This is a genomic window from Salinicola sp. MIT1003 (genome assembly GCF_001858555.1).
Classification (GTDB): domain Bacteria; phylum Pseudomonadota; class Gammaproteobacteria; order Pseudomonadales; family Halomonadaceae; genus Salinicola; species Salinicola salarius.
In genome coordinates this window covers 285540-342076 of record NZ_MCAP01000011.1, presented here as the reverse complement: position 1 = coordinate 342076, position 56537 = coordinate 285540, and the positions used below count along the sequence as shown (strand labels likewise).

Below are 56537 nucleotides of genomic sequence, written 5' to 3'. Positions count from 1 at the left end.
CAGCAGCCCCACCGGGCCGGCACCGAAGATCGCCACGCTCGAGCCGGGCGTGATGCCGGCGTTCAGCACCGCCTGATAGGCGGTCGGCAGGATATCGGACAGGAACAGCACCTGTTCGTCGTCGAGCCCGTCGGCGATGCGGAACGGGCCGGTATTGGCCTGGGGAACGCGCACGTATTCGGCCTGCCCGCCGGGGATGCCGCCGAACATGTGGGAGAACCCGAACAGCGCAGCCGGCGCGGGGATCGACTTCTTGTCGAGTGCGCCGCCCTCGTCGGGATTGGTGGTTTCGCACGCCGCGTAGAGCGCGTGCTGGCAGAAGAAGCAGCTGCCGCAGGCGATGACGAAGGGCACCACGACGCGATCGCCTTTCTTGACGCTGGTGACCGCCGGGCCGGCTTCCTCGACGATGCCCATGAACTCGTGGCCGAAGATGTCGCCTGGTTCGGTGGCTGGCATCGACCCCCGGTAGAGGTGGAGATCGGAACCGCAGATGGCGGTGGCGGTAACCCGCAAGACGATATCGTCGTCCTGCTCGATTGTCGGTTCGGGAACGTTTTCGACGCGCACGTCGTGGCTACCCTGATAGACCAGTGCTTTCATGCAGGTGGCTCCTTGCAATGATTTTGGCTTCCGTGATGACACAACGGTCGCTTGCGTCCCCTGAAGTTAGAAAGCCTGTCGGCTCTCTTCCAGCGCATCTCGGGTGGAATGGCTGCGATAGTGCCGATAAATGCGGTTAACGGCTTTCAAGTTGATCTGGATTAAACATGAAGCCGCAATTCGAACGGCGATAGCAGGCGTGCCGACGTCGTTAGCGCCGCAAGGCCGTCGGATTTACCGCCAAGGGCAGACGACCCCCGGGGGCGGCGGTGTATACTGAGAAGCCATTTCCGAACCGGTGCGGCAGCGTTTCGACGCCCGTGCCTCGAAGAACGCTCTCGGCGCCATTGGGGCGTCCTCGAGCGATGACATGAGAGCCCCATGCCCGACAAGATGGCCGACAAGGACGTTTCACAGGGCGTCGACGTCTCCCAGGACGCTGACGTTGCCAAGGATTTTGCCGCGACGCTGGACCAGCTCGAGACATTGGTTGCCCAGCTCGAATCCGGCGAACTGACACTGGAAGCATCGTTGACCGCTTTCGAGCGCGGTATCCGTTTGACGCGGGATGCCCAGCATCGCCTCGACAGCGCCGAACTCAAGGTGCAGGCGCTGCTCGAGCAGAACGACGGCTCGCTACAGGCGGTTCCGTTCGATGACCAGGAGCCGTTCGATCAGGAGCAGAACCATGAACGTTGAGACGCCTGACGCCGCGGGGCTGATCGACACCGCGCGGTCGCGCAGCGAGCATGTGCTGGCGGCATGGCTCAATCGTGCGGATGGCGCCAGCGCTTCGCTCGACGATGCCATGCGTTACAGCGTGCTGGGGACCGGCAAGCGGCTGCGACCGGTGCTGGTCTACCTGGCCGGGCGCGCGCTGGGCGCCGATGACGAGGCGCTGGATGCGCCGGCGGCGGCGATCGAGATGATCCACGCCTATTCGCTGGTGCATGACGATCTGCCGGCCATGGACGACGATGACCTGCGCCGTGGCCGGCCGACGGTTCATCGCGCCTTCGACGAGCCGCTGGCGATCCTGGCCGGCGATGCGCTGCAGACGCTCGCCTTCGAGGTGCTGGCATCCCGGCCGCACCCGCGTCTGGGCGCCTTGATCACGACGCTGGCGCAGGCGGCGGGCCGTGACGGCATGGCTGCGGGGCAGGCGATCGATCTGGGCGCCGTCGGGGCGCCGATGGATCTCGCGGCGCTGCAGGCGATGCATCAGCACAAGACCGGCGCGCTGATTCGGGCCGCGGTCCGCCTGGGCGCGCTGGTGGCGGTCGACGAGGCCGATTCACGAGTCGCGGCGCTGGGTCGCTACGCCGCCGCGATGGGACTGGCGTTCCAGATTCACGACGATGTTCTCGACGTCACTGGCGACACCCAGACGCTGGGCAAGACCTCCGGCGCCGACGCGCGCCGCGACAAACCCACCTATCCCGCCCTGCTTGGCGTTGCGCAGGCGCAGCGCCGCGCCCGCGATCTGCTCGACGAGGCGCTCGCCGCTCTCGAGCCGCTGGGCGAGGCCGGCCAGCCGCTGGCGGCGCTGGCTCGTTTCATGATCGATCGCGATCACTGACCGGTAACGACATGTCTATGAAGCTGTTCGACGAGATTCCTACTCAGCGCCCCCTGACGCCGCTGCTCGATACCCTCGAGTCGCCGGCGGGGTTGCGCCACATGTCACTGTCCCAGCAGCGGCAGGTCGCGGATGAGCTGCGCGCCTACCTGCTCTATAGTGTGGGCTGCAGCGGCGGTCATTTCGGTGCCGGGCTCGGCGTGGTCGAGTTGACCGTGGCGCTCCACCGCGCCCTGGATACCCCCTACGACCGCCTGCTGTGGGACGTCGGCCACCAGGCCTATCCGCACAAGATTCTCACCGGCCGGCGCGAAGCGCTGTCGAGCATCCGGCAGTACGGCGGTCTTGCCGCGTTCCCGCGGCGCGAGGAGTCGCCTTACGACACCTTCGGCGTCGGCCATTCGAGCACCTCGATCTCGGCGGCGCTGGGCATGGCGCTGAGCGCCCGGACCAAGGGCGAGCAGCGCCGTGTCTGCGCGGTGATCGGCGATGGCGCGCTGACTGCCGGCATGGCTTTCGAAGCACTGGCCCATGCCGGGCACGTCAATGCCAACCTGCTGGTCGTGCTCAACGACAACGAGATGTCGATCTCGGAAAACGTCGGCGGCATGGCGAGTTACCTGACGCGGATTCTCACCAGCAAGCCGTATGCCGCCATGCGCGAGAACGGCAAGCGTGTGCTGTCGCATCTGCCGGGCGCGCTGGAGTTCGCGCGGCGCACCGAAGAGCACGTCAAGGGCATGATCAGCCCGGCGACGCTGTTCGAGGAGATGGGCTTCAATTATCTCGGGCCGATCGACGGTCACGATCTGGCCGCGCTGAATCAGGCGCTGGAGGCCGTGCGCGATCTCGACGGGCCGCAGTTTCTCCATGTCCGCACCCGCAAGGGCCGTGGCTTTCGGCCGGCGGAAGCCGACCCGATCGGCTTCCACGCCATCACCAAGCTGGAAAAGACGCCGCCGGCACCGCCCGAAATGGACGCGACCACGCCGCCGGCGAGTGGACTATCGACTTCATCCGAAACCCGCTCCAGGCCCGCCAGACCCAAGCCGCGCAAGTATTGCAACGTCTTTGGTGACTGGCTGTGCGACATGGCCGCAGCGGATTCGCGACTGATCGGCATCACCCCGGCGATGCGCGAGGGCTCCGATCTGATCCGATTCTCGCAGGACTATCCCGAGCGCTACTACGATGTGGCGATCGCCGAGCAGCATGCGGTGACGCTGGCGGCGGGAATGGCCTGCGAGGCGATGAAGCCGGTGGTGGCGATCTACTCGACGTTCCTGCAGCGCGGCTACGACCAGTTGATCCACGACGTCGCCGTGCAGCATCTCGATGTCACCTTCGCCATCGATCGCGCCGGCCTCGTCGGCGAGGATGGCCCGACGCACCACGGCGCGATGGATCTTTCCTACCTGCGCTGCGTGCCGGGTATGATCATTCTGGCCCCGGCGGACGAGGCGGAATGCCGGGCGATGCTCTCCACCGCCTATCATCACGACGGCCCGGCGGCGGTGCGTTACCCGCGTGGCACCGGCCCGGGCAGCGAGATCCCGGCGGACCTCGAGGCGCGAGTGCCGATCGGCAAGGCCGAACTGCGTCGTGAAGCGGCGGCGGAACAGGGCAAGGCGCGTATTGCGCTGCTGGCATTCGGCAGCCTCAACACGCCAGCGGCCGAGGTCGCCGAGCGGCTCGACGCGACGCACCTCAACATGCGTTCGGTGAAGCCGCTGGATCGCGAGGCGATTCTGGCGGCAGCCAGGGACCACGATCTGTTGGTCACGCTCGAGGAGAATGTCGTGGCCGGCGGTGCCGGCAGCGGCGTCATCGAACTGCTGGCGGCCGAGGGCGTCCAGGTGCCAGTGCTCAATCTGGGCATTCCCGATGCCTTCGTCGAACACGGCAAACCGGCCGAACTACTGCGCGATTGCGGGCTGGATGCCGATGGCATCGAAGCGGCCATCCGTCACCGCCTGAACATCAACAACGACTGATAGGATCTTCATGTCAATTGCCATTCTGATCGGCGCCGTCATCGGCTATCTCTTCGGCAAGTTGCCGGGCCTTCTGATCGGCGCCGCCATCGGCTGGTGGATCAGCCGCAAGCTGCGCAGCACGCTGGTAGGGCGCGTGGTCAATATCCAGCATCAGTTCCTGGAGTCGACCTTCGCGGTGATGGGCTGCGTGTGCAAGGTCGACGGCCACATCACCCAGGACGAGATCCGCACGGCAGAGATGCTGTTCGACCGCCTCCATCTGAGTGGCGAGATGCGCGAGCGCGCCAAGGCCGCATTCAATCGCGGCAAGTCGCCGGAGTTCGATCTCGACGCCGAGGTCGAGACGATCCGCCGCGTCACCGGCGGCCAGCGTGCGCTGCTGCAGGTATTTCTGCAGGTGCAGCTGGCAGCGATCGCCGCCGACGGCCAGATGCATCCCGCCGAGCACGACATGCTGCTGCGCGTGGCGCGCGGCCTGGGCTTCTCCGAAGCCGAGATCCAGCAGATCGAAGCGATGCTGCGCGGCGGTGCCCATCAGGGGGCGGGTGGTGCGAGCAGCGGCCAGTCGCTGGAGGATGCCTATCGTGTGCTCGGCGTGTCCGAGGATGTCTCCGATGCCGAGCTCAAGCGCGCCTATCGCAAGCTGATGAGCGAAAACCACCCCGACAAGCTGGCTGGCAAGGGGTTGCCGGAGAGCATGCGCGAGATGGCCAAGGAGCGTACCAGCGAGATCAGCAACGCCTACGATCTGATCAAGAAAACGCGGGAGCAGCGTGGGGGCTGAAGCCGTCTCGCGAAAGCATCATCCGCTATTGTCTCCTGTCGGCGAACACGCTTAGATAGAGATTCGACCTCGAGACAGCCGCAACAAGGATGTGATTGCATGCCAGCGAAGGCCGATCTCTACCGTACTGCCGCCCGGATGCTGGGCACGATCGACAAGCGTGGTTGGGTGCTGCGCTATCGCTACGGCGACCGGCGTCTGCTCGAGGACGTCGTGCTGCCCGAGCTGAACCGCGACCCTGGCGTCGAGACCCTGCTGCTGGTCGGCTGCGCCTGGTATACCCGGCACTATCCCCAGCTGCTGCCGCGCAAACGCGTCATGACCATGGAGATCGACCCGGCCAAGGCAGCCTTCGGCGGCGATTCGCATATCGTGGCCAATATGGCCGATATCACCGAACACCTGCCTTCAGAGAGCCTGGATGCCGTGATCTGCAACGGCGTGCTGGGCTGGGGGCTGGACGAGCCCGACACGGTGGAAGCGGCGTTTGCCGGCGCGGCGACCTGCCTCAAGCCCGGCGGCCTGTTCCTGTTGGGATGGAATGACATACCGCCGCGTAACGGCTGTCCGCCCGACACCATCGCCGCACTGGATGGATTGGAGATCTCCGATATTCCCGGCCTCGACACCCACTCGTTGATCGCCCTCGAGCGCAACCAGCACTGCTATCAGGCTTATCGCAAGCCCGACAAAGGCTGATCAGCCTGCCTTCACGCCCGCCCAGAACACCGACCAGACGCCTTCGAACCGGCGTTCGAGCTCGCGCTTTTCATACATGAAAGTCTCCGACAGCAGTCCATCGACGACGCAGTAGAACGCTGCGACGAAGTGGTCGTCGGTCAATGTCGCCCGCAAGGCGCCGATTCGGCGTCCCTCCTGCACGAAGGCCACGAGACGTCGATCGATCCGTGATTCGCCCTGCTCGGTGATGGCCTCGGCTTCGGTGACCAGATCCTGCGGAGGAAACAGCAGAAAGCGCTTGTAGAACACGCCCTGATGTTCGCGGTAGGCAAACGTGGCGCACTGTTGCAGCAGGTGGCGCAGTCGGTGTTCGAACGGGGCGGCTGCCATGTCGGCCAGGCTGGCATCGATCAGCGCGATCAGGTCGTCGTCGGCGTCGCGGGACAGTTCCAGAAACAGTGCCGCCTTGCTGTCGAAATGGTTGTAGATCGAAGGCTTCTTGATGCCGGCAGCCGTGGCGATCTGCGCCAGCGTCGTGCCTTCGTAGCCATGGCGCGCGAACAGCGAAAGGCCGATCTGCTTGAGTCGATCTCGGGTGTTCAAGGGAATCTTCCGGTGTGATTGAAGGCGTAGCTTGCCAAGAGTCATGGGTCGAAATAAACTAACGACCGTTAGTTAGTCATTTTTTGTCGAATGGATCAAGCAATGATGCGACCGCAATGGGGAATCCTGCCGTTGGCTGGCCTGGCCGAAGTCGGCTGGGCTGCCGGGTTGAAGCATGCCGAGACGCTCACCGACTGGTTGCTGACGGTGGTGCTGGCGATCACCAGCTTGTGGCTCGCCTCGCGCGCGGTACGGTACATGCCGACGAGCACCGTCTACACAGTCTTCGTCGGCCTGGGCGCCGCGGGCACCGCGATTGCCGACTGGCTCCTCTTCGGCGTGCCGTTTCACTGGCCGGTGCTGGCATTCATCGTGCTGTTGCTGGTGGGCGTGATTGGACTTCAACAGGTGAACGACTGATGGAACCGACGACTCTCCACTGGATCGCGCTATTGGCCTCGGGCTGCTTCGAGATCGTCGGCGTCGCCGGCTTCGATCGGCTCAATCGCGGGCAGCGTCTGCACGGCCTGCTGCTGCTCGTGATCGGGTTCGGCAGCTCGCTCGGCCTGTTGTCGATCGCCATGCGCTCGATCGACATGGGCGTAGCCTACGCCATCTTCACCGGCATCGGCACGCTCGGCAGCACACTGATGGGCATGCTGCTTTGGGGCGAATCGCGGCGTCCGCTGCGACTCGCCTTCGTCGGCATGATCGTCGCGGCGGTAGCGGGGTTGAAGCTGGCGAGCTGACGCAATCATGACGACCGGGATGGCGATGTTACTCGGAGACTACCCCGGCCGATGGCGATGATCTTAGGGATGCCGGCGGTCGTCGTCGGCATAGATAGCAGTGTGCAAGGTGCCTTTCTCGTCGCGCCAGGCGCGATACATGCCCGGGGTATTGAAGATCAGGCAAGTATCGCCATTAGGCGCGATGGCGATGACGCCGCCATCACCACCAATCTCCTTGAGTTCACCATGCACCACGGCATTGCAGGCCGTTGTCAGATCTACACCGCCATACTGCATGCGAGCGGCGATATCATGGGCGACGGCCGTACGAATGAAATACTCGCCGTGCCCGGTGGCGGAGATCGCCGCGGAACGGTCGTCCGCCCACGTCCCTGCGCCGATCAGTGGTGTATCACCGATTCGTCCGTAACGCTTATTGGTGATCCCTCCGGTAGACGTGGCTGCGGCTACGTGACCATGGATATCCAGGGCCACGGCGCCGACCGTACCGAACTTGTGACCTTCTGCATGGGTCGGTTCCAGCGCCATGGCGCCATTCGAATGACGATGCTCCTCCCACTGCTGTCGGCGTAGCGGCGTGTCGAAGAAATCATTATCGACCGGTTGCAACCCGCGTGAAGCCAGAAAGGCATCGACGCCACTGCCGCCGAGCATCACATGATCGCTATATTCCATCACCTGGCGTGCAGCGTGGATCGGTTGGCGGGCATGTCGGGCGCCGGCGATTGCCCCAGCGTTGCGGTCGCGACCGCGCATGATTGCTGCATCCAGTTCGTGGGTACCGTCCTGTGTGAAGACCGCGCCGTAACCGGCGTTGAACCAGGGACACTCTTCGAGTTGGATGACACAGGCTTCCACCGCATCGAGGCTATCGCCGTCAGCCTCGAGAATGCGATGTCCGGCAGAGATGGCGCGGTGCAGCCAGGCATGAATATCGTTTTCATCCTCTTCGCTGAGGCGGCCGGGCTTCAGGACGCCGGCGCCGCCATGAATGGCCAGAGCGATGGGTGAACTCATGTGGGAACTCCGTGATCGATGATTTGGTCGAGAAAGCGCCGCGTTCGCGGCGATTCGGGAGAGTGAAAGAATCGAGCTGGAGGTGCCTGTTCAATGATTTCACCGTCGTCCATGAACACGACACGGTCGGCGACCTTCTTGGCGAAGCCCATCTCGTGCGTCACGCAAAGCATGGTCATGCCCTCCTGAGCAAGCTGAACCATGACCTCCAGCACCTCGGCAATCATTTCCGGGTCGAGCGCCGACGTCGGCTCGTCGAACAGCATGACTTTCGGACGCATGCAAAGCGCACGAGCGATGGCGATACGCTGCTGCTGACCACCCGATAGCTGCCCCGGATACTTGTTGGCGTGCTCACGCATCTGAACCTTGTCGAGCAGCGCCAGCGATTTTGCGATGGCTTCTTTCTGCGGGACACGGAGATTGGCCGTCTGCGGCAGGGTGCAGTTCTCGAGGACAGTGAGGTGGGGAAAGAGATTGAAATGCTGGAAACACATGCCGACGCTGCGACGAATACGCTCGAGTCGCTTGACGTTATCGTCGAGTGTTTCGCCGAGTACCTCGATCGTGCCCCGCTGATGTTTCTCGAGTTGGTTGATACAGCGGATCAACGTCGATTTGCCGGAACCGGATGGGCCGCAGATCACGATCTTCTCGCCGGCGGAAACCGTTAGCGATATGTCCTTCAAAGCGTGATAGTCGCCATACCATTTGTTCAGGCTATTGATGTGGATGACGGCGGCGTCGGCCGCTGCTGGCGGGTTAGCGCTCATCGGCGACTCTTCTCCATTTGACGTTCGAGATAGCGCGCATAGCGCGAGAGAGCGAAACAGATCACGAAAAAGAACAAGGCCAGGAACAGATAAACTTCGTTTTCCAGGCCGATCCATTCGGGCGCCGAGGTCGTGCTCATGGCGATGCCCACGACATCGAGAACGCCCACGACCATGACCAGCGTGGTCTCCTTGAACAACCCGACGAACTGCGTCAGCAGGGGCGGGATGGTATTGCGCAACACCTGGGGAAGAATGATCAGTCCCATCGTCTTCCAGTAGGAGAATCCGAGGGCGGCGGCGGCTTCATATTGACCTTTGGACATACCCTGCAGGCCGCCGCGTACCGTCTCCGCCATATAGGCGGCAGTGAACAGGATAAGCACCGCGAGCACGCGCAGGAGGATGTCGATGTTCATGCCCGGTGGCAGAAATAGCTGAATCATCAGTGATGCCATGAATAGCAGCGTGATGACCGGTACCGACCGTATCAGTTCGATGTAAAGAATACTCAGTATCCGGATGACCGGCTTCTTCGAGCGCCGTCCAAGCGCCAGGAGAATGCCGATCGGCAGCGCAAAGACCATCCCGACCACGCCCAGGAACACGGTCACCAGTATCCCGGCGAATTTCGTCGAGGAGACCGACGGCAAGCCCATGCCACCCTTGAGTAGCCACCACATCGCGAATGGCAGCAGCGCGAGGTAGACCAATGTCCAGCGGCGGTCGATACGCTTGATGTAGAGCAATGGGAAGATGCCGACGGCAAGGGCGAAAGCCATGTCGACGCGCCACGCCTGGGTCTCCGGGTAGAAACCGTAGACGAACAGGTCGATGCGCTGCGTGATCGGCAGCCAGCAGGCCCCACCGCCGGTGCAGTCCGCTTGGCTATCGCCGACGAACGTTGCTGAGAACACCAGCCAGTCCAGGGCCACGAAGAAAAACCAGACCACCAGCGCCAGCGTGATGAGGGAAAGAAGGGCATGAAAGGGTGTCGGGAACAGATGACGCCGTGCCCATCGCCAGGCCGGCGCGAGACCATGATGATCGGACGGCGACGTGGCGGGGGAGGAAGTCGGTATCGTCATGTCTGGCACCTCAGTGAGTCCGCAGTCCGATCCGGTGGTTATAGAAGTTCATCAGGGCGGATGTCACCAGGCTGAAAACGCAATAGGTCGCCATCACCAGCGCGATACATTCGATCGCCTGGCCCGTCTGATTGAGCGTGGTGCCACCGGTCGAGGAGACCAGCTCCATGAAGCCCACCACGACACCGAGCGACGAGTTCTTGATGATGTTGAGATAGGTGCTGGTGAACTGTGGAATCATCGGATAGATCGCCTGCGGGATGATGAGCTTCGCCATCGCCTTGCGCTCGCGGAATCCCAGGGCGTCTGCGGCTTCGTATTGACCGCGCGATACCGACTGAATGGCGCCGCGGACGATTTCGGCGATGTAGCTGGCGCTGTAGATCGACAGCGCCAGCCACAACGCGAGCAGTTCGGGGGTCAGTGCTACGCCACCACGGAAGCTGAATCCGTGGGAGACGGGTAGATCCCATTGCCACTGGGCGCTGCTGACCAGATAGCATGCCACCGGAATAAGCACGGCCCCGATGACGATGGCCGGCCAGCGGGCTGGCCCCAACCCTTTCCAGGGCTGGCGTGCGAGATACCTACCCATGACGAGATATCCCAGCAGACCGCCAAGGCACACGCACAGAAGCCCCCAGCCGATCAATGAGCCGTCGCTGGACCACGGCAACATCAGTCCTCGATTGCTGAGAAAGGCGACATCGAAAATCGGGATCGCTTGACGCACGCCGGGCAGCGCCAGCGTCAGGCTGTACCACCAGATCAGGTGGACGACGAGCGGGACATTGCGCAGAAACTCGACCAGTAGATAGCTCAATCGACTGACCAGCCAGTTGGGAGATACTCGGCAGACTCCGAGCAGGACACCCAGTACGGTAGCCAGGGCGATACTCATCAACGAAACCAGCAGAGTGTTGAGCAAGCCGACCAGATAGGCGCGAAAATAGGTGTCGTCAGGGGAGTAGTCGATCAGGTGAAACGTGATGTCGTAGCCAGCGCGATCCTTCAGGAAGCCGAAACCGGAGGCGATACCCTTGGCATCAAGATTGGTGCTGGCCTCGGAGATCAGCCAGTAAAGGCCCACTGCGACCAAGAGCAGTACAGCGCCTTGTTGCAAGGCGCTGAGCACGCGGGCGTTATGCAGACGTGGAGTCAGGAACATGAGGAATTCCAGGCCGCCCGTTGATGGGCGGCACGATGTGATTAGCGAATCGGTGCTGGATAGATTAGCCCGCCGTCAGTCCACAAGCGGTTCAAGCCACGATCGAACTTGAGCGGTGTTTCGGGGCCGACATTGTTGGTGAAGATCTCTCCGTAGTTGCCGACCTGCTTGATGGCTTGGTAAGCCCAGTCATTGCTGAGACCGAAGCGTTCGCCAATATGCCCGTCGGTGCCCAGCAGTCGAGCAACCTTGGGGTTGTCGGCAACCGGGGCGTCACGCATCTCGTCGACATTGTCGGAAGTAACGCCAAGCTCCTCGGCATTCATTAGAGCGAAAGCGGTCCAGGTCACGATGTCACGCCATTGCGCGTCGCCCTGGGAAACATAGGCACCCAGCGGCTCCTTGGAAATGATGGTAGATAGAATCGTATAGTCGTCCGGATTGGCGAACAGCGTACGCCGCGCCGCCAGGCCAGTCATGTCGTTGGTGATGGCGTCACAGCGGCCTTTCTGGAAAGCACTGTAGAGCTCGCTGCTCTTTTCGATCACCACCGACTTGTAGCTCAACCCCTTGCGACCGAAGTAATCGGCCAGGTTCTGTTCGGAGGTCGTGCCTGGCGAGAGGCAGAACGTAGCGCCATCGAGATCCTCAATCTTGCTGATGCCGAATTCCGCGTGGGTCATGAAACCTTGGCCGTCATAGAACCACGGCGTGGTGAAATCGGCGCCAAGATTGGCATCCCGTGAGGCCGTCCAAGTCGTGGAACGTGACAGGATGTCGATTTCACCGGATGAGATGGCGGTAAAGCGATTCTTCGATGAGGTAGAAACGTACTCTACCTTGTCGGCATCTCCCAGCGTCGCTGCCGCAACGGCGCGACAAAGATCGACATCCATACCTTTCCAGTGGCCATCGTCGGTGAGGTATGAGAACCCCGCCTTGTCGCTACTCACTCCACAGCGTACGGCATCGTGCTGTTGAACGTCCTGTAATGTGCCGGCCTGAGCCTGCCCCAGCCAGACCGAACCGAACAGTGCGCAGCCAAGAGAGAGGTATCGGGTCAACCCTTTGTTATTCTGCATGATCGAACCTTTCGATTGTTGTGTGTTCTGGACGCGCCGACTCTACGAGAACGATGCAGAGATGGCACTGCCGCTAGTAGCCAAATTACGTACAATCGAAAACCGAGAACAGCAGCGATTGATCCGGTTAGCTGCACCCATCATCGAATATTTGAATGATCTAATATGGAAGTCGCCTGGTACGAAGATTTTCTGGCGCTCGCCGATACGGGAAAATTCACCGCCGCCGCGAAGCTCAGAAACAGCTCGCAATCCGCGCTGAGTCGGCGGATTCGCCTGCTTGAGAAACAGTTGGGTGCGGCGCTCGTCGATCGCCAGGCGACGCCGGTCCGATTGACTGCCGCCGGCGATGCACTGCTGCCCACCGCCATGGAACTGGTGCGCTTGGCTCAGGAATGCGAGCAGAGCGTCAAGGTGATCGATCGTCCATTGACCTTTGCTTCGCTGCACACCTTGGCGTGCAACTTCTTTCCGCAGTGGATTTCACGCTATACCTGCATTCATGGCCCTCTCTACACCCGGATCGACACCGGCCATAAGACGACGGAAAACTATTACATGGCGCTCATGTCCGGGCGCTGTGACTTCATTCTTTTCTATCGTGACGAGGAGTCAGAGCGCTACTTCCAGCGCGAGGACTTCGAAGCCATTTCCCTGGGTCACGACGAACTGTACTGGGTCGGTACGCCGCAACTAGCGTCGGATTGTCTGCGAAGCGATCTGCCGATTCCCTGGCTGACCTATTCGCGCAGTGCCCAACTGCACGCGCTCGCGCGCGACCAGGTCAGCCGTCACCCACAGCCGCATCGCTTGAAGCGGGTATTCGAGGCCACCGTATCCGAGGCGCTCAAACCGATGGTCGCCATGGGGCATGGCATCGCCTGCATGCCGCACAGCATGGTGGAACCGCTGATCGACGACGGCAGCCTAGTGCGGCTCTACCCGGACATGCCGTCCGAGCATCTCGAGATCATCCTGGTGCGCTGGCTGGGTAATCGAAACCGGCCTGCAGATGCGTTTTGGCAGTCTCTGGACGCTGCCAGCGAATCGGCCGGCATCGCGAATTAACGGCTCCCCATCATCGCGTGGAGAGGGCAAGGCTACGCGGCTGGCCGCATCGCGCCACGGCACCTACGCTGACAGCTCCTCTATCACAGCTTGATCAGGAGTCTATCCATGCATCCGATCGTCCATACGATCGTCGTCGGGATCATCAGCTATCTGGTCCTGATCGCCATCATCCGGCTCTCCGGCAAGCGCACGCTGTCGAAGTGGAACGCCTTCGACTTCGTGGTCACCATCGCGCTGGGGTCGACGCTGTCGACGGCGCTGGTCTCGACCCAGGTTTCGCTGGCGCAGAGCATCACGGCGTTTGCGGTCATCGTCGCGCTGCAGTTCGTGATCACGTTTTCCTCGGTGCGCTCTCGTGCCGTCAAGAATCTGATCAAGTCGCAGCCGACGCTCCTGCTGTTCCAGGGTCAGTTCCGTCAGGAGGCGATGGCGCAGGAGCGGGTGGTCGAGGCCGAGGTGCGTGCGGCGATTCGCGAGAACGGTATCGCCGACGTCGAGCGTGTACATGCGGTGGTGCTGGAGACCGACGGCACCTTCAGCGTCATTCCCGACCCCGGCGGCAGCAATTCGGCGCTGCAGGGTGTGGCGGGGCTGTCGTCACATCGGGCGTGACGACACCCCGCGCGCCTGTCAGCGCGTCTCGTCCGCCATGGGCTGGGCGGGTTCCGCTTCCAGAAAGCCGCCCGACTGGCGTCGCCACAGCCGGGCATAGAGGCCGTTCTTGCGAATCAGCTCGTTATGGCTGCCTTGTTCGACAATCCGGCCCTGCTCCATGACGACGAGCCGATCCATGGCCGCGATGGTGGAGAGGCGATGGGCGATGGCGATCACCGTCTTGCCCTGCATCAGCTGGTCGAGATTTTCCTGGATCGCGGCCTCGACATCGGAGTCCAGCGCCGAGGTGGCTTCGTCGAGGATCAGGATCGGCGCATCCTTGAGCATGACGCGGGCGATGGCCAGGCGCTGGCGCTGGCCGCCGGAGAGCTTGACGCCGCGCTCGCCGACATGGGCGTCGAAGCCCTGCCGGCCGTGAATGTCGCGCAGCGACTCGATGAACTCCGAGACGTGGGCCTGTTTCGCCGCCTGCCACGCCATCTCGTCGGTGGCGTCGGGCCGGCCATACAGCAGGTTGTCGCGCACCGAGCGATGCAGCAGCGAGGTGTCCTGCGTCACCATGCCGATTTTCGCGCGCAGGCTTTCCTGCGTCACGTCGGCAATGTCCTGCCCGTCGATGCGGATTGCGCCGCCTTCCAGCTCGAAAAAGCGCAGCAGCAGGTTGACCAGGGTCGACTTGCCGGCGCCGGAAGGGCCGATCAGCCCGATCTTCTCGCCGGGGCGAATGTGGAGCGAAAGATCGTCGATGACGCCGCTGCCCTTGCCGTAGTGAAAGCGGATATGGTCGAACACGATCTCGCCGCGATCGATGGCGAGCGGCTTCGCCTCGGGCTCGTCCTCGATCTGGCGGGGCAGGGAGAGCGTCGCCATGCCGTCCTGCACCGTGCCGATGTTCTCGAACAGCGCGGAGACTTCCCACATGATCCACTGCGACATGCCCCATAGCCGCATGACCAGGCCGAGCGCCACGGCGACCGCCCCTACGCTGACGGCTTCGGTCAGCCACAGATGGATCGATAGCCAGCCGATGCTGAACAGCAGCAGCGCGTTGAGCAGGTAGAGCAGCCCGTAGAGGCCGGTGACCAGCCGCATCTGGCGATGCACGGTGACCAGGAAGCCATCCATGCTCTCCTTGGCGAAAGTCGCTTCGCGGCTGGCATGGGAGAACAGCTTGACCGTCTGGATGTTGCTGTAGCTGTCGACGATACGGCCCGTCATGCGCGAGCGCGCGTCGGCCTGGGATTTGGACACGCGACCCATGAGCGGCACGAATACCCGCAGCAGCACGAGATAGCCGGCCAGCCACGCCACCAGGGGAAGCGCCAGACGCCAGTCGGCGTTGCCCACCAGCAGCAGCGTGCCGAGGAAATAGACGCTGACGTAGTTGAGCACGTCGAACAGCTTGATCACGCACTCGCGTACGGCCAGCGCCGTCTGCATCACCTTGGTGGCGATGCGTCCGGCGAATTCGTCCTGATAGAAGCCCATCGATTGCCGCAGCAGATAGCGGTGCGCCAGCCAGCGGATGCGCATGGGGAAGTTGCCCATCAGCGTCTGCTGCTGGAACAGCGAATGCAGCCACACCATGCCGGGCAGCAGGAGCAGCACGACGAACGCCATGCCGGCCAGTTTCCAGCCCTGGTCGGCGAGAAACGTCTCGCGATCCTGGCCGGCCAGCCAGTCGACGATGTTGCCGAGAAACCCGAACATCCACACTTCGATGCCGGCGATCAGCGCCATCAGCAGTGTTGCCGCCAGCAGATAGGGCCAGGCGCCTTTGGTGTAATGCAGGCAGAAGGCGACCAGCGTGTCCGGTGGACGTTGCGGTTCCTGCGGCGGAAAGGGGTCGAGACGGTTTTCGAACCAGCGAAACATGGCAATCCTTGAAGGTAAGCACGGCGGACTGGCGGGCTTCCATTGCGGGGCACTGCCAGCCGCTACCGATCATAGCCGCCTCGGGCGCTTTGGCAATCCGCGTTTTGACATCAGCCGTCGCGGGTAGGCGTCAGGCCTGAAAGGGCAGCACGGCGGTGTAGACCGCGAAGAAGTGGCAGACGCTGCCGCCGATCACGAACAGATGCCAGATGGCGTGATGAAAGGGGATCGCGCGTACGGCGTAGAAGATCACACCCACGGTGTAGGCGATGCCGCCGGCGACCAGCAGCGCAATGCCGGTGTCGGGCAGATGGTCCGCCATATCGCCGGAGGCGATCAGGATCAGCCAGCCCATGATCAGATAGATGAAGACCCGCAGCACGCTGAACCGATGCGGCCAGATCAGGCGCAGGGCGATGCCGCCGAGGGCGAGACTCCAGACGACGGCGAACAGCGCCCAGCCCATCGGGCCGCGCAGGTTGACCAGCAGAAAGGGCGTATAGGTGCCGGCGATCAGCAGGTAGATGGCGCAGTGGTCGAAAGCCTGGAACACGCGCTTCAGACGCTGGCGGCGGAAACCGTGATAGAGCGTCGAGGCGGTGTAGAGCAGCAGCAGGCAACTGCCGTAGAGCGAAACGCTGACGATCTTCCACGGATCGACATGGGCTGCGATGCTGGCCAGCACGATGAGGACGATCATGCCGGCGAGGCTCAAGGCGGCGCCGATACCGTGGCTGATGCTGTGCAGCCACTCCTCGAGTCTCGAGAACTCTGCACCGGATTCATCGGCGCTGGGCCGGCTGCCCGAGGGAGCCGATCGTTGGGTCGGGTAATCCGGTTGAACGTCTGACATGATATTCGAACCCCCTCGACGATCAGGGCGCGCAGGATGCAAAGCGGTGTCCGATTGGACAGGCTGTTGCGGCCCGGGTTCAGTCTATGGGCTCATCATGACGCTGAGTTGACGCCGGTAAAAGCCCGCGAACGCAGGGTGCGAGAAGATTCAGGCGTCGCGCTCGATGTCCACGTCGCTGGCCGGGGTGAAATCGTCCAGATCCATCATGTGATTGAGCTTGCCGACCTTGGTGGTCAGGTAGTGCTCGTTGAACGGATTGCGACCGGTGGTGATCGGCAGGCGCTCGTGAATGGTCACGCCATCCTGGCTCAGGGCCTCGACCTTGCGCGGGTTGTTGGTCATCAACCGCAGCGACTGGATGCCGAGATGCTCGAGCATGGGCACGCAGATATCGTAGCGGCGCTGGTCGGCGCCGAACCCGAGCCGTTCGTTGGCCTCGACGGTATCGGCGCCGTCATCCTGAAGCGCGTAGGCGCGGATCTTGTTGAGCAGGCCGATCCCCCGGCCTTCCTGGCGCAGATAGAGCAGTGCGCCGCGCCCTTCGTCGGCGATCCGCTTGAGGGCTTCCTGCAACTGGTAGCCGCAGTCGCAGCGCATCGAGAACAGGGCATCGCCGGTCAGGCACTCCGAGTGCACCCGAGCGAGAACCGGCTCAGGCGTGGTGATGTCGCCGAGCGTCAGCACGACGTGCTCCTTGCCGGTGGACTCTTCCTGGAAGCCGTGCAGCATGAACGTCGCCCAGGGAGTCGGCAGTTGCGATGCGGCGATGAAGCGGATCGTCACGATGACCTCGCGATGTGGAAAGGCGCTCGAATACGGTTGCCGAAGCGCCGGATGATGAATAATCAAGGGGCGGCATTATAACAGGCTTGCCGGCCGATCCGTTACAAGGCTGCAAATCGCGCCGATAGCGGACATCAATTTTGACACCCGGAGGTTTTACTGCATGTTCGGGCGATCCGTTACAATGCGGAGGCTCTTGATTAAATTCTCTCGACTATGAAGGCTGCCATGACACTATCCCAGGATCTCCAGCCGCGGGCGCTGCACAACGATCGCCTGCTGCGGGCGCTGGCTCGCCAACCGGTTGACCGCACACCGGTCTGGATGATGCGCCAGGCGGGCCGCTACCTGCCCGAGTATCGTCAGACCCGGGCCCAGGCCGGCAGTTTCATGGATCTGTGCCGCAACGCCGATCTGGCCTGCGAGGTGACGCTGCAGCCGCTCGAGCGCTATCCGCTGGATGCGGCGATCCTGTTCTCTGACATCCTGACCATTCCGGATGCCATGGGGCTGGGGCTCTATTTCGAGACCGGCGAAGGTCCCAAGTTCCGCAAGACGGTGCGTTCCGCCGCTGACGTCGCGGCGCTGACCGCGCCGAATGCAGAGCGGGATCTCGACTATGTCATGAACGCCGTCAGCACGATTCGCCGCGAGCTCAATGGCCGCGTGCCGTTGATCGGCTTCTCCGGCAGCCCGTGGACGCTGGCGACCTACATGGTTGAAGGCGGCTCGAGCAAGGATTTCCGCCATCTCAAGGCGATGCTCTACGGCGATCCGCAAACCCTGCACGCGCTGCTGGGTATTCTCGCAACCGCCGTCACCGACTACCTCAATGCGCAGATTCGCGCTGGCGCTCAGGTCGTGCAGATTTTCGATACCTGGGGCGGGGCGCTATCGACGCCGGCCTATCGCGAGTTCTCCCTGGCCTACATGCAGCGCATCGTGGATGGTCTGATTCGCGAACACGACGGCCGTCGCGTGCCGGTGATCCTGTTCACCAAGAACGGCGGGCAGTGGCTCGAGTCGATCGCCGACAGCGGCTGCGACGCGGTCGGTCTGGACTGGACCACGGAGCTGAGCGATGCCCGGCGCCGTGTCGGCGAGCGGGTTGCGCTGCAGGGCAACCTCGACCCCAACGTGCTGTTCGCGCCGCCGCAGCGGATTCGCGAAGAGGTGGCGCGCATTCTCGAGAGCTTCGGGCCGGGCGAGGGCCATGTCTTCAACCTGGGGCACGGCATCAGCCAGTTCACCGACGCGGGCCACGTCACCGCCTTCATGGACGCCTTGCATGAACTCAGTCCCGCCTACCACCGGTGAGCCTGTCAGCAGCGAGCCTGTCGCTAAAGAACCCGGCGACGGCCTGCTGCTGTTCGATGCCGACTGCCCGTTCTGCCGGCGTTCGGTGCGCTGGCTGCTGGCGCACGAGCGCCCCGAGAGCCGGCTGCGCATCGCCGGGCTGAAAAGCCCGGTATCCCGCCGACTGGGCGAACACTTCCAGATCGACTTCTCGGGTACCGACAGCATCTGGTACATCGCCGACGGCGAGCTCAGCTGCAATAGCGATGCCGCCTGGCGCCTCGCGACCCGGTTGCGGGGAGAATGGCAGCGTATCAGTGCGCTGCGCCGGGTGCCGCGAGCGTTGCGTGAACGCACCTATCGATTCATCGGTGATCATCGCCACCGCTTGGCCTTCCTCGGCGCCGACCGTCTCGAGAGCCATGAACGCTGGCTGACATCGCTGACGCCGGCACTCTGCCAACGCTGCGGCTTGCCGCCCGATCTCGCCGATGAAGGGTGAGCCTGGGCCCCGATGCAGTGAATGTCCCGGCAGACGAGACAGTGAACCAGGAGAGATGCCGATGCCCATGAGCGTCTGGCAAAAAGGGTGCGCGCTGGCCACGTTGATCTGGGCGGCGGGGATCGCCTGGGGCAGCTTGAGCCCGGCTACCGACCTGCCGCAGCACCTGCCGTGGGACAAGTTCAATCACTTCATTGCCTACGCTGGCCTGGCAACAGGTCTGCGTCTTACGGGTTGCCGGTGGCCGGTTGCGTGGGGCGCGGCAGTCGTCTTCAGTATCGGCATCGAATATCTGCAGGTCTGGGTGCCAGGGCGTCATGGTGGAGACTGGGGCGATATTCTTGCGAATGCACTAGGCGCTGGCGCGGGCCTGCTATTGCTGGCTCTGGCTCGACGCGGGAAATCGAAGCGACGCCGTCGTCTGTCTGGACGATAGCCGGTCTGGCCGGTCTGGAAAAAAGTCGGAAAGATCGATACGCCATCTCCAATGTATGCCACGTTGACTCGCGCTTCGACTCAGGCACCTTTTTGGTGCGTCTGTGTTTTTTAAGCACTGTTTTGAAACAATTTATTGCCGCCAAGATGTCGATGCCGGGCGTCATGACGGGTCATCCGCCTCGAAAAGCCATTCAAAATAGACTTTTAAGCACAATAAGACAGATGTGGAATGGACTTTGCTACTGTCGTACGAGCATGCTCGGCATGCACTTATACGATAACGCTAGGGAGTTGATTCACTATGCGCCACAAGAACAAAAGCTTGGCCCTGCTCTCCATCGCTGCCCTGGGAGCGCTGGCCGCGACGCAAGCTCAGGCCGCCACGCTGGATGACGTCAAGAGCAACGGTACTCTCCGTTGCGGCGTCAACGCAGGCCTGACCGGGTTTTCTGCACCGGATCAGGACGGGCACTGGACCGGCATCGATGCCGATTTCTGCCGGGCGATGGCCGCTGCCACACTGGGTAAATCCGAGTCGGTCGCGTTTACCCCGCTGACGGCCAAAGAGCGTTTCACGGCGCTGCAGTCCGGTGAGGTGGACGTACTATCACGCAACACCACCTGGACCGCCATGCGGGACAACGCCCTGGGGCTGAACTTCACCGGCGTGACGTTCTACGACGGCCAGGCCTTCATGGTCTCGAAGGATCTCGGGGTGAATAGCCTCAAGGACCTCAATGGTGCAACGATCTGCATCCAGTCGGGCACGACCCACGAACTCAACATTGCTGACTACTTCCCGGCCAACAATCTCGACTATCAACTGGTGACGTTCGACACGCCCGACCAGACCGCCCAAGGCTTCGATAGCGGCCGCTGCGACGTGCTGACTTCCGACTCATCGCAACTGGCGGCGCTGCGCCTGCAGCTCAAGGATCCGGACAGCGTCACCATTCTGCCCGAGCGTATTTCCAAGGAGCCGCTGGGCCCGGTCGTGCGCCAGGGTGACGATCAGTGGTTCGACATCGCCAAGTGGACGCTGTTCGCCATGCTCAACGCCGAAGAACTGGGCGTGACCAGCGACAACGTCGATGAGATGCGCGACAACCCGCCGAATCCCGGCGTGGCACGTCTGCTGGGCAAGGACGGCACGTACGGCGAGCAACTGGGGCTGGACAATGCCTGGGCCTACAACATCGTCAAGCAGGTCGGCAACTACGGCGAGATCTACGCACGCAACGTCGGCGCTGACTCTCCGCTGAAGATCGATCGCGGCATCAACGCGCTGTGGAACGATGGCGGCATTCAGTACGCTCCGCCGGTTCGCTAAGCGTCAAATCGTCCTCTCGACACCGCGCCCTTTCGGTCTGAGCGCCGGGGCGCGGTGCCTCTCAACGCTCGAGTAGAGACAGCTCATGCTGCGTCCATCCACTGCCCTTCCGCGACGGGGTCGGGGCCCTTTGTGGCGAAATCCCGCCGTTCGTGCCTTGATCATCCAGGCCGTGCTGTTTCTGGCCCTGGCGATTTTTATCGGTTATCTGGTTCACAATACGCTGCTCAACCTCGAAGCCCGCGGTATCCACACCGGCTTCGGATTTCTGGACGGGCGCGCCGGCTTCTCGATCCCGCAGACGCTGATCGATTACACCAGCGATAGCACCTACGGCAGAACGTTCGTTATCGGGCTGCTCAATACGCTGCTGGTATCCGCGCTGGGGATCGTGGCGGCGACGATCATCGGCTTTCTGGTCGGTATCGCGCGGCTGTCACCCAACTGGCTGCTGGCGCGCCTGGCGACGATCTACGTCGAGGCTTTCCGCAACATCCCGCTGCTGGTCCAGATCCTGTTCTGGTACTACGCCGTGCTGCGGGCACTGCCATCGCCGCGACAGAGCCTGTCGCTGTTCGATGCCTTCTTCTTCAACGTGCGTGGCATGGTGATGCCCGACCCTCAGCCGCTGGACGGATTTGCTGCCACGCCGTGGGCGTTGCTGGTCGCCATCGTCGTCGCGATCGTGTTCGGGCTGTTCGCCAAGCGGCGTCAGGCGCGCACTGGGCAAGCGTTGCCCGTCTACTGGATCGGTGCGGCCATCATCATCGGCTTGCCGCTGATCGTATTCCTGGCCACCGGATCGCCGCTCAAGTGGATGCTGCCGGAAATGGCCGGCTTCAACTTCCGCGGTGGCATCAATATTCTGCCGGAGCTGCTGGCGCTGTGGCTGGCACTGTCGATCTACACGGCTGCCTTCATCGCCGAGATCGTGCGCTCGGGCATTCTGTCGGTTTCCCACGGCCAGACCGAAGCGGCACGCTCGCTGAGCCTGCCGGAGGCCATCACCCTGCGCAAGATCGTCATTCCGCAGGCGATGCGTGTCATCGTCCCGCAGATGACCAGCCAGTATCTCAACCTGATCAAGAACTCGTCGCTGGCCACGGCTATCGGCTATCCGGATCTGGTAGCCGTCTTCGCCGGCACCACGCTCAACCAGACCGGTCAGGCGATCGAGATCATCGCCATGACCATGGCTGTCTATCTGGTCATCAGTCTGACGGTGTCATTCTTGATGAACCTCTACAATGCGCGCACGCTGCTGAAGGAGCGTTGAGATGGCTGACTCTACCTTCCGCACCGAAATGATCGAGGCGCGCGACGCGCCGGACCAGAGCCGGGGCGTGATCGGCTGGTTTCGGGCCAATCTGTTCAACGGCCCGATCAACAGTATCATCTCGGTGGTGGTGATCGTGCTGTTGGCGCGACTGGCCTGGCCGTTCCTCGAATGGGCAGTGATCGACGCCGACTGGGTCGGTACCACGCGTGATGCCTGTACCGGCGAAGGCGCCTGCTGGGTCTTCATCTCGGCGCGCTTCGAATCCATCATCTATGGCTTCTATCCAGAAGCGGCGCGCTGGCGGGTCGATATCGTCTTTGCGCTGCTGGCGATCCTGGTCGCCTGGCTGGCGATCCCGAAAATGCCACGCAAGAAGTGGGTCGCGTTGTTCACGTTGATCGGCTTTCCCATCATTGCCTTCGTCCTGCTGGTAGGCGGCATGTTCGGCCTTGAGCACGTGCCGACCCGCGCCTGGGGCGGGCTGATGCTGACGCTGACGATCGCGGTCGTAGGCATAGTGGGGTCATTACCGCTGGGTATCATCCTGGCGCTGGGACGACGCTCGAAGATGCCTTTCGTCAAGGGCGTCTGCGTGATCTTCATCGAGTTCTGGCGTGGCGTGCCGTTGATCACGGTGCTGTTCATGGCTTCGGTGATGCTGCCGCTGTTCGTGCCGGGTAACATCGATTTCGACAAGCTGGTGCGAGCCTTGATCGGCATCATGTTCTTCTGGAGCGCCTATATGGCCGAGGTCATCCGCAGTGGCCTGCAGGCGATCGGCAAAGGGCAGAACGAGGCCGGGCAGGCGCTGGGGCTGAGCTATTGGCATCGGATGGGGCTGATCATTCTGCCGCAGGCGCTCAAGCTGGTCATTCCGGGCATCGTCAATACTTTCATTGCGCTGTTCAAGGATACCTCGCTGGTGCTGATCATCGGCCTGTTCGATCTGCTGGCGATCATCCGCGCGGGTCTGACCGATTCGAACTGGCTCGGCTTTTCCACCGAGGGCTACGTGTTCGCGGCGGCGGTCTACTGGGTCTTCTGTTTCAGCATGTCCCGTTACAGCCAGTACATCGAGCGTCGTCTGAATACCGGACATAAACGATGAGAGCGATGAACGTCTCCGAATTCATGCCCTCACACAACAAGATCGTGATCAGGAAATCATTGCCATGAGCGAAGTGACAGCGTCTCCGACAACCGCGCCCGGCAGCGACCGACCGATGATCGAGATCGATCATCTCAACAAGTGGTATGGCAACTTTCATGTGCTGCGCGATATCAACCTGACCGTGACCAAAGGCGAGCGTATCGTCATTTGCGGACCTTCGGGTTCCGGCAAGTCGACGATGATTCGCTGCATCAACCATCTGGAAGAGCATCAGCAGGGCTCGATCGTGGTCAACGGCGTGCCGATGACCCATGACGTCAAGCGGATCGAGCAGATTCGTCGCAATGTCGGCATGGTCTTCCAGCACTTCAATCTGTTCCCGCACCTGACCGTGCTGGAAAACTGCTGTCTGTCCCAGATATGGGTGCAGAAGAAGCCGCGCGCCGAGGCGGAGAAGACCGCCATGGAGTATCTGGAGCGCGTGCAGATCGCCGATCAGGCGCTGAAGTATCCCGGCCAGCTGTCCGGTGGCCAGCAGCAGCGTGTGGCGATCGCCCGGGCGCTGTGCATGCGTCCCGAGGTGATGCTGTTCGACGAGCCGACATCCGCCCTCGACCCGGAGATGATCAAGGAAGTGCTCGATGTCATGATCGAATTGGCCCATGAAGGCATGACCATGCTTTGCGTGACCCACGAGATGGGCTTCGCCAAGACCGTGGCCGACCGAGTGATCTTCATGGACCAGGGCCAGATCATCGAGGAAGCGCCGCCCACCGAGTTCTTCAACAACCCGCGCTCGGAGCGCACACAGCTGTTTCTCAGCCAGATCCTGGGTCATTGATGAACCCTGGAGCCTAGCTGCCTGTTGGCGTCGAAGAAGGTCTCATCCTGCGCCCTGCCGAACGGCAGGGCGTATTCGTTCAACCTCTAGTTGAGCGCGGCGCGATTCTCTACCACGCTAGAGGAACGATCCACGGAACAGGAGAATCGATCATGGACAAGACTTATGTAGTGGCTGCCGACGCGTCACGCGCCCGTATCTTCGCCCGCGAAGCGAGGGTGTTGCGCGAAGTGCATACGCTGACGCATCCCGAGGGGCGTTTGCATGCCGGCGATCTTCGAACCGGTGGTCAAGGCGAGGCGTTCTCCGGCCCTGGCGCCAGCCAGCGTCATACCGGCAATGACCAGGCGACTTCGGAGAAGGAAGCCGAGTTTTTCGCCAAGGAAGTTGCCACCTATCTGCGTGACGCCCGGACCCAGGGCAAGGCGGACGAAATCGTACTGATCGCCGAGCCCAGGTTTCTCGGCCATCTGCGCGATAAGCTCGACAAGACGACGATGAAATGCGTGACTCAGACGATCGATAAGGATCTCTCGAAAGCCAGCGAAGAGGAGATTGCCCAGAAACTGGGCTGGTGAAGCGTATATTCGTGATGCCGTCGATTTCTCAGGGAATCGACGGTAGATCGATCTGATCGCTGCGCTGAATGCCGGCGGTCATCTCCCGACACAGCCGCAGAAATTCCCGCATGCCGGTCGTCAGGTACTTCTGACGGTGCCAGATGAACGCGAACCGACGCGTCAGGTCCAGCTCGGGCGTCGCGATCGGCACTAGGCTACCTCGGCGAAAGGCGTCCCTGAGCGCCAAGCGCGATACGCAGCCGATCCCCAGACCCGATTCCACGGCGCGTTTTATCCCTTCGGTATGTTCCAGTTCCAGCAGAATATTGAAGCGGCCCCGGCGGTGGCGCATGGCGTGCTCCAGCGTCCGGCGCGTGCCGGAGCCGACCTCGCGCATGATCCAGGCTTCACGCAGCAGCCTCTCGACATCGGCGGTGCCTTCGCTGGCCAGCGGATGGCGGGGCGAGCAGAACACGGTCAGGTCATCCTCGATCCACGGCTGGATGACGATATCGTCATGCTGGCAGTCGCCCTCGATAAGACCCAGGTCCAGCTCATGTAAGGCGATGCGCTCGACGATGGAGGCGGTATTGCGAACCTGCAGCCTGACCCGGCTTTCCGGGTAGCGCTGCATGAAGTCGCTGATCAGCAGCGTCGCCAGATAGTTGCCGATCGTCAGCGTGGCGCCTACCTCCAGCGAGCCGATGCCGCTCTGACCCTGCAGCAGTTCTTCGATCTCCTCCCCTCGATCCAGCAAGGCGACCGCCTTGGGCAATAGCTGAAACCCGAGCGCGTTCAGCTTGAGGCGCTTGCCGAGGCGATCCAGCAACTGGCAGTCGAACTGACGCTCCAGCTCAGCCAGTGCCGTGCTCGTTGCCGATTGCGACATCGACAACACCCGGGCGGCCCGAGAAACGCTCTGATGCTGGGCAATCGCCACGAAAACCTCGAGTTGACGCAGGGTATAGCGCATGAAGAGCGTCCGTTATCGATTTTATGGATATAGGTTATCCAAATAACCCGCTTAACAGAATACCCATCTTTTCTTATAGTTAACCTATCTATATTGGATTTGATTTATTCTCTTTAGTTATTAGCGTTCGTATTAGAGATAAGGAGCGGGTCATGAGCAAATTTGCCTTGGAAGAGGTACTGAGCGTCCACCACTGGAACGATACGCTGTTCAGCTTCCGGACGACGCGCGAGCGGAGCCTGCGGTTCAAGAATGGCCAGTTCGTCATGATCGGTCTGGAAGTCGACAGCAAGCCGCTGGTGCGTGCCTACTCCGTAGCCAGCCCCAATTACGAAGACCACCTCGAGTTCTTCAGCATCAAGGTACAGGACGGCCCTCTGACATCGCGCCTGCAGCATCTCAAGGTCGGTGATCAGATCATGGTCAGCCGCAAGCCGACCGGCACGCTGGTGTGTGACGATCTGCTGCCGGGGCGCAATCTCTACATGCTCTCCACCGGCACCGGCCTTGCCCCTTTCATGAGCCTGATCCAGGACCCCGAAGTCTACGAGCGCTTCGAGAAAGTCGTGTTGATCCACGGCGTGCGGACCGTCAGCGAGCTGGCCTATGCCGACTTCATCTCCAAGGAGCTGCCGGCGCACGAATACCTGGGTGACGAGATCCGCGAAAAACTGGTCTACTACCCGACAGTGACGCGCGAAGAGTTCCACACCATGGGGCGCCTGACCGACCATATCCGCAGCGGCAAGCTGGTCGCGGATACCGGGTTGCCGCCGCTGGATCCGAAGCAGGACCGGGCCATGATCTGCGGCAGCCCGGCGATGCTCGAGGAAACCAGCGGGCTGCTGGACGAACTCGGTTTCGCCATCTCGCCGCGCATGGGCGAGCCGGGCGACTACGTCATCGAGCGGGCGTTCGTCGAGAAATGATCCGGCTTCGCTGGAAGCTGCACCTGGTTTCGCCAGAGCTGTAAGCCGTAAGCTATAAGAAAAACCCCATCCGGCGAACGCCAGATGGGGTTTTTCTTTCCTCAATCTTCTTTCTTCCAGCCGCGAAGCGGCGATCTTCCAGCTTATCTCTGTGGTTAAACCGCGTCCTTGCCGGTCTCGCCGGTACGAATCCGGATGACCTGCTCCAGCGGCGAGACGAAGATCTTGCCGTCGCCGATCTTGCCGGTGTTGGCCACTTTGGTGATGGCGTCGATCACCTGATCGCTCATGCTGTCGTCGACGGCGACTTCGAGCTTGATCTTGGGGAGAAAATCGACCACGTACTCCGCGCCACGATAGAGTTCGGTATGACCTTTCTGACGCCCGAAACCCTTGACCTCGGTCACGGTAACGCCCTGTACGCCGATCTCGGATAGAGACTCACGCACGTCGTCCAGCTTGAACGGCTTGATGATGGCGGTAACCAGTTTCATGGAAGTTCTCCTCGCATGCGATAGACGAATGATGTGCGCTCAAGTCTGTAAGTAACCATTGTAAATGGCCCGGCAACTATTAGTTTAAGCATACACCGCTGATCGCGGGAATTAAAAAAGGCCCCCCGAGGGGGGCCAGGGGAGCACGCCAGCTCACTCGGTGTATCGGCTCACTTCTTGCCGACGTTGAATTCAGGATAGGCTTCCATACCGCATTCCGCGATGTCGACGCCTTCGTATTCTTCTTCTTCGGAGACGCGGATACCCATGACGGCCTTGATGATGCCCCAGACGATCAGACTGGCGATGAAGGTCCAGGCGAAGATGGTCACGATACCCAGCAGCTGGGCGCCGAAGGTGGCATCACCGTTGGAGAAAGGCACGGCGATCAGGCCCCAGATGCCAACCACACCGTGGACGGAGATCGCACCGACCGGGTCATCGATCTTGACTTTGTCGAGGGCCACGATGGCAATGACCACGAGCAGGCCACCCACTGCACCGATCAGGGTCGCGCCAAGAGCGGTCGGAGCCAGCGGCTCGGCGGTAATGGCGACCAGGCCAGCAAGGGCGCCGTTCAATGCCATGGTCAGGTCCGCCTTGCGGAACCACAGCTTGGCCAGAATGATCGCGGCGATGACACCGCCGGCTGCGGCTGCGTTGGTATTGACGAAGACCTGAGCGACGGCGTTGGCCTCATCGATATTGGAAACCATCAGCTCGGAGCCACCGTTGAAGCCGAACCAGCCCAGCCAGAGAATGAAGGTGCCCAGCGTGGCCAGCGGCAGGTTGGAGCCCGGGATGGCGTAGATCGCGCCGTTCTTGCCGTACTTGCCTTTGCGTGCGCCCAGCAGCAGAACCCCGGCCAGAGCGGCAGTCGCGCCACACAGGTGAACGACGCCGGAACCGGCAAAATCCTGGAAGCCGGCTGCATCGAGGAAACCGCCGCCCCATTTCCAGTAGCCCTGGATCGGGTAGATGAAGCCGGTCATGACGACGGCAAAGAGCATGAACGCCCACAGCTTCATGCGCTCGGCAACGGCACCGGAGACGATCGACATGGCCGTCGCGACGAAGACGACCTGGAAGAAGAAGTCGGAACGCGCGGAGTAGTAGACATCACCGCCGCTGGACATCACGTCGTCGACGCTGTTTTCCGCACCGATCAGGAAGCCGAGGCTCGGGAAGAAGCCGCCGCTCTCGCTGGAATACATGATGTGGTAGCCGACCAGCAGATACATGGTGCAGGCAATGGCGTAGAGGACAACGTTCTTGGTCAGGATTTCGGTGGTGTTCTTGGCGCGTACCAGACCCGCCTCGAGCATGGCGAAACCGGCCGCCATCCACATCACCAGAGCACCCGTCACCAGAAAGTAGAAGGTGTCGAGCGCATAGGAAAGTTGAACAACTTGATCATTCATTCTTTTGTCTCCTCGTTCCGCGCCGTCAAACGGCGTCGGCCCCGCGTTCCCCGGTGCGTATCCGGATCACATCTTCGAGTGGCGTGACGAACAACTTGCCGTCGCCGATCTTGCCGCTGTTGGCGGCATTGCGGATCGAATCCAGCACACCATCGACCCGATCGTCCTCGACAGCGACTTCGACCTTCACCTTCGGCAGGAAATCGACGACATACTCCGCGCCGCGGTACAGCTCGGTATGGCCTTTCTGACGACCAAACCCTTTCACTTCTGTGACGGTGATGCCCTGCACGCCGTTGTCGGCCAGTGCTTCACGCACATCGTCGAGCTTGAAGGGTTTAATGATGGCGGTGATGAGTTTCATCCCTTGTCTCTCCCGTAGTCGGCTTGCGCCTTCAGGTTACAGGCAGGACACATGCCACTCGTGGCCTATTGCTTTAAAATCAATGGCTTGTTTCGGTTTTTGAGCGGCTCGGCATGGCGACTCGTTACTGCGAACCGGGCAGATGCACCAAAGCAATGCATCCGGGTTTTTCTGCTGCACCTTTTGTGCGCAGGCGAGATGGCTCGTGTGCAGGCGAGATGGCGCGACTTTGCGTATGCTGAATGGTCAGCCATCGAGGCACTATCATCAGGCCCGGGTTATCAACGCATCAGGTAGCAAGGAGAGAACGTCATGTCGGCACAGGACCGATTCGAACGCTTGACCAGACAACTGGGTGACAGGTTGCATGGCGCGTCTCAGGCGCCGGGGGATATCCAGCGTAACGTGCAGGGCGTGTTGCGCGGGGCGCTCGAGCGCATGGAAATCGTCTCCCGGGAAGATTTCGACATCATGATGGAAGTCCTGCAACGCACACGAGAGCGCGTCGAGGCGCTGGAGGAGCAGGTCGCAGCACTGGAAAACACGCTCCAGAGCGAGCAGGCATCCCAGCCCAGGGTCGAGCCCCACGCGCCGCCCGCCGTTAACGAGGATGGCAGCGCGGATGGCACGAAGCCCTGAGCGAAACGAGCCTTTATCGAGGCCTGTCTTCCGGGTGGTTGGCGCCCACCGAAACTCGTATCGTGGCATATCCGCTTCCTGTCGTTACCAACCGGTTGCGATAATGCGTAACAGAATGTAGTTGTATAGGCTGAAGGGCATGCCGCTTCGGCATGCTTTTGGCCTGCGGCGACAGCCCAGGTGACGACCTGGGAGACGCTATGACCCTTGCCATCGTGCGCGCTCGCGCCAGCCTCGGACTCGAGGCGCCGGAAGTCCTGATCGAAGTGCATCTCAGTAACGGTCTACCGGGGCTGACGCTGGTCGGGCTGCCGGAGGCGGCGGTCAAGGAGAGTCGCGAGCGGGTTCGCAGTGCGCTCATCAATGCCGGGTTCGAATTTCCCTCTCGCCGCATCACGCTCAATCTGGCGCCTGCCGACTTGCCCAAGGACGGCGGGCGTTTCGATCTGCCCATTGCGCTCGGCATCCTGATGGCATCGGGCCAGATCCCTGTCGAGGCGGCCGAGAAACTCGAAGTCGTCGGCGAGCTGGCGCTGGATGGGGCGCTACGTCCCGTCACCGGCGTTCTGCCCACGGCGCTGGCGGCGCGCCGGGCGGGCCGCGGCCTTGTCGTTCCGCTCGCCAATGCCGACGAAGCCGCGCTGGCCGATGGCGTCGAAGTCTTCGCGGCAGGGCATATTCTCGAGGTAGTGGGTCATCTGCTGGGTCGGGAGAAACTCGCGCCGCACCAATTTGGCGCGCCAATTCGCGCTCGCGTGGCGCAGCCCGACATGGCGGACGTCAAAGGCCAGCATCAGGCGCGCCGAGCGCTGGAAGTCGCGGCGGCGGGTGGGCACAACCTGCTGCTGGCGGGGCCGCCCGGTACCGGCAAGACCATGCTGGCGAGCCGTCTGGCCGGAATCCTGCCGCCACTGACCCAGGACGAGTCGCTCGAGGTCGCGGCCGTGCGCTCGGTCTGCGGTCTGCCGATCATGGAGCGTTGGGGGCAGCGGCCGTTTCGCAATCCGCATCATACGTCGAGCAGTGTCGCGCTGGTGGGCGGGGGCTCGCGGCCGCGGCCCGGCGAAATATCGCTGGCGCACCAGGGCGTACTGTTCCTGGACGAGCTGCCGGAGTTCGACCGTCATGTGCTGGAGGTCCTTCGGGAACCGATGGAATCCGCCCAGATCTTGATCTCGCGGGCCAATCATCAGCGCCGCTTCCCGGCCCGCTTCCAGCTCGTTGCCGCGATGAACCCTTGCCCTTGCGGCCATCTCGGCGATCCGCGCCAGCGCTGCCACTGTAGCCCCACGCAGATCCAGCGCTATCAGTCGCGGCTATCCGGGCCGTTGCTGGATCGGATCGATCTTCAGGTCGAAGTGCCGGCGCTACCCGCGACGCAGCTCACCGACCAGACGCCTGGCGAGTCTTCCGCCAGCGTGATGGAGCGGGTGCTTGCCGCTCGCGAGCGCCAGCAGGCGAGGGGATCGCTCAATGCCCATCTGCCGGGCCCCGAGCTGGAAGCGGCGTGCGCCTTGTCGGCGGATGAACGCCAGTGGTTCGCCACCGTGCTGGACCGACTCAACCTTTCGGCGCGGGCCTACCATCGTGTGCTGCGCGTGGCGCTGACGCTGGCGGATCTGGCCGAAGAGTCCCGGGTCGGCAAGGCGCAACTGATGGAAGCGATTGGTTACCGTCAACTGGATCGAATGCTGGGCGGCGACAGGCCTTGAGCCGACCCGAAATGCGGGGCAGCGAGCATCGATGAACAACGCAGGGGATATCAAATGAAGCGCCAGATCCTCGACACGCTGGGAGAACTCAGCTTCGTCAGCCGTGGTCGGCTGCAGGAAATGGCTCGCCGGGAGGGGATGACGCTGCAGCCGTTTCAGCAACGCGTGCTGTCGTTCGTAGGGCGCTTTCCCGATCAGAAGCAGCAGCAGTTGATGCAGCAGTTCGGGCGCGACAAGGGGCAGGTGGCCCGTGCCTTCAAGGCGTTGGAACAGCAGGGACTCATTCGACGCTGTGGCCGCTCGACGCCCAAACGCATCGTCCAGGCGGAAATGACGCCGGAAGGGGAAGCTTACTTTCAGCGGCTCGAGCAGGTGCGTTTGACGCTGGCCGAGGCGGCGCTGGAAGGGTTCAGCGAGCAGGAGGCCCATCAGCTCGAAGCCTTCCTGAGGCGAATCATCCATAACGTCGGCCGGACCGAAGAAACGCCATCTGGCCAAGAACCCCGCGAATAGCGCGCCGCACCTCGGGCGTCACCGAGATCCAGGCGTTGATACCACGGCGTAAAGTTGACAAGATCAACTTCACGCCGTAGGTTTCCCACCTTCCAAGGCCCGAGCCGCGCTGCATGCTCTCGAAGGTCTGATCACCAATATCTACGCGGTCAGAGAGTTTTATGTCCCTGCGATTGATCCTAGGCCTGGTGGGCATGCTGCTGGCCTGCATTGGCGCGGATATCAACCAGGAGGCGACATCGCTCGCCCTTGCGGACATCCGCGGTGCGCTCGGTTTCAGTGTCGATCAGGGCAGCTGGTTCACGACGCTCTATGCGACCGGCGCCGCCATGGGCATGCTCGTGGCGCCATGGCTGGCGATCACCTACTCGATGCGCCGGTTCGCGACGGCAGCAGTGCTTGCGCTGGCATTCCTCGGACTGGCCTGTACGTTGACCGAATCACGCGCGCTGCTGCTCGGCCTGCGTTGGCTCCAGGGACTGACCAATGGCTTTCTGATTCCGCTGCTGATGGCTGTGGCCCTTCGCTTCCTGACCGCGCCGATCAAACTGTTCGGTCTTGCGGCTTACGGGCTGACGGCGACCTTCGCGCCGAATATCGCCACGCCGGTGGTGGTCTGGGCCAACCATGGCCTCGGTATCACGTTCGTGTTCTGGGCAGTGATACCGGTTTGCGCGGTTGCCGTCGCCCTGATTCTCTATGGTCTTCCCCAGGATCCGGTTCGCCAGGAGCGATGGCGGCATTTCGACTGGCTGGGCTGGCTACTGGGATGGGGGCTATGCGCTTCCGTTGTCATCCTGTTCACTCAGGGAGAGCGGCTTGACTGGTTCAACTCATCCCTGATCCGCGCTCTGGGGTTGGCGTGTCTTCTATTGCTGCCCCTGTTTCTGGTGCGCTGCAGCTTCGGCGCGAATCCGCTGATTCGGCCGCAGCTGGTACTACGCATCAACTTCGGCTTCGGCGTCTTCATGCTGATGGGCGTGATCGCCCTCGGCGCCTCCAGCGCATCGCTGCCCGTGGAGTTTCTGACCGACGTGCAGGGTTATCGTCCGCTTCAGAGCCTGCCGGTGACGCTTGCGCTCGCCTTGCCTTCGCTGCTGATGCTGCCGCTGACCGCCTATGTGCTGAACTTCGAACGCGTCGATGGTCGCTGGATCATGGCGCTGGGGCTCGTGCTGATGGCCGCGGCGAGCTGGTCGAACAGTTACGTCACCACCGACTGGATACGCGATCAGTTCTATCTCTCCCAGGTGATGGCGGCAGTGGGGCAATCGATGGTCGTGGTCGGCCTGCTGATGACCGCGACTGCCGTCGTCGATCCGATGGAAGGGCCGTTCGCCTCGGCCACGATCAACACCTCACGAGCGCTGGCGGGACCCATGGCCAGTGGCCTCATCGGCCACTACCTGGCGCTGGCGATCGATCGCCACGTGCATGGCCTCATGGAGCGCATCGGCGCCATGCGGTTCGCTCTGGCGAACTCGGCATCATTGACCGGGCATAGCCGCGAAGCCTTGAGCTGGTCTGGTGCCACGCCATCCAGTGATGCCCTGCTGCAACTCTATGAGCAGGTCGAAACCAAGGCGGCGGCGCTCGCCTACGCCGACACCTGGCGTCTGCTGGCGCTGATAGCGCTACTGCTGTTGCCGTTCTGCCTGCTGCCCAAGCGCACCTTTGCGCCGCGATTCAACCGACCCAAGCCGATATGACCGCCATGAACCCCAATCCCGATGAAGTTCAACCCCGCTCCCGTAAACCGAAGGTCGTTGCCGGCGTTCTGCTGTCATGCGCCGTGCTGGCGGTAGCGTATCTGGCGTGGATCAGCTGGGGTGACGATGCCGTGGCGTGGACCAACGACGCCAAGCTGGATGCCGACTACACGGTGATCGCGCCGCGTGTCTCCGGGAATCTGGTTGCCGTGCATGTCGAAGATCATGACTACGTTCAGCGCGGCGACACACTGGTCGATGTCGATCCGCGCGACTATCAGGCGGCCGTCGATGCAGCCGAGGCGCAGGTGGCATCCGCCCAGGCGTCGCTGGCGGAGATCGAGGCCGAGATCGCCAGGCAGCCGGCGCTGGTGCGCAATGCTCAGGCCGTGGTTGCCGGTGACGTCGCCAACGCCAACTATGCCCGGCTCGATGCCGAGCGCTACCGGCAGCTGCGTCGCAACGGCAACGGTTCCGAGCAGAGCGCGCAACAGGCGGCCTCGAAAGCGGAGGCGCTGAACGCTCAGCGTGACGCGGATCAGGCCAATCTCGATAGCGTGCGACAGCAAACAGAGGTGCTGAAGGCGCAAAGAGAGAGCATCGAAGCACAGCTTGCGCAGGCCAAGGCGCAACGGGAGCAAGCTCGATTGGCGCTCTCTCCTACGCTCAGTTGAAGGCACCGGTCGATGGCGTGGTAGCCGAGCAGTCGGCGCGTGTCGGCGCCTGGGTGGATGCCGGCACCGCGCTGATGGCGATCGTGCCGGTGCAGGCGATCTACGTCACGGCCTATTACCGGGAAGTCGACATCACCCAGGTGCGCGTCGGCCAGCCGGTGACCGTCTCGGTCGATGCCTATCCCGAACTGACGCTGAAGGGGCATGTCAGGAGCCTGTCGCCGGCTACCGGTATGACTTTCTCGCCGGTGTCGAGCAACGACGCCGCCGGTAATTTCACCAAGATCGTTCAGCGCCTGCCGATCAAGATCGCGCTCGACCCCGGTCAGCCCGGACTCGACCGCCTCAAGGTCGGGCTCTCGGTGGAAACCGAAATCCACACCGCGGCCGACTGAGCTCGCGGACTGTCGAAGTCTGGCACCATCGCCGCCAGCCGTCTCAACGCCCCAGCGCCGCGGCGAGCGCATCCAGCCGTCCCGACACCAGCGCGTCGTCGAGCGCGCTGATACGCAGCACGTGGCCCAGCGCCGGGTGTGCCGGCCGATGAATCAGCGTGCCCTCCGCCAGCAACCGCTGGTGGACCGCCTGGGCCTGTTCGGCGTCGTGCAATCGCAGCGCGACGAAATTGGTCGTGCTGGGCAGCGCCTCGGCGCCGCGCTCGCGCAGCCACTGGCTTAGCGCCTCGCGCCGGTTCACCACCGCCGCCACGTGTTCGCGAGTTTCGTCAGGATGCAGCAGCACGATTTCCGCGGCCGCCAGCGCCAGCGAGGATACGGCGTAGTGAATCCTCACCTTCGACAGCATGGCGTGGGTTTCCGGCGTGGCGATGGCATAACCCACGCGCAGACCGGCGAGCCCGTGAGCCTTGGAAAAGGTACGGAGCCGGATCACGCCGGGCCATACCGCGTTGGCGGCCGGCGACCATGCATCGTCGCGGAAGTCATGGTAGGCCTCGTCCAGCACCAGCGTGCAGTCGTCGGGAAGGCTCTCGCGCAGCGTCATCACGTCGGCGTCGCTGTGGAGGTGGCCGCTCGGGTTGTCCGGGTTGGCGAGATAGATGACACGGGCGTTCTCGCGATCGGCCGCGGCTGCCAGGGCGCCGAGATCCGGCGCCAGATACCCCGGGCCGGTCGCGTACTCGATTTCCACCTGACGACAGCCCTGCCCGCGCACGAAGTAGCTCCAGGTAGGGTAGGTGCCCGCGCTGGTGATGACCGTGTCGCCCGGTTCGCACAGGGCGCGCAGCGTCAGCGCCATCAGGCTGTCCGCGCCCGCATCCACCAGCAGAGCGTCTTCCGGCAGCGCCAGGCTTTCGGCCAGCAGCCGGCGAACCTGCCACGCTTCGGCGTCGCCGTAGGTGCGGGCGAGATCGGCGAACTCGCTGCCGAATCGCGCCGTCAGTGCGCGGTGGGGCATATCGAGCCCCTCGTTGGAGCCGATGCGGTGGGGGAGGGAATGACCCAGGCGGCGTTCCAGCGCCTGCAGCCCGGGGAACGGGTTGTGGGGACCGTCCTGGTCGACGAGGTGACGAGCAAAGCGTGACATGGGCATCTCGGTCATGAACGTTGGCGATGTGAAGGGTGGTCGTGGTCGAGCGTAACAGTTGGCGATGGCGGACAAGGATAGCGGGTGATTGCCGACGAGGCTCACGGCGCCGGCGTGGATTCGGTCGCCGGCAGCGCATCGAGATCCACCGCACCGCTGGCTTGCCACTGCCAGTGGGAGCGCTCTTTCCCCGGCCGGGAGAGGTCGAACCGCAGCCGATAGGGCTGCAGGACGCGATCGCTCAAGCGCAGTGGCGGCGCCTCGGCGCTCAGGCGAGCCTGCAGCAGCCACTGTTCGCTGCTGCTCCGCGACATCGAGGCGGGCATCCAGTCCAGGACATGGGGGGAATTTTCCTGGCTCAGCAGCCCGCGTGCCAACGCTTCGTTGAGCGCATCGGGCGTGATCGGCAAGGTGGCGTCGACCTCCGCCGGCTGCAGCAGAATGGTGACGGCAGCAGGGTCGGCGGGCGCCCAGGGCGGGTCTTCGAGCAGCCCGTGCGCCGCGTTGTCCGCCAGCCCCCGCAGCGCTTCGCGAGCGTCCGGCGGGCCCGGGGCCAGCCCCGCGCAGCCGCCGAGCATGACCAGCAGCGCACCGAGCAGGATCGTGTCGAACAGCGACTTCATGGCACCGACTTGGTCAGGGGAGCGGGCGGGTGCGTCGCGGCGAAGCGCATCAGGAAATCGTCGAGCGCCGCGAACAGGACGTGGCGAATCGGCTCCGCCTCGTTGACCAGGTGGTGTCGTGCCTCGGGGTGGCGCACCACCTGGGCCTGCGGAAACTTCCTGCGCAGTGCCTTCAGGTTCCAGCTCCAGTCGACGGTCAGATCCTGCTCCCCCTGCAGAATCAGCACGGGCAGCTCGCTGGGCGGGCGCTTGAGCAGTGTCGGCATCCAGCGGCGCATCGCGGTGACCCAGGTCAAGGCCAGGTGATCGTCCTGCAGCGGGTCGTGAAGGCGCAGGAAATCGGCGAAATCGAGGTTGGTGGTATTGGCGCGATACTTGCGGGGGATGGTATCCACGAAGGGGCTGGCGATACGGTGGAGCCAGCGCGACTGGTTCCAGCCCCAGGGGCGGACCAGCGGCGCCAGCAGTACCAGGCCTTGCCAGGGCGCCTGTTCACCGCGAGCCAGCGCATCGGTGGCCACGATCGAGGCGCCGGTACTCTGGCCGATCGCCAGCCACGGCCCTGGGGCGAGAGAGAGATCCGCTATCTGCCGTTCGATATGGTTGAAGCACTTCACGTAATCGGTAAAGTCATCGATGGTCGCGCGGGCGCCGCTGGAGAGCCCGTGTCCGGGCAGATCCCACATCACGACCTGCCAGTCCTGTGCCAGCAGGCGCTCGAGCAGATGGCCATAAAGGCCGAGATGATCGAAGTAACCGTGAACCACGAAGATCGTTCCGCGAGGCGCGGGCGGGGCCCATACCTGAGTCCACAGTTCGAAGGTTCTGCCTCCCTCTCCCTCGGCCTGCAGAAAGCCGGCATGAAGCCGGATGTCTTCGTTGGCCTGCAGTAACGCTGCCAGCTGGTAGTGATCGAGATAGCTCGCCAGCGGCGAATCGGTGGGCGCTTCGATATGGCGGACGGTGCCAACGGTCTTCAGTGGCGAAAAGTCGAGCATGCGTGTGTCTCCTGGTCCGCCTATGCTACTCGCCGTGCGCTGTCGAGGCCATGATGCAGGCCTGAACGGATAGTGGTAACGAAGGTCGAAGGAGACAACGCCCGCCGGGCTGATTATGATGTCGAACGGTTATGGAAATATTTTCCACAAACGGTCTTTCGGGCTCGATGGCGTCGCGGAGCGACGGCCATGGCTCGGGCGACTGCCGATCTGGAGGCTGACATGACATCCGATACGACAAAACGTACCACTCATCACCGGCTACAGGTAGCCGCCGAGCTCGAGCGCTTCATCATCGACGAAGTGCTGCCGGGCACCGGTGTCGAGGCCGAGTCGTTCTGGGCCGGCTTCGATGCGCTGGTTCACGATCTGGCTCCCCGCAATCGGGAACTGCTGGCCGAGCGGGATCGTCTTCAGACCAGGCTCGATGAATGGCACCGGGCCAACCCGGGCGAGATCAAGGACATGTCGGCCTACCGCGCCTTTTTGAAGGAGATCGGTTATCTGGTCGAGGCGCCGGCCAACGTGCAGGCCACCACGACCAACGTCGACGCCGAGATCGCGCGTCAGGCCGGACCACAGCTGGTGGTTCCGGTCAACAACGCGCGTTATGCACTCAACGCGGCCAATGCGCGTTGGGGCAGCCTCTACGATGCGCTCTACGGCACCGACGCGATCGACGAGGCCGATGGCGCCGAGAAGGGGAGCGGCTACAACCCCAAGCGGGGCGCCAAGGTGATCGACTATGCGCGCAACGTGCTCGATATGGCGGCACCGCTGGCCACCGGGTCGCATCGGGAAGCGGTTCGCTATGCCGTTCGCGACAACCGGCTGTCGGTCACGCTCGAAGGCGGGCGCGACACCGGCTTGAAGAATCCCGGCCAGTTCGTCGGCTTCCGTGGCGACGCGGCATCGCCCGAGGCGATCCTGCTCTCCAACCATGGCCTGCATCTCGAGATCCAGATCGATGCCGAGCATTCGATCGGCAAGACGGATCCGGCGCACGTCAAGGATCTGCTGGTCGAAGCGGCAGTCACCACGATCATGGATTGCGAGGACTCCGTCGCCGCCGTCGATGCCGAAGACAAGACGCTGGTCTATCGCAACTGGCTCGGCCTGATGAAGGGCGATCTCGAGGAGCGCTTCGAGAAGGGCGGCAAGACCGTCACCCGGCGCCTCAATCCGGATCGCGACTACACTCTGCCGGACGGTGGCTCGCTGACGTTGCCGGGCCGCTCGCTGATGTTCGTGCGCAACGTCGGCCACCTGATGACCACGCCGGCCATTCTCGACGGCGAGGGCAACGAGATTCCCGAGGGCATTCTGGATGCGGTGATGACCTCGCTGATCGGCCTGCATGATCTGAAGCAGGAGCGCGGCAACTCGCGTGCCGGATCGCTCTATATCGTCAAGCCCAAGATGCACGGCCCCAAGGAAGTCGCCTTTGCCGACGAGCTGTTCGGGCGTGTCGAGCAACTGCTCGGGCTGCCTGCGGACACGTTGAAGATGGGTATCATGGACGAGGAGCGCCGCACCTCGGTCAACCTCAAGGCCTGCATCGACGCGGCCTCCTCGCGGGTCGCCTTCATCAATACTGGCTTCCTCGATCGCACCGGCGACGAGATGCATACCGCCATGAACGCGGGACCGATGCTGCGCAAGGGCGACATGAAAGGCAGCAAGTGGATCGCCGCCTACGAGCGCAGCAATGTGCAGATCGGGCTGGCCTGCGGCCTGCGCGGAAGGGCGCAGATCGGCAAGGGCATGTGGGCAATGCCGGATCTGATGGCGGCGATGCTCGAGCAGAAAGTGGGGCACCCCAAGGCCGGCGCCAATACCGCCTGGGTGCCGTCACCGACGGCGGCGGTACTGCACGCGCTGCACTATCACCAGATCGATGTGGGGGCGATTCAGCGCGACCTGGAGGAACAGGGTGAAGTCGACCTGCTCGATGACCTGCTGACCGTGCCGGTCGATCCCAAGGCCGCCTGGAGCGCCGACGAGACCCAGCAGGAGCTCGACAACAACTGCCAGGGCATTCTCGGCTACGTGGTGCGCTGGGTCGAACATGGCGTCGGCTGTTCCAAGGTGCCGGATATCCACGACGTCGGACTGATGGAAGACCGCGCCACGCTGCGTATCTCCAGCCAGCACATCGCCAACTGGCTGCACCACGGCATCGTCGATGAAGCGCAGGTGCGCGAGACGCTGGAGCGCATGGCCAAGGTGGTGGACGAACAGAACGCCGGCGACCCGGGCTACACGCCGATGACTTCGCATCTGGCCGACTCCACCGCCTTCCAGGCCGCCTCGGACCTGATCTTCAAGGGACGCGAGCAGCCCTCCGGCTACACCGAGCCGTTGCTGCACCACTGGCGCGCCGTGGATAAGGCGAAGGGCTGAGCACTGAGCACTGAGCACTGAGCTACGAGCTACGAGCTACGAGCTCCGGGTTACGACTGCGCCGGCTTCGGGGCGTTAAACAGCAACTGGGCCAGCGACTGATGTCGCTGGTCCTTTCCTTCGCTACAAGCACATGCTGACTTTCGCGGCTCGCGGCTCGCGGCTCGCGGCTCGTGGCTTCCGTCTTCCCTCTGTGACTCGCTGGTGGCTTGCGCTATCTTGACGGCAGCGCTGTTTCCCCGTCGAATCCTGTGCCGCCTGTCGCGCCGCCGTCCAGGGAGAGTCCGATGACCGTAATGACCGCCGCCGAAATCGAGGATTTCCTCGATGACGTCTTTCCCCAGCGTCAGGGCACTATCGAGGCCGTGGATCACATGCGGGCGACCATGAGCCTGGCGATCGAGGACGAGCATCTGCGCCCCGGCGCCTGTGTTTCCGGTCCGTCGATGGTCAATCTGGCCGATGTCTGTCTCTATGTGGCGATTCTGGCCCAGATCGGGCCGGAGGCGATGGCGGTGACCAGCAATCTCAACTGCCATTTTCTGCGGCGTGCGCGCAGCGACCGGGATCTGATCGCCAACGCACGCATTCTCAAGCTCGGCCAGCGCCTCGCGGTAGGCGAGGTCCAGCTCTTTTCCACCGGCGACGACGAGCCCGTGGCGCTGGTCACCGCGACCTACGTGCTGCCGGATCGGGATGATTGAAGCGCTGGCCCGATGGAAGACGCCTCCATCTACGCCGTAGCCGGCCGCTGACGCGAGGCGCTCCACGCCAGCACCAGCCAGCCCGCCATCAACAGCAAACCGCCGAAGGGCGTGATGATTCCCAGCGGTTTCGTGCCGCTAAGCACGAGCGCATAGAGCGAGCCGCTGAACAGCACCATTCCCGCGAACCAGAGCCCGACGGCCAGCATCTGCCCTCGCAGGGCGCGTTGCCCCTGCCAGGCGAGAACGGCCATGACGGCCAGCGTGTGCCAAGCCTGGTAGCGTACGGCGGTATGGAAGACTTCGAGATTGCGCGGAGAGAGCGTACTGCTCAGCGCATGTGCGCCAAAGGCGCCAGCGGCGACGACGATGAAGCCGCTCAAGGCAGCGAAACTCCATGCCCACTTTTGATGCATGTTGCGACTCCTTGGTGGCGACTATGCTTTAGGGATGTTGGCGTCCGGCGCGGCCGTGCGTGAAGCGTCAGCCATCCCTAGGGGCCTCAGCCGCAGAATTGACGCCCGCAAGTCTAGCGCGTAAAAAGCCGCCTCGGCAGCCGCCCTGCAGCGCTTGCGACATCATCGTTATCCATAAGGATCTCCGAAATGGAATTCATCAACACGCTTCACGACGCGGTCTACGCGATCATGACTCCGATCAGCGAATTCGTCTGGACCTATATTCTGCTTTATCTGCTGCTGGGTGCCGGGCTTCTGTTCACCGTGCTCACGCGCTTCATGCAGTTCCGGCTGTTCGGTCACATGGCTCGCGTCACCTTCAACAGCCGCGGTTCCGGCAGTGGCGTCAGCGGCTTCCAGGCCTTCGCGACCTCGCTGGCGGCCCGGGTCGGCACCGGTAATCTGGCAGGCGTGGCGATCGCACTGTGGGTTGGCGGTCCCGGGGCGATCTTCTGGATGTGGATGACGGCACTGGTCGGCTTCGCGACCTCGTTCATCGAGTCGACGCTGGCCCAGACCTACAAGAAGCGCAACGAGGACGGCGTCTTCCGCGGCGGCCCCGCTTACTACATCGAACGGGCGCTGGGGCAGCGCTGGATGAGCGTGCTGTTCGCGATCTTCCTGCTGATCGCCTATGGCCTGGCCTTCAACGGCGCGCAGTCCAACACCATCGCGCAGGGCCTGTCCCAGGCATTCTCGATCCCCAACTGGGTGACCGGCGTCGCGCTGGTGATCATCACTGCGCTGGTGATCTACGGCGGGCTCAAGTCCGTGGCGCGCACCGCCGAGAAGATCGTGCCGATCATGGCCATCGGGTACTTCCTGGTGGCGCTGTACGTGCTGGTGGTGAACATCGGCGAAGTGCCCGCCATGCTGGAACTGATCGTCAAGAGCGCCTTCGGCTATGGCCCGGCAGTGGGCGGCGCTGTCGGCTACACCATCAAGATCGCGATGGAAAACGGCATCAAGCGTGGCCTGTTCTCCAACGAGGCGGGCATGGGCTCGGCGCCCAACGCCGCCGCCCAGGCCGACGTCAAGCATCCGGCGGCGCAGGGGCTGGTGCAGTCCTTCGGCGTATTCATCGATACCCTGGTGATCTGCAGCTGCACGGCGGTGGTGATTCTGCTCTCCGGCGTCTACGAGCGCCTGATGAGCACCTCGCCGGGCCAGGACATCGTCGGCATCCAGTTGACCCAGGACGCGATGGTCGATCACCTTGGCAGCTTCGGCGAGATCTTCATCGCGATCGCCATCTTCCTGTTCGCGTTCACCTCGATCATCGCCAACTTTTCCTACTCGCAGATCAATATCGAATATCTGTTCCGGGGCCGTGCCAAGGCCGCCGTCTCGGTCCTGCGAATTGCGGTGCTGGCGATGGTGATGATCGGTTCCGTGGCGCAGCTGCAGTTCGTGTGGGATTTCGCCGATCTCGCCATGGGGCTGATGGCCACGACCAACCTCATCGCGATTCTGCTGCTGTGCCCGATCGCGCTGCGCGTGCTCAAGGATTACGAGCGTCAGCGCAAGGCGGGCGTGCATGAGCCGACGTTCGATCCCAAGCAGGTGCTGAAGCGCCCCGAACAGGTCGACGCCGACGTCTGGCCTGCACGCGAAAGCACCGACCGAGTCGCGCGCGACGCCTGACCGGGATGCCTGCTTCTCCTCGAGGCGCTACAATGCGCCTCCTCGAGATCTGCTTCAGGGAGGCCGCCATGCAGATTCAGCTCAACGGTGAACCCCGCCAGCTCGATGGCGAGCAGACGCTGGCCCAGCTGGTCGATACGCTCGGCCTGACGGGGCGGCGCATCGCCATCGAAGTCAACGAAGAGATCGTGCCACGCAGCCTGCACGCGCAGACACGCCTGAACGACGGCGACAGCGTGGAGATCGTGCATGCCATCGGCGGGGGTTGATCCCTGCCAGATCCATGACCAGGAGTCATTCATGTCTCAGCTGATCCAGGACACCCCGCTGATCGTGGCCGGACGCCGCTTTGCGTCTCGATTGCTGGTCGGTACCGGTAAATACCGCGACTTCGACGAAACCGCTGCGGCCATCGAGGCCAGCGCTGCCGATGTGGTGACGTTCGCGGTCCGCCGGACCAACCTGGGCCAGAACCCGGACGAGCCCAACCTGCTCGATGCGATATCGCCTTCGCGCTACACGCTGCTGCCCAACACCGCCGGCTGCTACACCGCCAAGGATGCCGTGCGGACCTGCAAGCTCGCGCGCGAACTGCTCGATGGTCACAATCTGGTCAAGCTCGAAGTGCTGGGCGACGAGAAGACGCTCTATCCCAATGTGGTCGAGACGCTGGCCGCCGCCGAGACCTTGGTCAACGACGGCTTCGACGTGATGGTCTACACCAGCGACGATCCGATCGTGGCCAAGGAGCTGGAGAAGCGCGGCTGCTGCGCGGTGATGCCGCTGGGCTCACTGATCGGCTCCGGCAACGGCCTGCTCAATCCGGCGACGCTGGCGCTCATCATCGAGCACGCCGAGGTGCCGGTGCTGGTCGATGCCGGCATCGGCACGGCTTCCGATGCGGCGCTGGCGATGGAGATGGGCTGCGATGGCGTGCTGATGAACTCCGCCATCGCTCACGCCAGGCATCCGGTGATGATGGCTCACGCCATGCGCAAGGCGATCGAAGCCGGGCGCGAAGCGTTTCTCGCCGAACGCATGCCGCGCCGCCAGGGCGCCAGCCCTTCTTCGCCGTTCGCCGGGCGGATCAACGCCTGAGCCTTCCGGTCGACTCCCTTAGGGCCGCAGCCAGCCAGCGGCCATTCCCTTTACTTGCCCTGTTGACTCCTCCGCATGACTGACAAGATGACGCCCGATACCCAATCCCCCGCCGAAGAGGCGCCCGTGCGCCGTGGCATCAAGAGTTACGTGCTGCGCGCCGGACGCATGACGGCAGCGCAGGAGCGTGGCCTGAAGGAGGTCTGGCCCAGGTGGGGGCTGACGCTGGCCGACGGCCGCCAGGATCTCGAGCAGCTGTTCGGCCGCAAGGCGCCCTGCGTGGTGGAGATCGGCTTCGGCATGGGCAAGTCGCTGGTCGAGCAGGCCGAGACGCATCCCGAGACGGACTTCATCGGCATCGAGGTCCACGCGCCCGGCGTGGGCAAGCTGCTCGACGAGGCCGACAAGCGCGGGCTCACCAACCTTCGTGTCTATCGCGAGGACGCGCTCGCCGTGCTGGCGGACTGCCTGCCGGAAGCGAGCATCGACACGCTGCAGCTCTTCTTCCCCGACCCGTGGCCCAAGAAGAAACATCACAAGCGGCGTATCGTGCAGTTGCCGTTCGTCGAGCTGGTGCGTTCCCGCCTCGAGCCGGGCGGCAAGCTGCACATGGCGACCGACTGGCAGGCCTACGCCGAGTTCATGGCGGAGGTGATGGCCGAGGCGCCGGGATTCGTCAACACCGCGCCGGCCGAGACGGCGCCGTTCGTCGAACGCCCCGATTTCCGCCCGCTGACCAAGTTCGAACAGCGCGGCGAGCGCCTGGGTCACGGTGTCTGGGATCTCATCTACCGGCGCGTTTGAGAGGCGGCAGTTGCTCGCGAACGGACTCCGTTTCGGTCATGTCGATGCAACGTTTCTTCATACCGAGGCGTCAAGGCTTGATACCGAGGCGTCAAGGCTTGCCTGCGTGCGGACCTGATCGAGTTGACACCCCTGCGTTTCGGCAAGGGTGTTGAGTGCTTCGAGATCGAGAATATGTATCTCGCGGCCCTGGATCGCCATCAGTTGCTGCTGCTGGAAGCGACCCAGGATGCGGCTGACGGTTTCCACGGCAAGACCGAGGTAGTTGCCGATATCGGTACGCGTCATCGGCAGGCGGAAGCTGTACGGTGAATAGCCGCAGCGTTGAAAGCGCATGGCGAGATTGATGAAGAAGCTTGCCAGGCGTTCATCGGCGATTTTGCGCGATAAAAGACGCATCATGCGGCGATCATCGCTCATCTCCTTGCTCATGCTGCGTAACAGCTGCAGGCGAAGCTGCGGGGTGTGTTCGGCAAGGCTATCGAGATGATCGAAGGGGATCTCGCACACCGATGTTCTCTCGAGCGCGATAACATAGCCCGGATGCCGCTGTTCATTGATGCTGTCGAGGCCGACCAACTCACTGGGCAGGTAGAAATGGGTGACCTGCTCTTCGCCATTCTGATCGAGCGTCACCTGCTTGAGGCTACCGGAGCGAACGGCAAACACGCTGGAAAAGGAACTGCCTTGGCAGAATAGCGCTTCGCCCTTCTTGAGCGGCGCGCGGCGGCGAATGATGGCGTTGAACTGGTCCATATCCTGGACATCCAGCGCCAGCGGTAAACACAGTGCGCTCAAGCTGCAGGTCTGGCAGCAGGTACGATGGAAGCGGGTGTATTTCGATCCGATGCTGGGAATGGGCATGACATGACTCCCGGAGACGATTCGCGGATCAGCATGGCGTGGCGGCAGTAAGGAAACGCAGCATAACATGCCTGCTTCTGCGGCCGATATGACGAGGCCTGCCAGCGTAGCGTGTCAACCGCTTTACTGACCGTCGCTGTTCGTCGGTATCTTCTAGATCTTATGGCTAGCCCTAGCCCTACGTTTACCAACGTAAAGTATTTTTACAAAAATTGACCTGAGTCAAAAAGGCCGCCGTCCTCAGACGAGAAAGTAGTCCCTGTCAGCCTCGCTTGGCATAAGGGGAACTATCGTGATGACTTCCGTGGCATTGCCCCACCGTGACCGACAGCGCGCGCTGGGGCTCTCGACCCTGGCCTTCACGCTGTGCTTCGCGGTGTGGACAATCTTCTCGATCATTGGCCTGCGTATCAAGCAGGAGCTGGGGTTGTCCGACACGCAACTGGGCCTGTTAATGGCAACGCCGGTGCTGACCGGTTCGATCAGCCGGTTGCTGCTCGGTATCTGGACCGACCGCTTCGGCGGGCGCTGGGTGTTTGGACTGGTGATGCTGACCTCCGCCGCCTGCGTCTACCTGCTTACCTTTACTTCCAGCTACGCCATGCTGTTGCTGGCAGCGCTGGGGGTGGGGCTGGCCGGCGGTTCGTTCATCGTCGGCGTGGCCTATGTATCGGCGTGGTTTCCCGCCGCGCAGCAAGGCACGGCACTGGGTATCTTCGGCGCCGGCAACGTCGGTGCGGCGGTGACCAACTTCGTCGCACCGTTTTTGCTCGTCGCGCTGGGCTGGCAGACGACGGCACTGATCTACGCCACGGTGCTGGCCGCCATAGGCGTGGCCTTCATCATGCTGGCCAAGAACGATCCGCTGCGCGACGAACGGGCACGGCAGCGGGTGCCGCTGTGCGATCAGCTTGCGCCCCTGGCCGAGCTGCGCGTATGGCGCTTCTCGCTGTACTACTTCTGCACCTTCGGCGGCTTTGTCGCGCTGGCATTGTGGCTGCCGCTGTATCTGATGAACGTCTACGGCCTGAGCCTGACCACGGCGGGGGTCGTTGCCGCGCTGTTCTCGGTGCCGGCCTCGCTGTTTCGCATCCTCGGCGGCTGGCTGGCCGATCGGATCGGTGCGCGGCGGGTGATGTACTGGACGTTCGGCGTGGCCGTGGCCTGCCTGTTTCTGCTCAGCTATCCGTCCGCCCACTATGCGATCGAAGGCGTGCGCGGCGAGGTCGATTTCTCGCTGTCGGTAGGGTTGCCGGCCTTCATTGCGCTGATCTTCGTGCTGGGCTTTTTCATGTCGCTGGGCATGGCGGCGGTCTTCAAGCACATCCCCGTCTACTATCCGCAGCATGTCGGCGCGGTGGGCGGTGTGGTTGGCATGGTTGGCGGGCTGGGCGGTTTCTTCCTGCCGCTGACCTTCGGCATGCTCAACGACGTGGTCGGCATCTGGCAGAGCTGCTTCATGCTGATGTTCATCATCGTGGCCGGTGCGCTGGGCTGGATGCACTACGCCATCCGCCGGGCCGAGCGCGACGAATGGGCCGCGCACCGGCCGAGCACCGACCTGCCCGAACTGGCGGCACCGAAAGGCTTCGTGCTCAACGAGTGGCACCCGGAAGATGCCGGCTTTTGGGCGCGCACCGGGCGCCGCATTGCCCGGCGCAACCTGTGGATCTCGATTCCCAACCTGCTGCTGGCCTTCGCCGTGTGGTCGGTCTGGTCGATCCTGGTGGTCAAGCTGCCGACACTTGGCTTTCCCTACACGCCCAATCAGCTGTTCTGGCTGGCGGCATTGCCGTCGCTGTCCGGCGCGACGCTGCGCATTTTCTATAGCTTCATGGTGCCGATCTTCGGCGGCCGGCGCTGGACGGCGATTTCCACCGCATCACTACTGCTGCCGTGCCTGTGGATCGGCGTGGCGCTGCAGCACGTCGAAACGCCCTACAGCGTGATGCTGATTCTCGCCCTGCTGTGCGGCTTCGGCGGCGGTAACTTCGCGTCGAGCATGGCCAATATCAGCTTTTTCTTCCCCCAGGCCCAGAAGGGCACTGCCATGGGATTGAACGCGGGGCTGGGCAATCTGGGCGTTTCGGTACTGCAACTGGTTGGCCCGCTGGTGATCGCCGGCAGCGTGCTGGGGCCGATGGCCGGCGCGCCGCAGACGGCGATGACAGGCGCTGCCGAGGGCCATGCGGTCTGGCTGCAGAATGCCGCCTTCATCTGGGTGCCGTTCATCGTCATCGCGGCGCTGGCGGCCTGGTTCGGCATGAACGATATCGCCGCCGCCAAGTCCTCGTTCCGCGATCAGGCGGTGATCTTCAAGCGCAAGCACAACTGGCTGATGTGCTGGCTCTATCTGGGCACCTTCGGCAGCTTCATGGGCTTTGCCGCCGGTTTTCCGTTGCTGTCCGGCATGCAGTTTCCCGCGGTCGACCCGACCCGCTACGCCTTCCTCGGCCCGCTGGTCGGCGCGCTGGCCCGGCCGCTGGGCGGCTGGCTTTCCGATCGCCTGGGCGGTGCGCGGGTCACGCTATGGAACTTCGCCCTGATGATCGTCGGCGTCCTCGGGGTGCTGACCTTCCTGCCCGGCGAGCACGGCGGGGGCAGCTTCTTCGGCTTCTTCGTCATGTTCCTGGTGCTGTTCATTGCCACTGGCATCGGCAACGGTTCCACCTATCGCATGGTACCGGTGATCTTTCTCAACCAGCGCCGACAGGCGCTCGGCGAAGCGCATGCCGAACAGGCACAGGTCGAAGCCAGCCGCGAGACCGCCGCCGTGCTCGGCTTCATTTCGGCCATCGCCGCCTACGGCGGATTCTTCATCCCCAAGGCCTACGGTACCTCCATCGGCCTGACCGGTGGTGTGGGCGCGGCGCTGATCGGCTTCATCGTCTTTTACCTGAGCTGCATGGCGCTGACCTGGTGGTACTACGCCCGCCGCAATGCACCGGCACCGTGCTGATACGCTCATTCAGGAGGAACCTTTCATGAGCCATTTTCTCGACCGTCTGAATTATCTGCGCAAGCCCCGCACGCCGTTTGCCGGCGGCCATGGCGAAACCCGTGACGAAACCCGCGACTGGGAAGACGGCTACCGCGCCCGCTGGCAGCACGACAAGGTCGTGCGCTCGACCCATGGCGTCAACTGCACCGGCTCGTGCAGCTGGCAGATCTACGTCAAGAACGGGCTGGTGACCTGGGAAACCCAGCAGACCGACTACCCGCGTACCCGCCCGGACCTGCCCAACCATGAGCCGCGCGGCTGCCCGCGCGGGGCGAGCTATTCGTGGTATCTGTATAGCGCCAACCGCCTCAAGTATCCGACGGTGCGCAAGGCGTTGATCCAGCTATGGCGTGAGGCACTGGCCGTACATGACGACCCGGTCGATGCCTGGGCCTCCATCGTCGAGGACCCGGCCAAGACCGCGCAGTACAAGAAGGTGCGCGGCATGGGCGGCTTCGTGCGCGCCAGCTGGGAAGAGCTCGAAACCCTGGTCGCTGCCGCCAACGTCTATACCGCCAAGCAGTACGGCCCGGACCGTATCATCGGCTTCTCGCCGATTCCGGCGATGTCGATGATTTCCTATGCCTCGGGGGCGCGCTATCTGTCGCTGATCGGCGGGGTGTGCCTGTCCTTCTACGACTGGTACTGCGACCTGCCGCCGGCCTCGCCGATGACCTGGGGCGAACAGACCGACGTGCCCGAATCGGCGGACTGGTACAACTCGAACTACATCATCGCCTGGGGCTCCAACGTGCCGCAGACACGGACCCCCGACGCGCACTTCTTCACCGAAGTGCGCTACAAGGGCACCAAGACGGTAGCGATCACTCCCGATTACGCCGAGGTCGCCAAGCTGTGCGACGAATGGCTGAGCCCCAAGCAGGGCACCGACGCGGCGCTGAGCATGGCGATGGGCCATGTCATCCTCAAGGAGTTTCACCTCGACAAGCCCAGCGCCTACTTCACCGACTACGTGCGCCGCTACACCGACATGCCGATGCTGGTCGAGCTGGAAGCACGCGAGGATGGCAGTTTCGTGCCCGGCAAGCAGCTGCGTGCCAGCGATTTCGATGCCAGCCTGGGCCAGGACAACAATCCCGAGTGGAAGACCGTTGCCTGGGATGAAACCAGCAACCGTCTGGTGGTGCCGCGCGGCTCCATCGGCTTCCGCTGGGGTGAAAAGAGTGGCGAGCAGGACGGCAGCGAAGGCCGCTGGAACCTTGAGCCGCTCGATGCCGACGGCAACGAGGTCTCGCTGCAACTGTCGCTGGCCGGCAGCCACGACCGCGTCGCCAAGGTTGCCTTCCCCTATTTCGGCGGGGTTCCCCATGAGCATTTCAGCCATGTGGCCGGCAACGACGTGCTCTACCACAGCCTGCCGGCCAGGTGCCTGACCCTGGCGGACGGCCGCGAGGTACTGGCGGTGACCGTGTTCGACCTGATGGTCGCCAACTACGGCATCGACCGCGGCCTGGGCGGAGAAGGGGAGGATGACGGCGCCACCGCCTTCGATCAGTTGCGCCCCTATACGCCGGCGTGGCAGGAGGCGATCACCGGCGTGCCGGCGGCGCAGGTGATCCGGTTGGCGCGGGAGTTTGCCGACAATGCCGACAAGACTCATGGCCGTTCGATGATCATCGTCGGGGCGGGCCTGAACCACTGGTATCACATGGACATGCAGTACCGCGGCCTGATCAACATGCTGATCCTGTGCGGCTGCATCGGGCAGAGCGGCGGCGGCTGGGCCCACTATGTTGGCCAGGAGAAGCTGCGCCCGCAGACCGGCTGGCTGCCGCTCGCCTTCGGCCTCGACTGGAACCGTCCGCCGCGGCAGATGAACGGCACCTCGTTCTTCTACAACCACTCCAGCCAATGGCGTTTCGAGAAGGTCGAGGTCAAGGAACTGCTGTCGCCGCTGGCGCGGCGCGAGGACTACAGCGGCAGCCTGATCGACTTCAATGTCCGTGCCGAACGCATGGGCTGGCTGCCGTCGGCGCCGCAGCTCGACCGCAATCCGCTGCGCCTGGCCGCTGCCGCCGCAGAAGCGGGCCAGCCGCTCAACGATTACGTCGTCGACCAGCTCAAGGCCGGTACGTTGCGCTTTGCGGCCGAGGACCCGGATAGCCCGCAGAACTTCCCGCGCAATATGTTCGTGTGGCGCTCCAACCTGCTGGGCAGCTCCGGCAAGGGCCATGAATACATGCTCAAGTACCTGCTCGGCACCCGCAACGGCGTGCAGGGCAAGGATCTCGGCGAGATGGACGGCGTGCTGCCCGAGGAAGTGGTGTGGCGCGAGGAGGCGCCGGAAGGCAAGCTCGACCTGCTGGTCACCCTCGACTTCCGCATGTCGACCACCTGCCTGTATTCCGACATCGTGCTGCCGACGGCGACCTGGTACGAAAAGGACGACCTCAACACCTCGGACATGCATCCCTTCATTCACCCGCTGACCGCGGCCACCGACCCGGCCTGGGAGTCGCGCAGCGACTGGGAGATCTACAAGGGCATCGCCAAGGCGTTTTCACGGGTGTGCGTGGGGCATCTCGGCGAAGAGACCGATCTGGTCACGCTGCCGCTGCAGCACGATTCGCCCGGGGAGCTGGCCCAGCCCGAGGTGCGCGACTGGAAGAAAGGCGAATGTGCGCCGATCCCCGGCAAGACCATGCCGAGCCTGGTGGCGGTCAAGCGCGACTACCCGGCGACCTATGAACGCTTCACCTCGGTCGGGCCGCTGCTCGATACGCTTGGCAACGGCGGCAAGGGCATCAACTGGCAGACCGAGTCCGAGATCGAGCTGCTCGGTAAGCTCAACCAGCGCAAGCATGACGGCGCGGCCCGCGGGCGGCCGCGCATCGAGACGGCGATCGATGCCGCCGAGATGATCCTGACGCTGGCGCCGGAGACCAACGGCAAGGTGGCGGTCAAGGCATGGGAGGCGCTGTCGAAGATCACCGGCCGCGAGCATGCCCACCTGGCGCTGCCCAAGCATGAGGAGAAGATCCGTTTCCGCGACGTGGTCGCCCAGCCGCGCAAGATCATCTCCAGCCCGACCTGGTCGGGGCTGGAAGACGAGCATGTGTCCTACAACGCCGGCTACACCAACGTCCACGAGTTGATCCCGTGGCGCACCGTGAGCGGCCGCCAGCAGTTCTATCAGGATCACGCCTGGATGCGCGCCTTCGGCGAGAGCCTGCTGGTCTACCGCCCGCCCATCGATACCAAGGCGATCAGCAGCCTCAAGGCGCCGCGCGGCAATGGCAATCCGGAAATCGCGCTGAACTGGATCACCCCGCACCAGAAGTGGGGCATCCATTCCACCTACTCGGACAACCTGCTGATGCTGACGCTGTCACGCGGTGGCCCGATCGTGTGGCTATCCGAGGACGATGCGCGCGCCATCGGCGTCGAGGACAACGACTGGATCGAGCTTTATAACGCCAACGGTGCGGTGGCGGCCCGGGCGGTGGTCAGTCAGCGGGTCAAGAACGGCATGGCGATGATGTACCACGCCCAGGAGCGCATCGTGAACATTCCCGGCTCCGAAGTGACCGGCACCCGCGGCGGCATTCACAACTCGGTGACCCGCGTCTGTCCCAAGCCGACCCACATGATCGGCGGCTACGCCCAGCTCTCCTACAGCTTCAATTACTACGGCACCGTCGGCTCCAACCGCGACGAGTTCGTCATCGTGCGCAAGATGCACCACGTCGACTGGCTGGATGGCGAAGGCAACGATTATGAGCAGGAGACTGTGAAATGAAAATCCGTTCGCAAGTGGGCATGGTGCTCAATCTCGATAAGTGCATCGGCTGTCATACCTGCTCGGTGACCTGTAAGAACGTGTGGACCAGCCGTGAAGGCGTGGAATACGCCTGGTTCAACAACGTCGAAACCAAGCCGGGTGTCGGTTATCCCAAGCAGTGGGAGAACCAGAGCAAGTGGAAGGGCGGCTGGCTGCGGCGCGCCGATGGTTCCATCGAGCCGCGCATCGGCGGCAAGTGGCGGGTGCTGGCAAACATCTTCGCCAACCCCGACCTGCCCGAGATCGACGACTACTACGAGCCGTTCGACTTCGATTACCAGCATCTGCACAAGGCCGGCGAGAGCAAGCATCAGCCGGTGGCGCGGCCACGTTCACTGATCAGCGGCCAGCGCATGAACAAGATCGAATGGGGCCCGAACTGGGAAGAAATCCTCGGCACCGAGTTTGCCAAGCGGCGCCGCGACAAGAATTTCGACCAGGTCCAGGCCGACATCTACGGCCAGTTCGAAAACACCTTCATGATGTACCTGCCCAGGCTGTGCGAGCACTGCCTCAACCCGGCCTGCGTGGCGTCCTGTCCGAGTGGGGCGATCTACAAGCGCGAGGAAGACGGCATCGTGCTGATCGACCAGGACAAGTGCCGTGGCTGGCGGATGTGTGTTTCCGGCTGCCCGTACAAGAAGATCTATTACAACTGGAAGAGCGGCAAGTCCGAGAAGTGCATCTTCTGCTATCCGCGCATCGAATCGGGCATGCCGACAGTATGCTCGGAGACCTGTGTCGGCCGTATCCGCTACCTCGGCGTGCTGCTATATGACGCCGACCGCATCGAGGAAGTCGCCGCTTCCGCCGATGAGCGCGACCTCTACCATCGCCAGTGCGAGATATTCCTCGACCCCCATGACCCGGAGGTGATCGCCCAGGCACGGCGCGACGGCATTCCCGACAACGTGATCAAAGCCGCCCAGGCGTCGCCGGTCTACAAGCTGGCGATCGATTGGCAACTGGCACTGCCGCTGCACCCCGAATACCGCACCCTGCCGATGGTGTGGTACGTGCCGCCGCTGTCACCGATCCAGTCGGCGGCCGAAGCGGGCCACATCGAAAGCGACGGTGTGCTGCCGCAGATCGAGTCGCTGCGCATTCCCGTCAAGTATCTCGCCAACCTGCTCACCGCCGGCGAAGAGGCACCGGTGGTCATGGCACTCAAGCGGCTGATGGCGATGCGGGTCTACAAGCGTGCCCAGCAGGTCGAGGGCCGCGAGGCCAGCGAGGTACTCGATGCGGTAGGGCTGAGCGTGGCGCAGGTCGAGGAGATGTACCGCTATCTGGCGATTGCCAACTACGAAGACCGTTTCGTGATCCCTGCCAGCCACCGCGAGCTGGCCCGCGAGGCGTTCCCCGAGCGCGGCGGTTGCGGTTTCTCGTTCGGCAGCGGCTGCAACGGCGGCGACAATACCGTCAGCCTGTTCGGCGGGCGCAAGCAGACCGCGACGCTGGTCAAGCCGCTGACCGATCATGACGAGGCGGTGGGCTATTACTCGCCTGACAAGGCCAGGCAGCCGCGGGAGGCCAACGATGCGTAGTCTGATCGTACTGGCGCGCCTGCTCGACTACCCGACCGTTGAGCTGCAGCAGGCCGCAGCGGAAATGCTTGAGGTCATCGATGGCGAGGCACACCTGAGCCGCGAGCACCGCTTCGAGATCAAGACGTGGATCACCGCCATCGCCAATGCTGACCTGCTCGACCTGCAGGCCGATTACGTGGCGTTGTTCGACCGCGGTCGCGCCACGTCGCTGCTGCTGTTCGAACACGTCCACGGTGAATCGCGTGACCGTGGCCAGGCGATGGTCGATCTGCTCGCCCACTACCATGCCGCGGGTTTCGAGCTGTCGGCCCGCGAACTGCCGGACTATCTGCCGCTGTTCCTGGAGTTTCTGTCCACCCGCGATGACGAGGAGATCGCCCGCCAGCTCGGCGAGGTGGCGCATATCCTGGCACGGCTGGCGGCACGGTTGATCGAGCGTGACAGCGATCATGCCCTGGTGCCGGCGTCGCTGCTGGCGATGATCGGCATGGAGGACACCATCGACGACCATCTCGAACACGCGCGTGAGGAGCCCCGCGACGATACGCCCGCCGCGCTGGATGCGGTCTGGGAGGAGGAGGCGGTGCGCTTTTCCGCCACCTCCGATCAGGACTGTGCGCTGCAATCGGCCACCGGGCGGCGCCAGGCACAGCTCAAGCGCGATTTCCGGAGCGATGTGCCGCTGCGCATCGTCGAATCCCCGGCGTCTGACGCTAATCCCGATCGTCCGGTTTCCTGATGCAAGGAGTCCCGCCATGAGTTATCTCAATACACTGCTGTTCGGCTTCTACCCCTATCTGGCTGGCACGGTCTTTCTGGTCGGCAGCCTGCTGCGCTTCGATCACGGCCAGTACACTTGGAAAACCGGCTCCAGCCAGTTGCTGAGCCACCGCCGCCTGCGGCTGGGCAGCAACCTGTTCCATATCGGCATTATCGTCATCTTCTTCGGCCATCTGGTCGGGCTGCTGACGCCGCACTGGGTCTATGCGCCCTTCATCGCCGCGGGAAACAAGCAGCTTCTCGCCATCGTTGTCGGCGGCATCGCCGGCATCATGTGTCTGGTCGGCGGGCTGATCCTGCTCCATCGCCGACTGACCGATCCGCGGGTGCGCGCCACGTCGAGCACCGCCGATATCCTGATTCTTGCCCTGCTGGTCGCGCAGGTGTCGCTGGGGCTGTTGACGATCTTCTCTGCCGTCCATCACCTCGACGGCAGCGTGATGCTGCAGCTGGCGGACTGGGCCCAGGGCATCATCTTCTTCCGCGGCGGTGCGGCGGATCACCTCGTCGCAGTGGGACTGATCTATAAGCTGCATATCCTGATCGGCCTGACGATCATCCTGCTCTTTCCCTTCACGCGGCTGGTGCATATATGGAGCGCGCCGCTGGGCTATATCGGAAGGCGTTACCAACTGGTGCGTCGCCGGGCATAAGAGCGGCTGCCCGCACTCTGCGCGCTCCATTTCATCAGGTTCACCAAGGGGATCGAGATGCAAGAAATCGCCATCGAACAACTGCCGGCCGACAGTGACCATCCGGTCATTCGGGTCGGCGCCACGGTCATCGCGGAGGAGACCGTCGCCCGCGAGATGCAGTATTACAGCGCGGCCACCCCTGAGGAGGCGTTCAGGCAGGCCGCCCGAGCGCTGGCGATCCGCGAGTTGCTCACCCTGCGCGCTGATGAGCTGGGGCTGGCGCACGATCCTGACAATGAGCAAGCGCGCCTGACCCAACTGCTGGAGCATGAACTGGATACTCCCGAGCCGGACGAGGCGGCCTGCCGCCGCTTCTTTGCCGCTCATCCCGAGCGTTTCAGGACTCCGACGCGGCTCGATGTACGTCATATCCTGCTCGCTGCCGCGCCTGACGACAGTGCGGCACGCGATGCCCAGCGGCGCCTGGGCGAGACGCTGCTGGTCGAGCTGGCTGACCATCCCGAGCGCTTCGATGAGCTGGCGATGCGCCATTCGGCCTGCCCATCGCGGGAGGACGGCGGCCGGCTGGGCTGGTTGGCACCGGGGCAGACCGTCGAGGAGCTGGACAATGCGCTGCGCCATCTGCCGGAGGGGCTGCACAATCGTCCGCTGGCTTCACGCTACGGCTGGCATATCGTGGCGATCGACCGGCGCATCGACGGGCAGCCGCTGCCCTTCGAGCGGGTCGCCGGCCGGGTGCATCATACGCTGCGCGAGCAGGCGTCGCGCCGCGCGCTGCGCCATTATCTGCTCGCCCTGGCCAATCAGTATGGCGTCGAAGGCGTGGCGCTCGAAACGGACGGTGCGCTGATGCAGTAGGCTGCAACGATGCTTCGGTTGCATCACGCTTTCGAGCAGACTCCAGGAGAGCCGATATCGCAGCGTTCGAAATTGTCCTCGAAGAGGGGCCTGATGCCTCGCAGCAGAGGCTGAGAAGAGATGAGAACAAAAAAGCCGCCCTGGGCAGGGCGGCACTAAGGACCGTGACTAGCATGAGGAGGAGATAACCATGGCAGGAACCTGACATTCGCTGCTGTGGTCAGTGGCGTTTGGCGACGCCACGATGTAAAGGTTAATCATTCTCATTCATCGTTGCAAGCGTAACGAGAATCTTTTTTATTTGGGGCAGTCGGCGCATCCGAATCCGTGTGCTCAGTTCACGCCAAAAGCGTTCAAGAGCAGCGGCAATGTCGCCATCGCCAGCAGCGTCTGACCAGTAATCACGGCGGCCATCAGTTCTGCGTCACCGCCCAGCTGGCGGGCCAGGATATACGCCGATGTCGCGGTCGGCAGTGCAGCGAACAGCAGCGCGATGTCGCGATCCGCGCCGTGAAGGCCGACCATCCAGGCCAGCGTCAATACGATCATCGGGGTGACGAGCAGCTTGAGTGCGCTCGACAGCCAGAACGCCTTGCCGCTGTGCCACAGTGCCTGCGGGCGCAGTGCCACGCCGACG

General features: G+C 63.1%; 56 protein-coding genes (2 of these 56 cut by a window edge). 36 read left to right on the top strand and 20 right to left on the bottom strand.

The window, feature by feature from the left end:
- Positions 1-603: the 5' portion of a zinc-dependent alcohol dehydrogenase gene (locus BC443_RS06755; protein ID WP_071231061.1), read on the bottom strand. Its footprint begins 564 nt before the window's first position; 603 of the gene's 1167 nt are visible here — the first part of the coding sequence; the start codon lies at positions 601-603; the stop codon falls past the left edge of the window.
- A 393-nt stretch (positions 604-996) separates the two neighbouring features.
- On the opposite strand from BC443_RS06755, the gene BC443_RS06750 reads away from it, so the two are divergent.
- The 5 genes from BC443_RS06750 to BC443_RS06730 all read left to right on the top strand — a co-directional run bounded on the left by BC443_RS06750 (position 997) and on the right by BC443_RS06730 (position 5662).
- Positions 997-1302 carry an exodeoxyribonuclease VII small subunit gene (locus BC443_RS06750; RefSeq protein ID WP_071231175.1) on the top strand — a complete coding sequence of 102 codons (306 nt, stop codon included), beginning with the start codon at positions 997-999 and terminating at the stop codon, positions 1300-1302.
- Entirely contained in the window at positions 1292-2182 is an 891-nt protein-coding gene (locus BC443_RS06745) for a farnesyl diphosphate synthase (protein WP_071231060.1), read from the top strand. The genes BC443_RS06750 and BC443_RS06745 overlap by 11 nt, the downstream gene beginning before the upstream one ends.
- Before the next feature lie 17 nt (positions 2183-2199).
- On the top strand, positions 2200-4176 hold the full coding sequence (dxs, locus tag BC443_RS06740) for a 1-deoxy-D-xylulose-5-phosphate synthase (protein WP_170835858.1): 1977 nt from the start codon (positions 2200-2202) through the stop codon (positions 4174-4176).
- A gap of 10 nt (positions 4177-4186) precedes the next feature.
- The gene (gene djlA / locus BC443_RS06735) at positions 4187-4963 is read left to right on the top strand and encodes a co-chaperone DjlA (RefSeq protein ID WP_071231058.1); all 777 of its coding nucleotides are present in this window, start codon (positions 4187-4189) and stop codon (positions 4961-4963) included.
- Between the two features lie 99 nt (positions 4964-5062).
- On the top strand, positions 5063-5662 hold the full coding sequence (locus BC443_RS06730; protein WP_071231057.1) for a class I SAM-dependent methyltransferase: 600 nt from the start codon (positions 5063-5065) through the stop codon (positions 5660-5662).
- Here the strand turns inward: BC443_RS06730 and BC443_RS06725 are convergent, their stop codons facing one another.
- On the bottom strand, positions 5663-6247 hold the full coding sequence (locus BC443_RS06725) for a TetR/AcrR family transcriptional regulator (protein ID WP_071231056.1): 585 nt from the start codon (positions 6245-6247) through the stop codon (positions 5663-5665).
- Positions 6248-6349: 102 nt separating this feature from the next.
- On the opposite strand from BC443_RS06725, the gene BC443_RS06720 reads away from it, so the two are divergent.
- Together BC443_RS06720 and BC443_RS06715 are read left to right on the top strand one after the other, a co-directional pair.
- Positions 6350-6667 (top strand): SMR family transporter, encoded by a 318-nt coding sequence (locus BC443_RS06720; protein ID WP_210766252.1) that lies wholly within the window; start codon positions 6350-6352, stop codon positions 6665-6667.
- Entirely contained in the window at positions 6667-6996 is a 330-nt protein-coding gene (locus BC443_RS06715; RefSeq protein ID WP_071231055.1) for a multidrug efflux SMR transporter, read from the top strand. The genes BC443_RS06720 and BC443_RS06715 overlap by 1 nt, the downstream gene beginning before the upstream one ends.
- Positions 6997-7059: 63 nt before the next feature.
- Here the strand turns inward: BC443_RS06715 and BC443_RS06710 are convergent, their stop codons facing one another.
- Genes BC443_RS06710 through BC443_RS06690 form a run of 5 tightly spaced genes read right to left on the bottom strand, consistent with a single transcriptional unit; the run spans position 7060 to position 12127 of the window.
- Entirely contained in the window at positions 7060-8016 is a 957-nt protein-coding gene (locus tag BC443_RS06710) for an isoaspartyl peptidase/L-asparaginase (protein ID WP_071231054.1), read from the bottom strand.
- Positions 8013-8789, bottom strand: a complete 777-nt coding sequence (locus BC443_RS06705) for an amino acid ABC transporter ATP-binding protein (protein ID WP_071231053.1) — start codon at positions 8787-8789, stop codon at positions 8013-8015. The genes BC443_RS06710 and BC443_RS06705 overlap by 4 nt, the downstream gene beginning before the upstream one ends.
- Positions 8786-9877, bottom strand: coding sequence for an amino acid ABC transporter permease (locus tag BC443_RS06700; RefSeq protein WP_083387255.1), 1092 nt, complete (start codon positions 9875-9877; stop codon positions 8786-8788). Before BC443_RS06700 ends, BC443_RS06705 begins: the two co-directional genes overlap by 4 nt.
- A 10-nt stretch (positions 9878-9887) precedes the next feature.
- Complete coding sequence (locus tag BC443_RS06695) at positions 9888-11045, bottom strand: ABC transporter permease subunit (protein WP_071231052.1); 1158 nt, start codon at positions 11043-11045, stop codon at positions 9888-9890.
- Positions 11046-11086: 41 nt separating this feature from the next.
- The gene (locus tag BC443_RS06690; protein ID WP_071231051.1) at positions 11087-12127 is read right to left on the bottom strand and encodes an amino acid ABC transporter substrate-binding protein; all 1041 of its coding nucleotides are present in this window, start codon (positions 12125-12127) and stop codon (positions 11087-11089) included.
- A gap of 165 nt (positions 12128-12292) precedes the next feature.
- Here BC443_RS06690 and BC443_RS06685 point away from each other — a divergent pair, with 165 nt between their 5' ends.
- Together BC443_RS06685 and BC443_RS06680 are read left to right on the top strand one after the other, a co-directional pair.
- Positions 12293-13195: a LysR family transcriptional regulator gene (locus tag BC443_RS06685; protein ID WP_071231050.1), complete on the top strand. Its 903-nt coding sequence runs from the start codon at positions 12293-12295 to the stop codon at positions 13193-13195.
- A 108-nt stretch (positions 13196-13303) separates the two neighbouring features.
- Entirely contained in the window at positions 13304-13810 is a 507-nt protein-coding gene (locus BC443_RS06680) for a YetF domain-containing protein (RefSeq protein WP_071231049.1), read from the top strand.
- Between the two features lie 18 nt (positions 13811-13828).
- Here the strand turns inward: BC443_RS06680 and BC443_RS06675 are convergent, their stop codons facing one another.
- The 3 genes from BC443_RS06675 to ribA form a co-directional block, all read right to left on the bottom strand.
- A complete protein-coding gene (locus tag BC443_RS06675; RefSeq protein ID WP_139284250.1) occupies positions 13829-15688 on the bottom strand; it encodes an ABC transporter ATP-binding protein in 1860 nt (619 codons plus the stop codon).
- Positions 15689-15818: 130 nt separating this feature from the next.
- Entirely contained in the window at positions 15819-16541 is a 723-nt protein-coding gene (locus BC443_RS06670; RefSeq protein WP_083387254.1) for a hemolysin III family protein, read from the bottom strand.
- Between the two features lie 150 nt (positions 16542-16691).
- Complete coding sequence (ribA, locus tag BC443_RS06665; protein WP_071231171.1) at positions 16692-17327, bottom strand: GTP cyclohydrolase II; 636 nt, start codon at positions 17325-17327, stop codon at positions 16692-16694.
- Between the two features lie 228 nt (positions 17328-17555).
- Here ribA and hemE point away from each other — a divergent pair, with 228 nt between their 5' ends.
- The 8 genes from hemE to BC443_RS06625 all read left to right on the top strand — a co-directional run bounded on the left by hemE (position 17556) and on the right by BC443_RS06625 (position 24702).
- Positions 17556-18644 carry a uroporphyrinogen decarboxylase gene (hemE, locus tag BC443_RS06660; RefSeq protein WP_071231047.1) on the top strand — a complete coding sequence of 363 codons (1089 nt, stop codon included), beginning with the start codon at positions 17556-17558 and terminating at the stop codon, positions 18642-18644.
- Positions 18616-19125, top strand: coding sequence for a DUF393 domain-containing protein (locus BC443_RS06655; protein ID WP_071231046.1), 510 nt, complete (start codon positions 18616-18618; stop codon positions 19123-19125). Before hemE ends, BC443_RS06655 begins: the two co-directional genes overlap by 29 nt.
- 67 nt (positions 19126-19192) lie before the next feature.
- Positions 19193-19561, top strand: a complete 369-nt coding sequence (locus tag BC443_RS06650) for a VanZ family protein (RefSeq protein ID WP_247643234.1) — start codon at positions 19193-19195, stop codon at positions 19559-19561.
- Positions 19562-19864: 303 nt separating this feature from the next.
- Positions 19865-20893, top strand: coding sequence for an amino acid ABC transporter substrate-binding protein (locus BC443_RS06645; protein ID WP_071231044.1), 1029 nt, complete (start codon positions 19865-19867; stop codon positions 20891-20893).
- Positions 20894-20978: 85 nt separating this feature from the next.
- Positions 20979-22169 carry an amino acid ABC transporter permease gene (locus tag BC443_RS06640; protein WP_071231043.1) on the top strand — a complete coding sequence of 397 codons (1191 nt, stop codon included), beginning with the start codon at positions 20979-20981 and terminating at the stop codon, positions 22167-22169.
- Between the two features lies 1 nt (position 22170).
- Complete coding sequence (locus tag BC443_RS06635) at positions 22171-23280, top strand: amino acid ABC transporter permease (RefSeq protein WP_071231042.1); 1110 nt, start codon at positions 22171-22173, stop codon at positions 23278-23280.
- 115 nt (positions 23281-23395) lie between these two features.
- Positions 23396-24124 (top strand): amino acid ABC transporter ATP-binding protein, encoded by a 729-nt coding sequence (locus BC443_RS06630; RefSeq protein ID WP_071231170.1) that lies wholly within the window; start codon positions 23396-23398, stop codon positions 24122-24124.
- Between the two features lie 152 nt (positions 24125-24276).
- On the top strand, positions 24277-24702 hold the full coding sequence (locus BC443_RS06625; RefSeq protein ID WP_071231041.1) for a host attachment family protein: 426 nt from the start codon (positions 24277-24279) through the stop codon (positions 24700-24702).
- A 28-nt stretch (positions 24703-24730) separates the two neighbouring features.
- Here the strand turns inward: BC443_RS06625 and BC443_RS06620 are convergent, their stop codons facing one another.
- Entirely contained in the window at positions 24731-25657 is a 927-nt protein-coding gene (locus tag BC443_RS06620; RefSeq protein WP_071231040.1) for a LysR family transcriptional regulator, read from the bottom strand.
- Between the two features lie 152 nt (positions 25658-25809).
- On the opposite strand from BC443_RS06620, the gene BC443_RS06615 reads away from it, so the two are divergent.
- Positions 25810-26586 carry a ferredoxin--NADP reductase gene (locus tag BC443_RS06615; RefSeq protein ID WP_071231039.1) on the top strand — a complete coding sequence of 259 codons (777 nt, stop codon included), beginning with the start codon at positions 25810-25812 and terminating at the stop codon, positions 26584-26586.
- Positions 26587-26741: 155 nt separating this feature from the next.
- Here BC443_RS06615 and glnK read toward each other — a convergent pair whose 3' ends face one another.
- From glnK to BC443_RS06600, 3 genes are all read right to left on the bottom strand, one after another.
- Positions 26742-27080, bottom strand: coding sequence for a P-II family nitrogen regulator (gene glnK / locus BC443_RS06610; protein WP_035476361.1), 339 nt, complete (start codon positions 27078-27080; stop codon positions 26742-26744).
- A gap of 170 nt (positions 27081-27250) precedes the next feature.
- Positions 27251-28501 (bottom strand): ammonium transporter, encoded by a 1251-nt coding sequence (locus BC443_RS06605; protein WP_071231038.1) that lies wholly within the window; start codon positions 28499-28501, stop codon positions 27251-27253.
- Positions 28502-28526: 25 nt separating this feature from the next.
- Positions 28527-28865: a P-II family nitrogen regulator gene (locus BC443_RS06600; protein ID WP_071231037.1), complete on the bottom strand. Its 339-nt coding sequence runs from the start codon at positions 28863-28865 to the stop codon at positions 28527-28529.
- Between the two features lie 312 nt (positions 28866-29177).
- Between BC443_RS06600 and BC443_RS06595 the strand changes: the two genes are divergently transcribed.
- The 6 genes from BC443_RS06595 (at position 29178) to BC443_RS18140 (ending at position 34507) form a co-directional block, all read left to right on the top strand.
- Positions 29178-29504 (top strand): accessory factor UbiK family protein, encoded by a 327-nt coding sequence (locus tag BC443_RS06595; protein WP_071231036.1) that lies wholly within the window; start codon positions 29178-29180, stop codon positions 29502-29504.
- Between the two features lie 200 nt (positions 29505-29704).
- On the top strand, positions 29705-31216 hold the full coding sequence (locus BC443_RS06590; protein ID WP_071231035.1) for a YifB family Mg chelatase-like AAA ATPase: 1512 nt from the start codon (positions 29705-29707) through the stop codon (positions 31214-31216).
- A 54-nt stretch (positions 31217-31270) separates the two neighbouring features.
- The gene (locus BC443_RS06585; protein ID WP_071231034.1) at positions 31271-31729 is read left to right on the top strand and encodes a MarR family transcriptional regulator; all 459 of its coding nucleotides are present in this window, start codon (positions 31271-31273) and stop codon (positions 31727-31729) included.
- A gap of 161 nt (positions 31730-31890) precedes the next feature.
- Positions 31891-33438, top strand: coding sequence for an MFS transporter (locus BC443_RS06580; protein ID WP_071231033.1), 1548 nt, complete (start codon positions 31891-31893; stop codon positions 33436-33438).
- A gap of 5 nt (positions 33439-33443) precedes the next feature.
- Entirely contained in the window at positions 33444-34112 is a 669-nt protein-coding gene (locus BC443_RS18145; protein WP_170835854.1) for a biotin/lipoyl-binding protein, read from the top strand.
- Between the two features lie 17 nt (positions 34113-34129).
- Positions 34130-34507 (top strand): HlyD family efflux transporter periplasmic adaptor subunit, encoded by a 378-nt coding sequence (locus tag BC443_RS18140; RefSeq protein ID WP_170835853.1) that lies wholly within the window; start codon positions 34130-34132, stop codon positions 34505-34507.
- A gap of 43 nt (positions 34508-34550) precedes the next feature.
- Here the strand turns inward: BC443_RS18140 and BC443_RS06570 are convergent, their stop codons facing one another.
- From BC443_RS06570 to BC443_RS06560, 3 genes are all read right to left on the bottom strand, one after another.
- Positions 34551-35657: an aminotransferase class I/II-fold pyridoxal phosphate-dependent enzyme gene (locus BC443_RS06570; RefSeq protein WP_071231032.1), complete on the bottom strand. Its 1107-nt coding sequence runs from the start codon at positions 35655-35657 to the stop codon at positions 34551-34553.
- Between the two features lie 101 nt (positions 35658-35758).
- Positions 35759-36280 carry a hypothetical protein gene (locus tag BC443_RS06565; protein ID WP_071231031.1) on the bottom strand — a complete coding sequence of 174 codons (522 nt, stop codon included), beginning with the start codon at positions 36278-36280 and terminating at the stop codon, positions 35759-35761.
- Positions 36277-37278, bottom strand: a complete 1002-nt coding sequence (locus tag BC443_RS06560) for an alpha/beta hydrolase (RefSeq protein WP_071231030.1) — start codon at positions 37276-37278, stop codon at positions 36277-36279. The genes BC443_RS06565 and BC443_RS06560 overlap by 4 nt, the downstream gene beginning before the upstream one ends.
- A 222-nt stretch (positions 37279-37500) precedes the next feature.
- Here BC443_RS06560 and BC443_RS06555 point away from each other — a divergent pair, with 222 nt between their 5' ends.
- Together BC443_RS06555 and BC443_RS06550 are read left to right on the top strand one after the other, a co-directional pair.
- Positions 37501-39681, top strand: coding sequence for a malate synthase G (locus BC443_RS06555; RefSeq protein ID WP_071231029.1), 2181 nt, complete (start codon positions 37501-37503; stop codon positions 39679-39681).
- 287 nt (positions 39682-39968) lie between these two features.
- Complete coding sequence (locus BC443_RS06550) at positions 39969-40385, top strand: PaaI family thioesterase (protein WP_071231028.1); 417 nt, start codon at positions 39969-39971, stop codon at positions 40383-40385.
- A 29-nt stretch (positions 40386-40414) separates the two neighbouring features.
- Here the strand turns inward: BC443_RS06550 and BC443_RS06545 are convergent, their stop codons facing one another.
- Positions 40415-40801, bottom strand: a complete 387-nt coding sequence (locus BC443_RS06545) for a DUF423 domain-containing protein (RefSeq protein ID WP_071231027.1) — start codon at positions 40799-40801, stop codon at positions 40415-40417.
- Positions 40802-40990: 189 nt separating this feature from the next.
- Here BC443_RS06545 and BC443_RS06540 point away from each other — a divergent pair, with 189 nt between their 5' ends.
- The 4 genes from BC443_RS06540 (at position 40991) to trmB (ending at position 44389) form a co-directional block, all read left to right on the top strand.
- Positions 40991-42487 carry an alanine/glycine:cation symporter family protein gene (locus BC443_RS06540; protein WP_071231026.1) on the top strand — a complete coding sequence of 499 codons (1497 nt, stop codon included), beginning with the start codon at positions 40991-40993 and terminating at the stop codon, positions 42485-42487.
- Between the two features lie 68 nt (positions 42488-42555).
- Positions 42556-42756, top strand: coding sequence for a sulfur carrier protein ThiS (gene thiS, locus BC443_RS06535; protein ID WP_083387268.1), 201 nt, complete (start codon positions 42556-42558; stop codon positions 42754-42756).
- Positions 42757-42787: 31 nt separating this feature from the next.
- The gene (locus tag BC443_RS06530) at positions 42788-43585 is read left to right on the top strand and encodes a thiazole synthase (RefSeq protein ID WP_071231024.1); all 798 of its coding nucleotides are present in this window, start codon (positions 42788-42790) and stop codon (positions 43583-43585) included.
- A gap of 75 nt (positions 43586-43660) precedes the next feature.
- A complete protein-coding gene (gene trmB, locus BC443_RS06525) occupies positions 43661-44389 on the top strand; it encodes a tRNA (guanosine(46)-N7)-methyltransferase TrmB (protein WP_071231023.1) in 729 nt (242 codons plus the stop codon).
- Between the two features lie 57 nt (positions 44390-44446).
- Here trmB and fnr read toward each other — a convergent pair whose 3' ends face one another.
- Entirely contained in the window at positions 44447-45253 is an 807-nt protein-coding gene (gene fnr, locus BC443_RS06520; protein WP_071231022.1) for a fumarate/nitrate reduction transcriptional regulator Fnr, read from the bottom strand.
- A gap of 295 nt (positions 45254-45548) precedes the next feature.
- On the opposite strand from fnr, the gene BC443_RS06515 reads away from it, so the two are divergent.
- The 6 genes from BC443_RS06515 to BC443_RS06490 are packed head-to-tail and all read left to right on the top strand — an operon-like array spanning position 45549 to position 55900.
- Positions 45549-48212 carry an MFS transporter gene (locus BC443_RS06515; protein WP_071231021.1) on the top strand — a complete coding sequence of 888 codons (2664 nt, stop codon included), beginning with the start codon at positions 45549-45551 and terminating at the stop codon, positions 48210-48212.
- A 25-nt stretch (positions 48213-48237) separates the two neighbouring features.
- Positions 48238-52014: a nitrate reductase subunit alpha gene (locus BC443_RS06510; protein ID WP_071231020.1), complete on the top strand. Its 3777-nt coding sequence runs from the start codon at positions 48238-48240 to the stop codon at positions 52012-52014.
- On the top strand, positions 52011-53603 hold the full coding sequence (narH, locus tag BC443_RS06505) for a nitrate reductase subunit beta (RefSeq protein ID WP_083387249.1): 1593 nt from the start codon (positions 52011-52013) through the stop codon (positions 53601-53603). Before BC443_RS06510 ends, narH begins: the two co-directional genes overlap by 4 nt.
- A complete protein-coding gene (gene narJ / locus BC443_RS06500; RefSeq protein WP_071231019.1) occupies positions 53596-54345 on the top strand; it encodes a nitrate reductase molybdenum cofactor assembly chaperone in 750 nt (249 codons plus the stop codon). Before narH ends, narJ begins: the two co-directional genes overlap by 8 nt.
- A gap of 16 nt (positions 54346-54361) precedes the next feature.
- Complete coding sequence (narI, locus tag BC443_RS06495; protein WP_071231018.1) at positions 54362-55039, top strand: respiratory nitrate reductase subunit gamma; 678 nt, start codon at positions 54362-54364, stop codon at positions 55037-55039.
- Between the two features lie 57 nt (positions 55040-55096).
- Entirely contained in the window at positions 55097-55900 is an 804-nt protein-coding gene (locus tag BC443_RS06490) for a peptidylprolyl isomerase (RefSeq protein WP_071231017.1), read from the top strand.
- A 333-nt stretch (positions 55901-56233) separates the two neighbouring features.
- On the opposite strand, the gene BC443_RS06485 is transcribed toward BC443_RS06490, so the two are convergent.
- Positions 56234-56537 carry the end of an AEC family transporter gene (locus BC443_RS06485; protein WP_071231016.1) on the bottom strand. It continues 617 nt past the right edge of the window, so 304 of the gene's 921 nt are visible here — the last part of the coding sequence; its start codon lies beyond the right edge, outside the window — the gene reads right to left on this strand; the stop codon is at positions 56234-56236.

Coding starts and splice junctions, on each gene's coding strand:
- BC443_RS06750 (WP_071231175.1), top strand. CDS start 997: ATGGCCGACAAGGACGTTTCACAGGGCGTCGACGTCTCCCAGGACGCT.
- BC443_RS06745 (WP_071231060.1), top strand. CDS start 1,292: ATGAACGTTGAGACGCCTGACGCCGCGGGGCTGATCGACACCGCGCGG.
- dxs (WP_170835858.1), top strand. CDS start 2,200: ATGAAGCTGTTCGACGAGATTCCTACTCAGCGCCCCCTGACGCCGCTG.
- djlA (WP_071231058.1), top strand. CDS start 4,187: ATGTCAATTGCCATTCTGATCGGCGCCGTCATCGGCTATCTCTTCGGC.
- BC443_RS06730 (WP_071231057.1), top strand. CDS start 5,063: ATGCCAGCGAAGGCCGATCTCTACCGTACTGCCGCCCGGATGCTGGGC.
- BC443_RS06720 (WP_210766252.1), top strand. CDS start 6,350: ATGATGCGACCGCAATGGGGAATCCTGCCGTTGGCTGGCCTGGCCGAA.
- BC443_RS06715 (WP_071231055.1), top strand. CDS start 6,667: ATGGAACCGACGACTCTCCACTGGATCGCGCTATTGGCCTCGGGCTGC.
- BC443_RS06710 (WP_071231054.1), bottom strand. CDS start 8,016: ATGAGTTCACCCATCGCTCTGGCCATTCATGGCGGCGCCGGCGTCCTG.
- BC443_RS06705 (WP_071231053.1), bottom strand. CDS start 8,789: ATGAGCGCTAACCCGCCAGCAGCGGCCGACGCCGCCGTCATCCACATC.
- BC443_RS06700 (WP_083387255.1), bottom strand. CDS start 9,877: ATGACGATACCGACTTCCTCCCCCGCCACGTCGCCGTCCGATCATCAT.
- BC443_RS06695 (WP_071231052.1), bottom strand. CDS start 11,045: ATGTTCCTGACTCCACGTCTGCATAACGCCCGCGTGCTCAGCGCCTTG.
- BC443_RS06690 (WP_071231051.1), bottom strand. CDS start 12,127: ATGCAGAATAACAAAGGGTTGACCCGATACCTCTCTCTTGGCTGCGCA.
- BC443_RS06685 (WP_071231050.1), top strand. CDS start 12,293: ATGGAAGTCGCCTGGTACGAAGATTTTCTGGCGCTCGCCGATACGGGA.
- BC443_RS06680 (WP_071231049.1), top strand. CDS start 13,304: ATGCATCCGATCGTCCATACGATCGTCGTCGGGATCATCAGCTATCTG.
- BC443_RS06675 (WP_139284250.1), bottom strand. CDS start 15,688: ATGTTTCGCTGGTTCGAAAACCGTCTCGACCCCTTTCCGCCGCAGGAA.
- BC443_RS06670 (WP_083387254.1), bottom strand. CDS start 16,541: ATGTCAGACGTTCAACCGGATTACCCGACCCAACGATCGGCTCCCTCG.
- hemE (WP_071231047.1), top strand. CDS start 17,556: ATGACACTATCCCAGGATCTCCAGCCGCGGGCGCTGCACAACGATCGC.
- BC443_RS06655 (WP_071231046.1), top strand. CDS start 18,616: ATGAACTCAGTCCCGCCTACCACCGGTGAGCCTGTCAGCAGCGAGCCT.
- BC443_RS06650 (WP_247643234.1), top strand. CDS start 19,193: ATGAGCGTCTGGCAAAAAGGGTGCGCGCTGGCCACGTTGATCTGGGCG.
- BC443_RS06645 (WP_071231044.1), top strand. CDS start 19,865: ATGCGCCACAAGAACAAAAGCTTGGCCCTGCTCTCCATCGCTGCCCTG.
- BC443_RS06640 (WP_071231043.1), top strand. CDS start 20,979: ATGCTGCGTCCATCCACTGCCCTTCCGCGACGGGGTCGGGGCCCTTTG.
- BC443_RS06635 (WP_071231042.1), top strand. CDS start 22,171: ATGGCTGACTCTACCTTCCGCACCGAAATGATCGAGGCGCGCGACGCG.
- BC443_RS06630 (WP_071231170.1), top strand. CDS start 23,396: ATGATCGAGATCGATCATCTCAACAAGTGGTATGGCAACTTTCATGTG.
- BC443_RS06625 (WP_071231041.1), top strand. CDS start 24,277: ATGGACAAGACTTATGTAGTGGCTGCCGACGCGTCACGCGCCCGTATC.
- BC443_RS06620 (WP_071231040.1), bottom strand. CDS start 25,657: ATGCGCTATACCCTGCGTCAACTCGAGGTTTTCGTGGCGATTGCCCAG.
- BC443_RS06615 (WP_071231039.1), top strand. CDS start 25,810: ATGAGCAAATTTGCCTTGGAAGAGGTACTGAGCGTCCACCACTGGAAC.
- glnK (WP_035476361.1), bottom strand. CDS start 27,080: ATGAAACTGGTTACCGCCATCATCAAGCCGTTCAAGCTGGACGACGTG.
- BC443_RS06605 (WP_071231038.1), bottom strand. CDS start 28,501: ATGAATGATCAAGTTGTTCAACTTTCCTATGCGCTCGACACCTTCTAC.
- BC443_RS06600 (WP_071231037.1), bottom strand. CDS start 28,865: ATGAAACTCATCACCGCCATCATTAAACCCTTCAAGCTCGACGATGTG.
- BC443_RS06595 (WP_071231036.1), top strand. CDS start 29,178: ATGTCGGCACAGGACCGATTCGAACGCTTGACCAGACAACTGGGTGAC.
- BC443_RS06590 (WP_071231035.1), top strand. CDS start 29,705: ATGACCCTTGCCATCGTGCGCGCTCGCGCCAGCCTCGGACTCGAGGCG.
- BC443_RS06585 (WP_071231034.1), top strand. CDS start 31,271: ATGAAGCGCCAGATCCTCGACACGCTGGGAGAACTCAGCTTCGTCAGC.
- BC443_RS06580 (WP_071231033.1), top strand. CDS start 31,891: ATGTCCCTGCGATTGATCCTAGGCCTGGTGGGCATGCTGCTGGCCTGC.
- BC443_RS18145 (WP_170835854.1), top strand. CDS start 33,444: ATGAACCCCAATCCCGATGAAGTTCAACCCCGCTCCCGTAAACCGAAG.
- BC443_RS06570 (WP_071231032.1), bottom strand. CDS start 35,657: ATGTCACGCTTTGCTCGTCACCTCGTCGACCAGGACGGTCCCCACAAC.
- BC443_RS06565 (WP_071231031.1), bottom strand. CDS start 36,280: ATGAAGTCGCTGTTCGACACGATCCTGCTCGGTGCGCTGCTGGTCATG.
- BC443_RS06560 (WP_071231030.1), bottom strand. CDS start 37,278: ATGCTCGACTTTTCGCCACTGAAGACCGTTGGCACCGTCCGCCATATC.
- BC443_RS06555 (WP_071231029.1), top strand. CDS start 37,501: ATGACATCCGATACGACAAAACGTACCACTCATCACCGGCTACAGGTA.
- BC443_RS06550 (WP_071231028.1), top strand. CDS start 39,969: ATGACCGTAATGACCGCCGCCGAAATCGAGGATTTCCTCGATGACGTC.
- BC443_RS06545 (WP_071231027.1), bottom strand. CDS start 40,801: ATGCATCAAAAGTGGGCATGGAGTTTCGCTGCCTTGAGCGGCTTCATC.
- BC443_RS06540 (WP_071231026.1), top strand. CDS start 40,991: ATGGAATTCATCAACACGCTTCACGACGCGGTCTACGCGATCATGACT.
- thiS (WP_083387268.1), top strand. CDS start 42,556: ATGCAGATTCAGCTCAACGGTGAACCCCGCCAGCTCGATGGCGAGCAG.
- BC443_RS06530 (WP_071231024.1), top strand. CDS start 42,788: ATGTCTCAGCTGATCCAGGACACCCCGCTGATCGTGGCCGGACGCCGC.
- trmB (WP_071231023.1), top strand. CDS start 43,661: ATGACTGACAAGATGACGCCCGATACCCAATCCCCCGCCGAAGAGGCG.
- fnr (WP_071231022.1), bottom strand. CDS start 45,253: ATGCCCATTCCCAGCATCGGATCGAAATACACCCGCTTCCATCGTACC.
- BC443_RS06515 (WP_071231021.1), top strand. CDS start 45,549: ATGACTTCCGTGGCATTGCCCCACCGTGACCGACAGCGCGCGCTGGGG.
- BC443_RS06510 (WP_071231020.1), top strand. CDS start 48,238: ATGAGCCATTTTCTCGACCGTCTGAATTATCTGCGCAAGCCCCGCACG.
- narH (WP_083387249.1), top strand. CDS start 52,011: ATGAAAATCCGTTCGCAAGTGGGCATGGTGCTCAATCTCGATAAGTGC.
- narJ (WP_071231019.1), top strand. CDS start 53,596: ATGCGTAGTCTGATCGTACTGGCGCGCCTGCTCGACTACCCGACCGTT.
- narI (WP_071231018.1), top strand. CDS start 54,362: ATGAGTTATCTCAATACACTGCTGTTCGGCTTCTACCCCTATCTGGCT.
- BC443_RS06490 (WP_071231017.1), top strand. CDS start 55,097: ATGCAAGAAATCGCCATCGAACAACTGCCGGCCGACAGTGACCATCCG.